The 57,671-nt window shown below is 69.2% G+C and carries 50 protein-coding genes, 3 tRNA genes, 1 other RNA gene and 1 pseudogene (2 of these 55 running past the window's edge); 19 read left to right on the plus strand and 36 right to left on the minus strand.

The window, feature by feature from the left end; all coding sequences use genetic code 11:
* The 5 genes from DT073_RS10135 to DT073_RS10155 all read right to left on the minus strand — a co-directional run.
* Positions 1 to 485: the 5' portion of a hypothetical protein gene (locus DT073_RS10135; RefSeq protein ID WP_240638573.1), read on the minus strand. 190 nt of this gene lie to the left of the window's left edge; the window shows 485 of its 675 coding nt (coding positions 1–485); it begins with the start codon at positions 483 to 485; its stop codon lies off the left edge, out of view.
* A 50-nt stretch (positions 486 to 535) separates the two neighbouring features.
* Positions 536 to 739, minus strand: coding sequence for a three-helix bundle dimerization domain-containing protein (locus tag DT073_RS10140; RefSeq protein ID WP_124293281.1), 204 nt, complete (start codon positions 737 to 739; stop codon positions 536 to 538).
* A gap of 63 nt (positions 740 to 802) precedes the next feature.
* Positions 803 to 3,805 (minus strand): bifunctional [glutamine synthetase] adenylyltransferase/[glutamine synthetase]-adenylyl-L-tyrosine phosphorylase, encoded by a 3,003-nt coding sequence (locus tag DT073_RS10145; RefSeq protein WP_124293282.1) that lies wholly within the window; start codon positions 3,803 to 3,805, stop codon positions 803 to 805.
* 7 nt (positions 3,806 to 3,812) lie between these two features.
* Positions 3,813 to 5,150, minus strand: coding sequence for a type I glutamate--ammonia ligase (gene glnA / locus DT073_RS10150; protein ID WP_124293283.1), 1,338 nt, complete (start codon positions 5,148 to 5,150; stop codon positions 3,813 to 3,815).
* 61 nt (positions 5,151 to 5,211) lie between these two features.
* Positions 5,212 to 5,433 carry an SPOR domain-containing protein gene (locus tag DT073_RS10155; protein WP_124293284.1) on the minus strand — a complete coding sequence of 74 codons (222 nt, stop codon included), beginning with the start codon at positions 5,431 to 5,433 and terminating at the stop codon, positions 5,212 to 5,214.
* 78 nt (positions 5,434 to 5,511) lie between these two features.
* On the opposite strand from DT073_RS10155, the gene ppgK reads away from it, so the two are divergent.
* Together ppgK and DT073_RS10165 are read left to right on the plus strand one after the other, a co-directional pair.
* Entirely contained in the window at positions 5,512 to 6,309 is a 798-nt protein-coding gene (ppgK, locus tag DT073_RS10160; RefSeq protein WP_124293285.1) for a polyphosphate--glucose phosphotransferase, read from the plus strand.
* A 96-nt stretch (positions 6,310 to 6,405) separates the two neighbouring features.
* A complete protein-coding gene (locus tag DT073_RS10165; RefSeq protein ID WP_124293286.1) occupies positions 6,406 to 6,588 on the plus strand; it encodes a hypothetical protein in 183 nt (60 codons plus the stop codon).
* Between the two features lie 60 nt (positions 6,589 to 6,648).
* Here DT073_RS10165 and DT073_RS10170 read toward each other — a convergent pair whose 3' ends face one another.
* The 4 genes from DT073_RS10170 to DT073_RS10185 form a co-directional block, all read right to left on the minus strand.
* Complete coding sequence (locus DT073_RS10170) at positions 6,649 to 6,897, minus strand: hypothetical protein (protein WP_124293287.1); 249 nt, start codon at positions 6,895 to 6,897, stop codon at positions 6,649 to 6,651.
* Positions 6,898 to 6,959: 62 nt separating this feature from the next.
* Positions 6,960 to 7,320, minus strand: an RNA gene (gene rnpB, locus DT073_RS10175) — RNase P RNA component class A.
* 43 nt (positions 7,321 to 7,363) lie between these two features.
* A complete protein-coding gene (locus tag DT073_RS10180) occupies positions 7,364 to 9,097 on the minus strand; it encodes a bifunctional 3'-5' exonuclease/DNA polymerase (RefSeq protein WP_124293288.1) in 1,734 nt (577 codons plus the stop codon).
* Between the two features lie 34 nt (positions 9,098 to 9,131).
* Positions 9,132 to 9,863, minus strand: a complete 732-nt coding sequence (locus DT073_RS10185) for a zinc ribbon domain-containing protein (RefSeq protein ID WP_124293289.1) — start codon at positions 9,861 to 9,863, stop codon at positions 9,132 to 9,134.
* 130 nt (positions 9,864 to 9,993) lie between these two features.
* Here DT073_RS10185 and DT073_RS10190 point away from each other — a divergent pair, with 130 nt between their 5' ends.
* From DT073_RS10190 to DT073_RS10225, 8 genes are all read left to right on the plus strand, one after another.
* Positions 9,994 to 10,959, plus strand: coding sequence for an LLM class F420-dependent oxidoreductase (locus DT073_RS10190; RefSeq protein WP_124293290.1), 966 nt, complete (start codon positions 9,994 to 9,996; stop codon positions 10,957 to 10,959).
* Between the two features lie 33 nt (positions 10,960 to 10,992).
* Positions 10,993 to 11,065 (plus strand) — tRNA-Val (locus DT073_RS10195).
* 109 nt (positions 11,066 to 11,174) lie between these two features.
* Complete coding sequence (gene aceE / locus DT073_RS10200) at positions 11,175 to 13,901, plus strand: pyruvate dehydrogenase (acetyl-transferring), homodimeric type (protein WP_124293291.1); 2,727 nt, start codon at positions 11,175 to 11,177, stop codon at positions 13,899 to 13,901.
* A gap of 18 nt (positions 13,902 to 13,919) precedes the next feature.
* Positions 13,920 to 15,113, plus strand: a complete 1,194-nt coding sequence (locus DT073_RS10205) for a PucR family transcriptional regulator (protein ID WP_124293292.1) — start codon at positions 13,920 to 13,922, stop codon at positions 15,111 to 15,113.
* 94 nt (positions 15,114 to 15,207) lie between these two features.
* Positions 15,208 to 16,122, plus strand: a complete 915-nt coding sequence (locus DT073_RS10210; protein WP_124293293.1) for an ACP S-malonyltransferase — start codon at positions 15,208 to 15,210, stop codon at positions 16,120 to 16,122.
* Positions 16,119 to 17,120: a beta-ketoacyl-ACP synthase III gene (locus DT073_RS10215; protein ID WP_124293294.1), complete on the plus strand. Its 1,002-nt coding sequence runs from the start codon at positions 16,119 to 16,121 to the stop codon at positions 17,118 to 17,120. Before DT073_RS10210 ends, DT073_RS10215 begins: the two co-directional genes overlap by 4 nt.
* A 68-nt stretch (positions 17,121 to 17,188) precedes the next feature.
* Positions 17,189 to 17,437, plus strand: coding sequence for an acyl carrier protein (locus DT073_RS10220; RefSeq protein WP_124293295.1), 249 nt, complete (start codon positions 17,189 to 17,191; stop codon positions 17,435 to 17,437).
* Between the two features lie 60 nt (positions 17,438 to 17,497).
* Positions 17,498 to 18,736, plus strand: coding sequence for a beta-ketoacyl-[acyl-carrier-protein] synthase family protein (locus DT073_RS10225; RefSeq protein WP_124293296.1), 1,239 nt, complete (start codon positions 17,498 to 17,500; stop codon positions 18,734 to 18,736).
* A 157-nt stretch (positions 18,737 to 18,893) separates the two neighbouring features.
* Here DT073_RS10225 and DT073_RS10230 read toward each other — a convergent pair whose 3' ends face one another.
* Both DT073_RS10230 and DT073_RS10235 read right to left on the minus strand, forming a co-directional pair.
* A complete protein-coding gene (locus tag DT073_RS10230; protein ID WP_124293297.1) occupies positions 18,894 to 19,397 on the minus strand; it encodes a DUF3145 domain-containing protein in 504 nt (167 codons plus the stop codon).
* A gap of 178 nt (positions 19,398 to 19,575) precedes the next feature.
* Positions 19,576 to 20,349: a hypothetical protein gene (locus tag DT073_RS10235; protein WP_124293298.1), complete on the minus strand. Its 774-nt coding sequence runs from the start codon at positions 20,347 to 20,349 to the stop codon at positions 19,576 to 19,578.
* A 152-nt stretch (positions 20,350 to 20,501) separates the two neighbouring features.
* Between DT073_RS10235 and DT073_RS10240 the strand changes: the two genes are divergently transcribed.
* Positions 20,502 to 22,520 (plus strand): DUF262 domain-containing protein, encoded by a 2,019-nt coding sequence (locus tag DT073_RS10240; protein ID WP_124293299.1) that lies wholly within the window; start codon positions 20,502 to 20,504, stop codon positions 22,518 to 22,520.
* Positions 22,521 to 22,555: 35 nt separating this feature from the next.
* Positions 22,556 to 22,632, plus strand: a tRNA-Ile gene (locus DT073_RS10245).
* Between the two features lie 16 nt (positions 22,633 to 22,648).
* Here DT073_RS10245 and DT073_RS10250 read toward each other — a convergent pair.
* Positions 22,649 to 23,728, minus strand: coding sequence for a DMT family transporter (locus DT073_RS10250; RefSeq protein WP_124293300.1), 1,080 nt, complete (start codon positions 23,726 to 23,728; stop codon positions 22,649 to 22,651).
* Between the two features lie 42 nt (positions 23,729 to 23,770).
* On the opposite strand from DT073_RS10250, the gene def reads away from it, so the two are divergent.
* Positions 23,771 to 24,337, plus strand: a complete 567-nt coding sequence (gene def / locus DT073_RS10255) for a peptide deformylase (RefSeq protein WP_124293301.1) — start codon at positions 23,771 to 23,773, stop codon at positions 24,335 to 24,337.
* A 133-nt stretch (positions 24,338 to 24,470) separates the two neighbouring features.
* Positions 24,471 to 24,848: a VOC family protein gene (locus DT073_RS10260; protein WP_124293302.1), complete on the plus strand. Its 378-nt coding sequence runs from the start codon at positions 24,471 to 24,473 to the stop codon at positions 24,846 to 24,848.
* Positions 24,849 to 24,901: 53 nt separating this feature from the next.
* Here the strand turns inward: DT073_RS10260 and DT073_RS10265 are convergent.
* From DT073_RS10265 to dusB, 5 genes are all read right to left on the minus strand, one after another.
* A tRNA-Asn gene (locus DT073_RS10265) sits at positions 24,902 to 24,974 on the minus strand.
* A gap of 83 nt (positions 24,975 to 25,057) precedes the next feature.
* Positions 25,058 to 25,843, minus strand: a complete 786-nt coding sequence (locus DT073_RS10270; RefSeq protein WP_124293303.1) for an ATP-binding cassette domain-containing protein — start codon at positions 25,841 to 25,843, stop codon at positions 25,058 to 25,060.
* Between the two features lie 43 nt (positions 25,844 to 25,886).
* Positions 25,887 to 27,800 (minus strand): DNA primase, encoded by a 1,914-nt coding sequence (dnaG, locus tag DT073_RS10275; RefSeq protein WP_124293304.1) that lies wholly within the window; start codon positions 27,798 to 27,800, stop codon positions 25,887 to 25,889.
* Complete coding sequence (locus DT073_RS10280) at positions 27,800 to 29,122, minus strand: deoxyguanosinetriphosphate triphosphohydrolase (protein ID WP_205783119.1); 1,323 nt, start codon at positions 29,120 to 29,122, stop codon at positions 27,800 to 27,802. Before DT073_RS10280 ends, dnaG begins: the two co-directional genes overlap by 1 nt.
* 82 nt (positions 29,123 to 29,204) lie before the next feature.
* Entirely contained in the window at positions 29,205 to 30,371 is a 1,167-nt protein-coding gene (dusB, locus tag DT073_RS10285; RefSeq protein WP_124293305.1) for a tRNA dihydrouridine synthase DusB, read from the minus strand.
* 57 nt (positions 30,372 to 30,428) lie between these two features.
* Here dusB and DT073_RS10290 point away from each other — a divergent pair, with 57 nt between their 5' ends.
* Complete coding sequence (locus DT073_RS10290; RefSeq protein ID WP_124293306.1) at positions 30,429 to 30,935, plus strand: glutathione peroxidase; 507 nt, start codon at positions 30,429 to 30,431, stop codon at positions 30,933 to 30,935.
* A gap of 21 nt (positions 30,936 to 30,956) precedes the next feature.
* On the opposite strand, the pseudogene DT073_RS10295 reads toward DT073_RS10290, so the two are convergent.
* From DT073_RS10295 to recO, 3 genes and pseudogenes are all read right to left on the minus strand, one after another.
* A pseudogene (locus DT073_RS10295) lies at positions 30,957 to 31,651 on the minus strand (DsbA family oxidoreductase).
* A 29-nt stretch (positions 31,652 to 31,680) separates the two neighbouring features.
* On the minus strand, positions 31,681 to 32,508 hold the full coding sequence (locus DT073_RS10300) for an isoprenyl transferase (protein WP_124293307.1): 828 nt from the start codon (positions 32,506 to 32,508) through the stop codon (positions 31,681 to 31,683).
* Positions 32,505 to 33,233, minus strand: coding sequence for a DNA repair protein RecO (gene recO, locus DT073_RS10305; protein WP_124293308.1), 729 nt, complete (start codon positions 33,231 to 33,233; stop codon positions 32,505 to 32,507). The genes DT073_RS10300 and recO overlap by 4 nt, the downstream gene beginning before the upstream one ends.
* A gap of 36 nt (positions 33,234 to 33,269) precedes the next feature.
* Here recO and DT073_RS10310 point away from each other — a divergent pair, with 36 nt between their 5' ends.
* Positions 33,270 to 33,956: a trimeric intracellular cation channel family protein gene (locus DT073_RS10310; protein ID WP_124293309.1), complete on the plus strand. Its 687-nt coding sequence runs from the start codon at positions 33,270 to 33,272 to the stop codon at positions 33,954 to 33,956.
* Positions 33,957 to 33,963: 7 nt separating this feature from the next.
* Here DT073_RS10310 and leuA read toward each other — a convergent pair whose 3' ends face one another.
* From leuA to lepA, 12 genes are all read right to left on the minus strand, one after another.
* The gene (leuA, locus tag DT073_RS10315) at positions 33,964 to 35,724 is read right to left on the minus strand and encodes a 2-isopropylmalate synthase (protein ID WP_124293310.1); all 1,761 of its coding nucleotides are present in this window, start codon (positions 35,722 to 35,724) and stop codon (positions 33,964 to 33,966) included.
* 135 nt (positions 35,725 to 35,859) lie between these two features.
* A complete protein-coding gene (era, locus tag DT073_RS10320) occupies positions 35,860 to 36,777 on the minus strand; it encodes a GTPase Era (protein WP_124293311.1) in 918 nt (305 codons plus the stop codon).
* Positions 36,774 to 38,084, minus strand: a complete 1,311-nt coding sequence (locus DT073_RS10325; RefSeq protein WP_124293312.1) for a hemolysin family protein — start codon at positions 38,082 to 38,084, stop codon at positions 36,774 to 36,776. The genes era and DT073_RS10325 overlap by 4 nt, the downstream gene beginning before the upstream one ends.
* Positions 38,081 to 38,551 (minus strand): rRNA maturation RNase YbeY, encoded by a 471-nt coding sequence (gene ybeY / locus DT073_RS10330; protein ID WP_124293313.1) that lies wholly within the window; start codon positions 38,549 to 38,551, stop codon positions 38,081 to 38,083. The genes DT073_RS10325 and ybeY overlap by 4 nt, the downstream gene beginning before the upstream one ends.
* Complete coding sequence (locus DT073_RS10335) at positions 38,548 to 39,576, minus strand: PhoH family protein (RefSeq protein ID WP_124294466.1); 1,029 nt, start codon at positions 39,574 to 39,576, stop codon at positions 38,548 to 38,550. The genes ybeY and DT073_RS10335 overlap by 4 nt, the downstream gene beginning before the upstream one ends.
* Positions 39,577 to 39,619: 43 nt before the next feature.
* The gene (locus DT073_RS10340; RefSeq protein WP_124293314.1) at positions 39,620 to 39,967 is read right to left on the minus strand and encodes an HIT domain-containing protein; all 348 of its coding nucleotides are present in this window, start codon (positions 39,965 to 39,967) and stop codon (positions 39,620 to 39,622) included.
* Between the two features lie 23 nt (positions 39,968 to 39,990).
* Positions 39,991 to 40,719 carry a 16S rRNA (uracil(1498)-N(3))-methyltransferase gene (locus DT073_RS10345; protein WP_124293315.1) on the minus strand — a complete coding sequence of 243 codons (729 nt, stop codon included), beginning with the start codon at positions 40,717 to 40,719 and terminating at the stop codon, positions 39,991 to 39,993.
* Between the two features lie 3 nt (positions 40,720 to 40,722).
* Positions 40,723 to 41,841 carry a molecular chaperone DnaJ gene (gene dnaJ / locus DT073_RS10350; RefSeq protein WP_124293316.1) on the minus strand — a complete coding sequence of 373 codons (1,119 nt, stop codon included), beginning with the start codon at positions 41,839 to 41,841 and terminating at the stop codon, positions 40,723 to 40,725.
* 49 nt (positions 41,842 to 41,890) lie between these two features.
* On the minus strand, positions 41,891 to 42,931 hold the full coding sequence (hrcA, locus tag DT073_RS10355; protein ID WP_124293317.1) for a heat-inducible transcriptional repressor HrcA: 1,041 nt from the start codon (positions 42,929 to 42,931) through the stop codon (positions 41,891 to 41,893).
* 102 nt (positions 42,932 to 43,033) lie between these two features.
* A complete protein-coding gene (gene hemW, locus DT073_RS10360; RefSeq protein ID WP_124293318.1) occupies positions 43,034 to 44,245 on the minus strand; it encodes a radical SAM family heme chaperone HemW in 1,212 nt (403 codons plus the stop codon).
* A gap of 2 nt (positions 44,246 to 44,247) precedes the next feature.
* Entirely contained in the window at positions 44,248 to 44,898 is a 651-nt protein-coding gene (locus tag DT073_RS10365) for a DUF1990 domain-containing protein (RefSeq protein ID WP_124293319.1), read from the minus strand.
* Between the two features lie 10 nt (positions 44,899 to 44,908).
* Positions 44,909 to 46,756, minus strand: a complete 1,848-nt coding sequence (gene lepA / locus DT073_RS10370; protein WP_124293320.1) for a translation elongation factor 4 — start codon at positions 46,754 to 46,756, stop codon at positions 44,909 to 44,911.
* Between the two features lie 223 nt (positions 46,757 to 46,979).
* Between lepA and DT073_RS10375 the strand changes: the two genes are divergently transcribed.
* The 3 genes from DT073_RS10375 to rpsT all read left to right on the plus strand — a co-directional run bounded on the left by DT073_RS10375 (position 46,980) and on the right by rpsT (position 52,553).
* Positions 46,980 to 51,347: an ExeM/NucH family extracellular endonuclease gene (locus DT073_RS10375; RefSeq protein WP_240638574.1), complete on the plus strand. Its 4,368-nt coding sequence runs from the start codon at positions 46,980 to 46,982 to the stop codon at positions 51,345 to 51,347.
* A gap of 89 nt (positions 51,348 to 51,436) precedes the next feature.
* On the plus strand, positions 51,437 to 52,177 hold the full coding sequence (locus tag DT073_RS10380) for an alpha/beta fold hydrolase (protein WP_124293321.1): 741 nt from the start codon (positions 51,437 to 51,439) through the stop codon (positions 52,175 to 52,177).
* Between the two features lie 115 nt (positions 52,178 to 52,292).
* Complete coding sequence (rpsT, locus tag DT073_RS10385) at positions 52,293 to 52,553, plus strand: 30S ribosomal protein S20 (protein WP_124293322.1); 261 nt, start codon at positions 52,293 to 52,295, stop codon at positions 52,551 to 52,553.
* A gap of 87 nt (positions 52,554 to 52,640) precedes the next feature.
* On the opposite strand, the gene holA is transcribed toward rpsT, so the two are convergent.
* The 4 genes from holA to leuS form a co-directional block, all read right to left on the minus strand.
* Complete coding sequence (gene holA / locus DT073_RS10390) at positions 52,641 to 53,696, minus strand: DNA polymerase III subunit delta (RefSeq protein WP_124293323.1); 1,056 nt, start codon at positions 53,694 to 53,696, stop codon at positions 52,641 to 52,643.
* A 10-nt stretch (positions 53,697 to 53,706) separates the two neighbouring features.
* Positions 53,707 to 56,121: a ComEC/Rec2 family competence protein gene (locus tag DT073_RS10395; RefSeq protein ID WP_240638575.1), complete on the minus strand. Its 2,415-nt coding sequence runs from the start codon at positions 56,119 to 56,121 to the stop codon at positions 53,707 to 53,709.
* Positions 56,118 to 56,768 (minus strand): ComEA family DNA-binding protein, encoded by a 651-nt coding sequence (locus DT073_RS10400; RefSeq protein WP_164478178.1) that lies wholly within the window; start codon positions 56,766 to 56,768, stop codon positions 56,118 to 56,120. Before DT073_RS10400 ends, DT073_RS10395 begins: the two co-directional genes overlap by 4 nt.
* Before the next feature lie 102 nt (positions 56,769 to 56,870).
* A protein-coding gene (gene leuS / locus DT073_RS10405) for a leucine--tRNA ligase (RefSeq protein WP_124293326.1) crosses the window boundary here: on the minus strand, positions 56,871 to 57,671 show its 3' end. The gene runs 1,791 nt beyond the window's last position; the window shows 801 of its 2,592 coding nt (coding positions 1,792–2,592); its start codon lies off the right edge, out of view — the gene reads right to left on this strand; it ends in the stop codon at positions 56,871 to 56,873.

Genomic DNA, 57,671 nt, shown 5'->3' on the forward strand with positions numbered 1-57,671 from the left:
GTGAGGACCAACTCTGCCGGAACGCGCGGCTGCAGATACGGAGAGAACGTGGTGTCGTCGAAGCGCGCGATGGCCGCTGCGGGTTCATCCCTCAGCTCGGCGATGCGCACCCCGGCACTCAGCCCGCTGAGTCCCTCGGACGGCAGTGCCCGATCCCAGACGTTCTCGGCGGTGAGGACCACCGCCAGCACACGCTGACCGGGCTCGACGGTGATCCCCGCCTCGGGGAGCTCGTCGATGAGGACGGCACGCTCGACGGTGAGCGCGAACTGGGCGTTGACGTGGGTCTCTCCCGCCTCGAGCTCGGGATGCGGAGGGACGGCGGCCTGTGCGAGGCCGCCGAACGCAGCGGTGGCCGCGAGGAACGTCGCCGTCAGGATGCCGGCGAACCAGCCGGTGGGGATGCGATCCCAGGTGCGTGCCAGCCAGGATGTACGAGACGGCCGCGCCGGATCGGGGGCCGGGGTCTCGGGTGGGGCCGTCACGCCGAAACCCTATCCCGGAAGCGGTTCGGTCCGATGACGCCGCCCGGTGACTATCGCGAGCGATCGAGGAAAGCCCGCGCCTCGCGTTCGACCAGCACCGGTACGAAATCGCGCACTTTCGCGCCGCCGAAGTGCTGGCGTGCGCTGTCCACAGCTGTCCGGATGTCGTCGGGAGAGGCCTGCGGGTAGCGCTCGCGCAGGCGATCGGCGATCTCGGCGAACACGACGTCCTCGTCGGGGATCTCACGAGTCATGACTGAAGGATGCGCCTGAATCGTTCTCAGGCGCAAGATCGGGTTTCCGTGCGTGCTGCTCGCTCAGCCGTAGAAGAGTCGCTCGAAGCTTCGTCGGGCCCGACGTGCCGTGCGCAGCCAGTCCTCCTCGACCTGTGTCGCCGATCGCGGTGGGTACTCCAGCAGTCGGCCGATGCCGTCCAGCTTCTTCCGGTCCGTCGGCAGCACGTCGCTCGTCTGTCCGGACAGGAGGGTGTTGGCCGAGCGTAGACGGCTGGCGAGCCGCCACGCCTCGAACAGGCGCGCGGCATCCGCCTCGGGAACGATGCCGGCATCCTTCGCCGCCGTCAGCGCGATGGTGGTCGAGGTGGTGCGCAACGCCGGCACGGTGTGGGCGTACTGCAGCTGCAGCAGCTGGACGAGCCACTCCACGTCGCTGAGGCCGCCGGGTCCGAGCTTGAGATGCCGTGCCGGATCGGCCCCCTGCGGCAGGCGCTCGTTCTCGACCCGGGCCTTGATCCGCTTGATCTCGCGGAGCCCGGCCGGGTCGGGCGATGCGGGGTAGCGCACCTCGTTGGCGAGCCCGGTGAACGCGGTGATGAGTTTGACGCTGCCTGCCACGCCTCGGGCGCGCAGGAGCGCCTGGGCCTCCCACGACAGCGACCAGCGGCGGTAGTACTCCTCGAACGCGTCCAGCGATCTCGCAAGCGGCCCGTTGCGCCCCTCGGGGCGCAGCCCCGCATCGAGGTCGAGCGGTGCACGATGATCCTCGGAGTACTGCCGCAGCGCTCCCACGAGCTGCAGAGCCTTGCGCGCCGCCCGCTCGGGATCCAACCCGTTCGGGCGGTAGACGTACATGACATCGGCGTCCGAGCCGAACCCGAGCTCGGCTCCGCCGAACCGTCCCATGGCGATCACCGAGAAATCCAGCGGCTCATCCTCGGGATCGAGAACGTCGCGTCGGACGGCCCGCAGCGTCGCCTGGATGGTGACTTCGGTGATCGTGGTCAGGGCATCGGCAAGTTCCTCGATCGTGAGGGTGCCGACGATCGCCGCCATGGCCGTGCGCAGAAGCTCGCGGCGTCGAAGCGCCCGCACGGCTCGCATCGCGTCGTCGACGGTCTCGTGGCGGGTCTGGATGGCCCGCGCCTCCTCCTGAAGCGCGAGGCCGCTGCGGGGTCGGAGCAGATCAGGGTCATCCAGCCACGCCGCCGACTCGGGGATCCACTCCATCAGCTCTCCGACGTACCGCGAGCCCGACAGTACGCGGGTGAGGCTCTCGGCCGCTCCTGACGAGTCGCGGAGCATGCGGAGGAACCACGGAGTGTCGCCCAGCCGCTCGCTGATGCGGCGGAAGGCAAGCAGCCCGTAGTCGGGGTCGACGCCGTCGGCGAACCAGCGGATCATCACCGGCATGAGGTGCCGTTGGATCGTCGCCTTCCGGCTGAGTCCGCTCGTGAGCGCACCGATGTGGCGCAGCGCCCCGGCAGGATCGGTGAAGCCGATCGCCGCCAGTCGGTCGTGAGCCTGCGCCGGTGAGAGCGACCGTTCGGCCTCGGGAAGGCTTGCGACCGCGGAGAGCAGGGGACGATAGAACAGGCGGACGTGGATATCGCGGACCTCGCGCTTGGTCGCCTCCCATGTCTGCCACACCCGCTCCCCCGTCTCGGCGAGCCCCGTGGCGCGTGCCAGCACGCGCAGCTCGTCAGCATCCCGCGGCATGAGATGCGTGCGGCGGAGGTTCCTCAGCTGCATCCGATGTTCCAACAGACGGAGCCTGCGGTAGTCGCGAGAGAACGCGGATGCTTCGGCGCGTCCGATGTAGCCCTCCGATGCGAGGGCTTCGAGGGCCGGCAGCGTTCCGCGCTGCCGGATCCGGTCGTCGCTCAGGCCATGGACCAGCTGGAGCAGCTGGACGGTGAACTCCACGTCCCGGATGCCACCGGGTCCCAGCTTGATCTGGACCGCGACCTCGTCGGCGGGGATGTGCTCGGTGACCCGCTCACGCATGCGCTGGACGCTGTCGACGAAGTTCTCGCGCGCCGCGCTCGTCCACACCTTCGGCGCGAGGGCGGCGACGTACTCCTCGCCGAGCGCGACGTCTCCCGCCAGCGGTCGGGCTTTCAGCAGCGCCTGGAACTCCCAGCTCTTCGCCCAGCGCTCGTAGTACGACAGGTGCGAGCCGAGTGTGCGCACCAGCGCACCCTGCTTGCCCTCCGGGCGCAGGTTGGCGTCCACCTCCCACAGCGGGGGCTCGATCTCGGCGCCCGAGATGCCGCGCATGGTCTGGACGGCGAGCCGAGTGGCGATGTCGACGACGCGGCTCTCGCCGATCTCCTCGATGATGTCGTCGTCGGCGCCGGCGACGAAGATGACGTCGACGTCGCTGACATAGTTGAGCTCGCGTGCCCCGGCCTTCCCCATGCCGATGACGGCGAGGTTCGTGCGCGCCACCTGCTCGACCGGGAACAGGCCCGCCCCGGCGGCCCCGCGCGACACACGGGTCCGCGCGACGGCGAGCGAGGCTTCCAGCGCCGCACCGGCGGCATCCGCGAGGCGTGCGGCCACGTCGGGGATCACCTCGAGCGGTTCGGGATGCAGCAGATCGAACGCCGCGATCTGGGCGAGGAGGCGCCGGTAGCGTACCCGCAGTCTCACCCAGGACTCTTCTGTGCCCTCTGCGGCGAAGCCGTCCTCGGCGCCGATGGCCTCGAGCATCTCCTCGCGCAGGGATGCCGGGCTCGGGAGGGCGAGCCCGGCGTCGACGAGGTGGATCAGTTCGTCGGGGCGTCGCAGGAAGAACTCTGCGAACCCCGTCGAGGCCCCGAGGAGCGCCCACAGGGCGCGCCATCCCTGTGGGTCGGCATGGATCCGGCGCACCGGCTGCGGATCGCGCCGGGCGATGCGTGTGAGTGCCAGGAGCGCGCCGTCCGGATCCGCGGCGGACGCGGCAGCACGGAGCAGATCGGAGCGGGGTACCGTGATGGCCGCGGCCAGCTCTTCCAACAGCTCGGCGCTCTCCGAGAGCGCGCTGAACCCGAGCCGAGCGAGCTCGGTGAGAGACGACGTGCGCTCGCCCGTGCTCATGGGCCGGTCAGAGCATCTCGAGGTTGCTCTTCAGCTCGAAGGGGGTCACCTGCGAGCGGTACTCCTGCCACTCGCGCCGCTTGTTGAGGAGGACATACGTGAAGACCTGCTCCCCGAGCGTCTCGGCGACAAGCTCCGACTCCTCCATGTACTCCAGCGCGTGGTCCAGGCTCGCCGGGAGCGGGGCGTATCCGAGCGCGCGGCGCTCGGCGTCGGTGAGCGACCAGACGTTGTCCTCGGCTTCGGGAGGCAGCTCGTAGCCCTCCTCGATGCCCTTGAGGCCCGCGGCCAGCATGAGCGCGTACGCGAGATAGGGGTTGGCCGCCGAATCGAGCGCACGGTACTCGACGCGTGAGGACTGACCCTTGTTCGGCTTGTACAGCGGCACCCGCACGAGGGCCGAGCGATTGTTGTGGCCCCAGGTGATGAAACTCGGTGCCTCGTCGCCACCCCACAGTCGCTTGTAGGAGTTGACGAACTGGTTCGTCACCGCGGAGATCTCGTTGGCGTGACGGAGGAGTCCGGCGATGAACTGCCTCCCGATCTTGGAGAGCTGGTACTGCGCTCCTTCTTCGTAGAAAGCATTGACGTCGCCCTCGAATAACGACATGTGCGTGTGCATCCCGCTTCCGGGCTTACCGCCGAGGGGCTTGGGCATGAACGTCGCGTACACGCCCTGCTCGATCGCCACTTCCTTGATCACCGTGCGGAACGTCATGATGTTGTCGGCGGTGGCGAGGGCATCGGCGTATCGGAGGTCGATCTCGTTCTGGCCGGGACCGCCCTCGTGGTGGCTGAACTCGACCGAGATCCCCAGGTCTTCCAGCATCCGCACCGAGCGGCGACGGAAGTCATGCGCCGTCCCGCCGGGCACGTTGTCGAAGTAACCGGCCGAGTCGACCGGTTCGGGACCCTCGGTGCCGAACGACGAGGACTTCAGCAGGTAGAACTCGATCTCGGGGTGGGTGTAGAAGGTGAACCCCGCATCAGCGGCTTTCGCCAGCGCACGCTTGAGCACGTGACGCGGATCGGCGACGGCGGGCTGGCCGTCGGGCGTGGTGATGTCGCAGAACATGCGCGCGGTGGGGTCGATCTCACCGCGCCAGGGCAGGATCTGGAAGGTGCTGGGGTCGGGATGGGCCAGCAGGTCGGACTCGTACGACCGCGTGAGACCCTCGATCGCCGACCCGTCGAAGCCCAGCCCCTCTGAGAACGCCCCCTCGACTTCGGCCGGGGCGATCGCCACCGACTTCAGCGTCCCGATGACGTCGGTGAACCACAGGCGGACGAACTTCACGCCGCGTTCCTCGATCGTGCGCAGTACGAAGTCCCGCTGCTTGTCCATGGGTTCCTTTCCGCCGGGGTGTTGCGGACGCGGGGCCTGAGCCGACCGCGCCGAGGTCAGACTAGTTCGCGCCGTCCGTGCCGGCCGGACGGCTCTCCCAGCCGTCCTCGCGTGCTTCGTCCTCGGCCCAGGCGCGGGAGCGCTCGCGCAGCACCTCGGGAGCCTTCGCGGCCTCCTCAGCCGTGTCGAACGGCCCAGCACGGTCGATGGCGGGCGATTCGAAGCCCTTTTCGACCTCGCCGGTGGTCAGGTTGTACCAGTACTTCTCGCTGTCGTTCGCCACATCGACTCCTCGGCTCGCCCACGGATCATCCGCTGGGTCGATCCTATCGATCGACGGTGGCGTCGATAGGCTTGCGCCATGGCTTCTGACGCGACGCGTGCCGTCGGCATCGACATCGGCGGCACCGGCATCAAGGGTGCGGTGGTCGATCTGAAGGACGGGACCCTCCTCACCGATCGGGTGAAGGTGTCCACTCCGAAGGGCGCGGAGCCGCCCGACGTCCTCGAGGCCGTCAAAGAGGTCCTGTCGCGCCTCGAGATCAGCGAGGACGCCATCCCGCTCGGCGTCGCCTTCCCCGCCATCGTGAAGAACGGCACGACGCTCTCGGCCGCGAACGTGTCCGACAAGTGGATCGGGTTCGAGGCGGAGAAGTTCTTCGAGGAGGGACTCGGGCGCGACATCTACTTCGCCAACGATGCCGACGTCGCAGGGGTCGCCGAGATGCGCTACGGCGCCGCACGCGACCAGAACGGGCTGGTGATCCTCACCACTCTCGGCACGGGCATCGGCTCTGCGGTGATGTACCGCGGTGTTCTCATCCCCAACACCGAACTGGGTCATCTCCAGCGTGCCAAGCACGGAAAGGACGCCGAGGCGTTCGCCGCGTACTCCGCCATGGAGCGCGAAGAACTCTCGTGGGAGCAGTGGGCCGAGCGACTCCAGTGGTACTACGACTACGTGCAGTTCCTCTTCAGCCCCGATCTCTTCATCGTCGGGGGCGGCGTGAGCAAGCATGCCGACAAGTTCCTCCACCTGCTGTCGCTCAAGACGCCGATCGTGCCGGCGACCCACCGCAACAATGCGGGGATCATCGGCGCGGCCGCCCTGTCGCTCGGTGCGGCACCGCAGCTGGCCGACGTCACCGTGGCCGATTGAGAGGATGCCGACGGGGATGATGCCGACGGAGAGGACCCTGAGCGCCCGTCAACGGTAGCCCCATCCCGGGGCCGCCCATGACGAAGGGACGCCCCTGTGCGTGCTGTGCTCTGCAACACCCTCTTCCGCTTGTTCGGTCACCGTTTGTGCTGCGGTCGGATCCCTGACTGGACCGCCCGCATCGGTCAGCGCTGGGACACCTACGACGTCGCGCCGCTGAATCTGTACAACGTCATGTGGTCCATTCAGCACTGGATCCGCTGCGGCATGACCGACTGATCCGTGTGACTGGGGGCCGGGCCTGCGGAACCGACCGCGGCCGGGCCCCCGCCGTCGCTGTCATGCGAACATCTGGCGAAGGACGTCCAGGTCTCCGGTGTCGACCTGGCCGGCCATCTCCTCGCCCGTCGTATCGACCTGGTTCGATGCCGGTCCGGCGCGATAGGATGTCGGCTCCTCCGCGCCCGCGACGATCGCCCACGACGACATCTCGGCATGGACCGCGGTGACGGCGGGGGCCGCAAGGGCCACGAGACCGCCGACGACGAGCACGGCGACGCCGGTCGTGATCTTCGCACCGAGGTTCATGGCCCTGAAGATGGCGGGAAAGGGGGTTCCGAACCACGGTGGCTGCGGGGATCCGGCGGAGGCGAATGGGCCGGCCTGTACGCCGGGTTCTGTCCGGGGGCGTGAGCCCCGTGGACGGTCATCTCTCTCGGCGACACGTTGCCGTGCCGCTCCAGCGGCCTACCCGAGGACTCGGCGAGCCGCGTCAGCATCCTCTGTCTGGCCTTGCTCCGGGCGAGGTTTACCGTGCGGGTCGTGTCACCACGACCCCGGTGGTCTCTTACACCGCCGTTTCACCCTTACCGGGGTCTCCCCCGGCGGTCTGTTCTCTGTGGCACTGTCTCGCGGATCACTCCGGGTGGGTGTTACCCACCGCCCTGCCCTGTGGAGCCCGGACGTTCCTCGGCGCGGGCGAGCCCGCGACGCGACCGTCCAGCCGACCCATTCGCTTTTCGAGTGTAGCGCGGGGCCGGCGGCCGCCCGGGGTTCACGTCTTCGCCGCAGACTGGGTGATCCGCAGATCGAGGGGGAAATCGAGAGGGAAGTCCCCGAAGAGCAGACGGGTGGCCGAGACGGATGCTGCGCGCACGGCGTCGGCCACCTCCTCGGCCTGTGAGAGCGGGGCGTGGACGATGATCTCGTCGTGTAGGAAGAACGCAAGGTGCGGATGTCGGTCGAACACCGGACCCGACGCGACCGCCGGCGGGTCGATGATGTCGCCGCCGAGGGTGTGGAGCCGCCCCCGCAGGTCGGCGATCCAGGCCAGGGCCCACTCGGCGGCAGTCCCCTGCACGACGAAGTTGCGGGTGAACCGTCCGCGGTCGCGGGCGCTGCGTCTGGCCCGTTCCTGCTCGGCGATCGTCGCGTCGGATTCACTGGCGCGATCCTGCGCCGTGCGCCATCCCGGGCTCGGTGGCGGGGAGGTTCTTCCCCACCACGTCCGGACGACCCCGCCGTCCTCCCCCAGCCGGGCCGCTTCGTCAACCAGGGCCATCGCACGGGGGAACGACCGCCGAAGTCTCGGCACGAGGCGCCCGCTCTCCCCCGTCGTCGCGCCGTACATCGCGCCGAGCAGCGCCATCTTGGCGTCCGACCTCGTCGCCACGGCGCCCGTCGCCACCACACCCTCGTAGAGGTCTCGTCCCCGGGCCGCGACCGCCAGGGAGAGGTCACCGGCCATGGCAGCGAGCACCCGCGGCTCGAGCTGGGCGACATCGGCGACGACGAGGCACCAGCCGGGGTCTGCGCGCACGGCATCGCGCAGCACCCGGGGGATCTGCAGGGCACCGCCTCCCGAGGACGCCCACCTGCCCGTGACGACGCCACCGGGAACGTACATCGGCCGGAATCGCCCGTCGTGCACCCATTCGTCCAGCCAGGACCAGCCATTCGCGGTGAGCAGTCGCGACATCCGCTTGTAGTGCACCAGCGGGCCGATCGCGGGGTGAGTGTGACGCTCGAGCTCCCAGCGGCTCGTCGTTTCGACGTGTATTCCCACCCGATGCAGCGCGCGGAGGAGCTTGGGCGGCGAGTCGAGCGATACGGCGGGGTCGCCCAGAGCCGCGCGGACCTCCTCAGCGAGCAGGCGCATCCGCTCCGGCAGCTCATCGCCGCGGGGGCGCGGACCGAGAATGTCCGAGAGGACGCGATCGTGCGTCGCGGTGTCCCAGGGAAGACCTGCCGCTGTCATCTCCGCGGCAGCGAGGGCCCCGGCCGATTCGGCGGCGAGCAGAAGCCGGAGGGAGGCCGGCGACGCGCTCGCGGCGATCGACTCCCGCTGCCGCATGAACTCGCGCAGGACGGCATCGATCGCCTGCGGCAGCCGCGTCGCACCGGCGCCGGGCTCCAGGGAGAAGAGCGTGTCGCCGTCTTCGCTCTCGGCTGCCGTCCGCGGGGCGTCCCATCCCGGATCGGCGCGGGCGGCGAGCTCGGGGGGCGCGTCGGAGGGCGATCGGAGGATCGCGTGGGCGAGGCGCAGATCATGACAGCGAGCCACGCGGACGCCGGCGGCGAGCAGGCGTCGATAGATGCCGTCGGTGTCCGACCAGATCCACCGTGGTGCGTGGGAGGCCTCCACCCGTCGCACCCACGTCGCCACGTCGCCCGTCGCAAGCACGCGACGCTCACCCTCGGAGCCGGCCGCAGTCAGGATGACCGCCTCCCACCCGTCGGCGCTCGTGCCCAGGGCGACCCACGCGACGTCGGCCGATGGCGCGCTCATCCGTGGGGCTCCACCCGTCGGGTGGCTCCGGGTCTCAGACGCCCGACTCTTCGGTGCGGACGAGGATGCCACCGCATTCCGGACAGGTCACCACCGCGTCATCCGGGGTCTGTCTGATCCGCTGCACGTCCGTACCCGACAGCACCATGTGGCAGCCCTCGCAGGTCTGCCGGCGCAGCAGACCGGCACCGACGCCGCGGGCGGCGAGGCGTTCGTAGAGCGCCAGCAGGTCGGCGGCGATCGATCCTGCGACGGCCTCACGGTCGCGCCGGGCGGCGGTCAGGGAGGCTTCGGCCTCGGCAACCGCGCGCTTGGCCTCGGCGCTCAGCTGCGCCCCTTCCTCGTTCGTCGCGCGGATGAGCTCCTCCTGCTCGACGACGGCGGCCTCTGCGGCGTCGAGCTTCTCCATCACCTCGAGCTCGGCGTCCTCCAGGTCGCGCTTGCGGCGGGCGAGGGAGGCGAGTTCGCTTTCGAACCCCTGTGCCTCGCGGGAGTTCGAACTCGCCGCCAGGCGCTCTTCGTCGCGTGCGCGGCGTGCATCCACGACGGCGACGTCGGACTCGATCCGTGCCAGCTCCGCGCGCAGATCGTCGCGCGCACCGGCGCGGCGGGTGAGCTCCTGCGTCAGTTCGGTGCGGCGGGCGAGCAGCTCCTTGACCCGCGAGGCCTGCGGCGGGTTCCGCCGCGCGTGATCTGCCTGGCGGATGCGGGTATCAAGGTCGGAGACCTCGAGGAGACGGCGCTGATCGGCAGGAGTGGCGTTCACGTGTCCAACCTACCCGCCGCATCAGCCGCACCGTCGGCCGGGCCCTGCCCCATCCGGGTCGCCAGCGCAAGGCCTCGGCCGGAGGTGCCGGGGTCCGTAGCCTGGGCGCCACCAGACCTGAGGAGCACCGATGACGAACTTCGGCTACACCCTGATGACCGAGCAGAGCGGCCCGAAAGAGCTCGTGCGCTACGCCCGCCTGGCCGAGGAAATCGGCTTCGACTTCGAAGTCTCCAGCGATCACTACTCCCCCTGGCTGACCACGCAGGGACACGCGCCCTACGCGTGGACCGTGCTGGGGGCGGTGGCCGCCGTGACGGAGCGGGTGGAGCTGATGACATACGTCACGTGCCCGACCGTGCGCTATCACCCGGCCGTCGTCGCGCAGAAGGCGGCCACGCTGCAGCTACTCGCCGACGGCCGCTTCACGCTGGGACTCGGGTCGGGCGAGAGCCTCAACGAGCACGTCGTCGGCGAGGGATGGCCCGGCGTGGACGTGCGCCAGGACATGCTGGTCGAGGCGATCGAGATCATCCGGGCCCTGCACAGCGGCGATCTCGTCACCTACGACGGACAGTACTTCCGGGTCGACTCCGCTCGCGTGTGGGATGCTCCCGACGGCGGTGTGCCGCTCGCCACGGCGGTGTCGGGGCCGAAGTCCATCGCGCGGTTCGCGCCCCTCGTGGATCACATGATCGCCGTCGAACCCGAGGCGGAACTCGTGTCCGGGTGGGATGAGGCCCACGAGAGCGGGTCGCGGAAGATCGGCCAGATCCCGATCTCCTGGGATCCTGACGAGGATGCCGCGATCGCCCGCGCCCACGAGCAGTTCCGGTGGTTCGGGTTGGGCTGGCCGGTCAACTCCGAACTGCCCACCCCGGCGAGCTTCGCCGCGGCCACCCAATTCGTCCGACCCGAGGACGTCGCCGAGGGCATCGCCTGCGGCCCCGACCTCGACAGGATCGCCGAGAGCGTGCGGCCCTACATCGACGCGGGATTCACCGATGTCGCCCTCGTGCAGATCGGCGGCGACCACCAGGAGCGCTTCCTCGCCGAGGCGGCCGGTCCTCTTCTCGAGCGGCTCCGTGCGCTGTGATCGACTCCGCCGCCCTTCTAGACTGAGCGGGAGGGGCCTTTAGCTCAGCTGGTAGAGCGCCACGTTTACACCGTGGATGTCGTCGGTTCGAACCCGGCAGGGCCCACCGAGGACTCGATAGGCTTGTCGATGGTGTGTTGTGCGGAGCGAACAAAGCGAGCCGCACGTCCGTGGTGAATACCTGGCATGATCTGCCAGCTGAAGAAAGGTCTCGTGTGACTGTTCACGACCAGGATCCGTACTCTCAGGGCCCGCAGGACAGCGATCCGGAAGAGACGTCGGAGTGGCAGGAGTCGCTTCAGCAGCTGGTGCAGGCCAAGGGCCCGCAGCGCGGGCGCGAGATCATGCTCAGCCTGCTGAAGGCGTCGAAGGAACTCCACCTTGGGGTTCCGATGGTTCCCACCACCGACTACATCAACACCATCGCGGCCGAGAACGAGCCCGACTTCCCCGGCGACGAGGAGATCGAGCGACGCTACCGCGCGTGGATCCGCTGGAACGCCGCCATCACGGTGCACCGCGCTCAGCGACCCGGAATCGCCGTCGGCGGCCACATCTCGACCTACGCCTCGTCGGCAGCGCTCTACGAGGTCGGCTTCAACCACTTCTTCCGGGGGCAGGACCACCCCTCCGGCGGCGACCAGATCTTCATCCAGGGCCACGCCTCACCGGGCACCTATGCGCGCGCCTTCCTCGAAGGTCGCCTCACCGAAGCACAGCTCGACGGATTCCGCCAGGAGAAGTCGGCGGCACCCAACGGCATCCCGTCCTACCCGCACCCCCGCCTCATGCCGGAGTTCTGGCAGTTCCCGACGGTGTCGATGGGTCTCGGTCCGATCAACGCCATCTATCAGGCGATGACGAACAAGTACCTGACCAACCGCGGCATCAAGGACGTCTCCGACAGCCACGTGTGGGCGTTCCTCGGCGACGGCGAGATGGACGAAGTGGAGAGCCGTGGGCAGCTTCAGGTCGCCGCGAACGAGGGACTGGACAACCTCACATTCATCGTCAACTGCAACCTGCAGCGCCTCGACGGGCCGGTGCGCGGCAACGGGAAGATCATCCAGGAGCTGGAGAGCTTCTTCCGCGGCGCCGGCTGGAACGTCATCAAGGTGATCTGGGGCCGGGAGTGGGACGACCTGCTCGCCCGCGACAGCGAGGGCGCCCTGCTGAACCTGATGAACGTCACCCCCGACGGTGATTATCAGACCTATAAGGCCGAGAACGGCGCTTACGTCCGCGAGCACTTCTTCGGCCGCGACGAGCGCGCGGCCGCCCTGGTCAAGGACTACAGCGACGAGCAGATCTGGAACCTCAAGCGGGGCGGGCACGACTACCGCAAGGTCTACGCCGCGTTCAAGGCCGCCGCCGAGCACAAGGGTCAGCCCACCGTCATCCTCGCGAAGACCATCAAGGGGTACGGCCTCGGACCCCACTTCGAGGGTCGCAACGCCACGCACCAGATGAAGAAGATGACGCTGGACGACCTCAAGCTCTTCCGTGACGCGATGCACATCCCGGTGAGCGACGCGCAGCTCGAGGAGAACCCCTACCTGCCGCCGTACTACAACCCCGGCCCGCAGGACGAGACCATCCAGTACCTGCAGGAGCGGCGCCGAGCGCTCGCGGGTTATCTGCCGGAGCGGCGCACGCATCACGTCGGGTTGGAACTGCCCGGCGATCAGGCGTACGCCCTGCCCAAGAAGGGATCGGGCACGCAGGAAGTCGCGACGACGATGGCCTTCGTGCGTCTGCTGAAAGACCTGTTGCGGGTCAAGGACTTCGGTCACCGCATCGTCCCGATCATCCCCGACGAGGCCCGCACGTTCGGTATGGACGCGTACTTCCCGACGGCGAAGATCTACAACCCGCACGGCCAGCACTACACCTCGGTCGATCGCGAACTGCTTCTGGCCTACAAGGAGAGCCCTCAGGGGCAGATCATCCACGTCGGCATCAACGAGGCGGGCGCGCTCGCCGCCTTCACCGGCACCGGCACGTCTTACTCCACGCACGGCGAGCCGCTGATCCCCGTCTACGTCTTCTACTCGATGTTCGGATTCCAGCGCACCGGTGACGCCCTGTGGGCGGCCGGCGACCAGATGACGCGGGGTTTCCTGATCGGCGCGACCGCGGGTCGGACGACGCTGACAGGCGAGGGCCTCCAGCACGCCGACGGGCACTCGCCGCTCTTGGCGTCCACCAACCCGGCGGTGGTCAGCTACGACCCGGCCTACGGCTACGAGATCGCTCACATCGTGCGGGCGGGAATCGAGCGGATGTACGGCGGGAACCACCCCGACCCCAACGTCATGTACTACCTCACCGTGTACAACGAGCCGATGATCCAGCCGGCTGAGCCCGAAGGGGTCGACGTCGAGGGCATCGTCCGCGGCATCCACCGCATCGCACCCGCCACCGGCGAGGGCGCACGCGCGCAGATCCTCGCCTCGGGCGTCGGCGTGCCGTGGGCCCTCGAGGCCCAGCAGCTGCTGCGCGACGACTGGGGCGTCGAAGCCGACGTGTGGTCGGTGACCTCGTGGGGCGAGTTGCGCCGCGACGGTCTCGCCGCCGACGAGCACAACTTCCTGCACCCCGACGGCGAGCAGCGCACCGCCTATGTCACCGACAAGCTGGCGGGGACGCCCGGCCCGGTCATCGCGGTCAGCGATTTCGAGCATGCCGTGCAGGATCAGATCCGTCCGTGGGTGCAGCACAACTTCCACACCCTCGGCGCCGACGGGTTCGGCTTCTCCGACACGCGCCCGGCCGCACGCCGGTGGTTCAAGATCGACGGGCCGTCGATCGTCGTGAAGACCCTGCAGGCGCTGGCCGCCGAGGGGACGGTGGATCGTTCGCTTTCGGCGCAGGCGATCGAGAAGTACCGTCTGCACGACGTCAGCGCGGGAACGAGCGGGAACGCGGGCGGCGAGAGCTGATCCGGGACGCCTCCGACGATGGACAAGGCCGAAACACTCGCCTGGCTCCGACGCATCTCAGGCGACCTCGCGACGGCCACGATCCAGCGTCTCGAGGATTCGCTGCCCTGGTATGCCGAGATGCCGCCGGCACGTCGGTCGGCGGTGGGTCTGGTCGCGCAGGCGGGTATCAGTTCCTTCATCCAGTGGTACGACGACCCCGGGTCGACCCCCTGGATCGCCGCGGACATCTTCGCCGCCGCGCCTCGTGAGCTCTTGCGGAGCGTGTCGCTGACGCAGACGTTGCAGCTCATCCGTGTCACCGTCGAGGTGACCGAGGAGCGGGTGGCGGGCAAAGACGAGAACCTCCGCGAAGCGATCCTGCTCTACTCGCGCGAGGTCGCCTTCGCCGCCGCCGACGTGTATGCCCGCGCAGCGGAGGCGCGCGGGCTGTGGGACGCGCGCCTGGAGGCGCTGGTGGTGGACTCGATCCTCACCGGCGAGGCCGACGAGGAGCTGCCGAGCCGTATCGCGGCCCTCGGCTGGCACGGGCACGGCGAGGTGGCCGTGCTCGTGGGCACCACTCCCCCGCAGTTCGATGTCGACCAGTTGCGGCGGACGGCGCGCAAGCTCGGCGTCGATGTGCTGATCGGCGTCCAGGGCTCGCGCCTGGTCCTGGTCGTCGGTCGTGCCGACGCACCGCGCGGGGAGGAGACCCCGACCGACCTGCCGTTCGACGAGATCGCCCGTCGCCTCGAACCCGGCTTCGGGACGGGCTACCTCGTGCTCGGACCCGCCGTGCCTGCTCTCGTCGACGCCAGCCAGAGTGCGCGTGCCGCCCTCGCCGGCTTCGCGGTCGCCCGGGCCTGGCGTCACGCGCCTCGCCCCGTCGAGGCCGATGACCTGCTTCCCGAGCGAGCTCTCGCCGGCGATCCGCTGGCCAAGCAGACGCTGGTGGAGCGGATCTACCGCCCGTTGCAGAGCCACAGCTCCGATCTCGTGACGACGCTGTGGAGCTACCTCGACAACGGCCGCTCGCTCGAGGCGACCGCTCGAGAGCTCTTCGTGCATCCGAACACCGTGCGCTACCGACTCAAACGGGTGTCGGAGGTCATCGGCTGGGACGCCACCGGTCCGCGCGAAGCTCTCATTCTGCAGACGGCGCTGATCCTCGGATCGATCGGGACGGATGCCACGCGCCGACGTTCCCCTGGACCGCGGCGCGTCGGGTGAGGATGCCTTCTGTGTGCGAAACGCACAAAGCCTCGGGCGATTTCTTTGTCACGACCTCCAGAAGGTGCCGCAGGATCATTGAAAGGATGGAACCGTGATCATCGCCGTCTTCCCCGGACAGGGTTCGCAGACGCCGGGATTCCTCGCCCCGTGGCTGGAGATCCCGGGAGCTCGAGAAACCCTCGAGGTCTACTCCGACGCAGCCGGCGTCGATCTCGTCGCGGCGGGGACGGAGTGGGACGCCGATCGCATCCGCGACACCAAGGTGGCCCAGCCGCTCATCGTCGCAGCCGGCCTCCTCGCTTGGGGCGAGCTGGGCAGGCCCCGCCAGGTGGCGGGAGTGGCAGGGCATTCAGTCGGAGAGTTCACCGCTGCGGCCGCCGCGGCGATCCTCCCCGACGCCGAGGTGCTGCGTCTGGTCGGCGTGCGCGGTCGGGCGATGGCGGATGCCGCAGCGCAGGCCGACACCGGAATGAGCGCCGTGATCGGCGGTGACGAGGCGGCCGTCCTCGAGCGACTGGCGTCGCTCGGACTGACACCGGCCAATCACAACGGTGCCGGCCAGATCGTCGCCGCCGGAGCCCGCGCGGATCTCGACCGCCTCTCGGCCGAACCCGTCGCCGGCACCCGCGTCATCCCGCTCCAGGTGGCGGGCGCGTTCCACACCGACTACATGGCACCCGCCGTGGCGACTCTCCGCGACGCGGCAGCCCAGACCGTGGGCGGTGATCCACTCCGCACCATCTGGACGAACCGCGACGGCTCCGCGGTGGCGACCGGACGCGCGTTCATCGATCTGCTCGTCGAGCAGGTCGCCTCGCCCGTGCGCTGGGACCTGTGCATGTCGAGCTTCGCCGCCGCCGGTGTCACCGGCCTCATCGAGCTCACTCCGGCGGGCACGCTCACCGGGCTGGCGAAGCGGGCGCTCCGCGGTATTCCGACCGTCGCCGTGAAGACTCCCGACGACCTCGCGACCGCCGTCGAGCTCTGGGAAGGATCTGCGGCATGACCGTCTCCCTGCGTCAACCCACGGGCGTCGCCCATACGCGCATCTACGCCTACGGCGCCGCGCGCGGTGAGCTCGCGGTTCCGAACGACGATCTGGTCGGGCCGATCGACTCCAGCGACGAGTGGATCCGCCAGCGCACCGGCATCGTCACCCGGATGCGTGCCGGAGCCGACACCGACGCCATCGACCTGGCCACGGAGGCCACCCGAGAGGCGATCGCGCGTTCCGGTGTCGAGCCGAGTGCGGTGGATCTGGTGATCTGCGCGACGATCAGCAACCCCAAGCAGACGCCGTCGGTATCGGCGATCGTCGCCGATCGCGTCGGCGCCAATCCCGCCGCCGCCTACGACGTCAATGCCGCATGCGCCGGCTTCGCCTACGGGGTTGCTCAGGCCGACGCGCTGATCCGGGCCGGCGCTGCCCACTACGCCGTCGTGGTGGGCACCGAGAAGCTCAGCGACGTCGTCGATCCGACCGATCGCAGCATCTCTTTCCTGCTCGGCGACGGTGCCGGCGCCGTCGTCGTCGGGCCGAGCGACACGCCCGGCATCGGCCCGACCGTCTGGGGGTCCGACGGCTCCAAGTCCGATGCGGTCGGGATGAATCACACGCTCACGGATTTCCGGGACGGGAAGGCCCCGTGGCCGACCCTCCGTCAGGAGGGGCCCACCGTCTTCCGCTGGGCGGTGTGGGAGATGGTCAAGGTCGCGCGCGAGGCCCTGGAGGCGGCCGGTGTCGAGGCATCCGATCTCGCCGCCTTCGTCCCGCACCAGGCGAACATGCGCATCATCGACGAATTCGCCAAGCAGTTGAAGCTTCCCGACACGGTCGTGATCGGCCGCGACATCGAGACGACCGGCAACACGTCAGCCGCGTCGATCCCGCTCGCCACGCATCGTCTGCTGCAAGAGCATCCCGAGCTCAGCGGAGGACTGGCTCTGCAGATCGGGTTCGGCGCCGGACTCGTCTTCGGCGCGCAGGTGATCGTGCTCCCGTGAGCGCGGGACGCACGACCCTAAACTGAACGGGGCCCGACCGGGCTTCCCCCGAGAAAACAGGAGAAACCATGGCATTCACCAACGACGAGGTCCTCGCCGGGCTCGCTGAGCTCATCACCGACGAGACCGGTATCTCGGCCGACGAGGTAGCCCTGGAGAAGTCGTTCACCGACGACCTCGACATCGACTCGATCTCGATGATGACGATCGTCGTCAACGCCGAGGAGAAGTTCGGCGTGACGATCCCCGACGACGAGGTGAAGAACCTCAAGACCGTCGGCGACGCCGTCACCTACATCACGTCGAACCAGGCGTAGCGCCCTCCGGTGGGGGCCCTCGGCCCCCACCGGCACGACACACCGAGGAATCACCTTCGCATGAGCACGTCACGCATCGTCGTCACCGGAATCGGCGCCTCCTCCCCCATCGGCGCGACCGCGCCCGAGAGCTGGGAGGCACTGCTCGACGGGGCCTCCGGAACCCGGACCCTCGAGCACGAGTGGGTCGAGCAGTACCAGCTGCCCGTCACCTTCGCCGCGCAGGCCAAGGTGCGTCCCGACACCGTTCTCGAGCGTCCCATCGCCAAGCGGCTCGACCCGGCGTCGCAGTTCGCCATGGTCGCGGCGATGGAGGCGTGGGATGACGCCGGACGACCCGACGTCGCCCCCGAGCGACTGGGCATTGATTTCGCCACGGGCATCGGCGGCGTCTGGACGCTGCTGGATGCCTGGGACACCCTTCGTGAGAAGGGTCCGCGGCGCGTCATGCCGATGACCGTCCCGATGCTCATGCCCAACGCCGCGGCGGGGAACCTCTCACTGCACTTCGGCGCGCGGGCCTTCGCCCGCACGGTGGCCAGTGCGTGCGCGTCGAGTACCGAGTCGATCGTCAACGCCGTGGAACATCTGCGCGCGGGCCTGGCCGACGTCGTGATCGCCGGGGGTACCGAGTCGGCGATCCACCCGATCACGATCGCCTCCTTCGCCTCGATGCAGGCGCTGTCGCGCCGCAACGACGACCCCGCGACCGCGTCTCGTCCCTGCAGCGTGGACCGTGACGGATTCGTCATGGGCGAGGGTGCCGGCGTCCTCATCCTCGAGACCGAGGAACACGCCCGTGCCCGCGGCGCGAAGATCTACGCCGCCGTCGTCGGTGGCGGCGTCACGGCGGATTCGTACCACATCACGGCGAACGACCCCGAGGGAGTGGGGGCGTCTCGGGCCGTGCGGATGGCGCTGGAGATGGCGGACGCCTCGCCCGACGACGTCACGCATGTCAACGCGCACGCCACCTCGACGCCCGTCGGCGATCCGAACGAGTACACCGCGCTCAAAACGGTCTTCGGCGACCGGATCGACGAGATCCCGGTGTCAGCCACGAAGGCGTCGACGGGCCATCTCCTCGGCGGCACCGGTGCCCTCGAGGCGATCTTCACGGTTCTGGCTCTTCGTGACCGCGTCGCCCCTCCCACCATCAACATCACCACGCAGGATCCGCAGGTGCCCTTCCGCATCTCGGGCGAGCCCGTGGCGCTCGGACAGGGCGATCAGCTCGCCATCAGCAACTCGTTCGGTTTCGGCGGACACAACGCCGTGGCCGCTTTCGCGAGCGTCTGAGCTTCGCCGTCTCTGCACGGCAGAGGCCCCCGACCGAGGTCGGGGGCCTCACCTGTCTCCGTGCGTCGATTCGCGGTCCCGATCCCCGGGAGTGATCACCGATCCACCGGTAGTGGCGCCTCGCGCACGGGATACGTCCGTCAGATCATGAGGCGGGTCATCCCACCTTGTGCAGCCACACGACGGATGCTTCGTCGCCGGCGTGACGGAAGGGTTCGAGTTCGGCGTCCCACGCGGCGCCCAGTGCCACGTTCAATTCACGCTGCAGCTCCTGCGCATCACCGGCGGCGATCTCCATCGCGTAGCGGAGGCGATCCTCCCCGATGACGATGTTGCCCGCCGCATCCGTCTGGGCGTAGTGGATGCCGAGTCCGGGGGTGTGGATCCATCGCCCCCCGTCGCTGCGCGGAGTGGGATCCTCGGACACCTCGAATCGGAGGTGCTCCCAGCCGCGGATCGCCGTGGCCAACGCGGCGCCCGTGCCCGCGGGACCCTCCCAATAGAATTCCGCGCGCCGACTTCCCGACAGCACCGGCTGGTCGGCCCATTCGAAGGTGACGGGTCGACCGAGAGCGCGGCCGACCGCCCACTCGAGGTGGGGGCACAACGCGCGTGGCGCGGAGTGGATGTAGATCACTCCACGCGCAGTGGTTGTCGCCATGATGACTCCGTTTCTTCAGGTACGTCTTCCCCTACGACCTGCGAAACGTCTGCTCCGGCGTGTTCGGTTGTGCGGCCATTATCACCCGACGATCGTCGGAATCACAACTATGTGATTCCGACACGCCGAAGGCCCCGGCGCAGGTGTGTCCGGGGCCTTCGGAGAGGAGTCTGGCGACTCAGGCTTCGCTCATCGCCAGCTTCTCCTGCTGGCCCTTGGCGGCGTAGTAGGCCGCGCGGGCGGCGTCGCGGCGCGCCTGCTCGACCTGGCCGGCCTCGAGGACGTCCTGCGGCACGTCGACGATGTCGGCGTGGGGAACGCCGTTGTACTTCTCGATGTAGGCGTCGAGCTCGGGGCCCGACTCCCAGGACGTGATCAGGCAGTAGCGCGGCTCGCTGCCGAGGTGGGTGGCGGCGTGCCACAGACGCTGGGTGTCGATGATCAGCTGAGCGCCGGCCGGCAACGCGATCCGCACCTCACCCTGGGGGTCGGTGCGGTTCTCCCGCAGGACGAAGAAGCTGTCCTTGTCGTCGGTGAGATTGAAGAACCCGCGGACGACCCATCCGGTGCCGTCGGGATTGAGACGGTTGTTGTCGTCCTGGTGCAGGTTGTACAGGCAGTCGGCGTAGGAGTTCGGCTGCAGCTCGATGATGCGGCAGCGACCCACATTCGCGCCCGGTTCGAGGGCGCGCTCGGTGAGGGTCGGCGCGATCGCCGTCTGGGAATCGATCCAGACCCCGTCCTTGTCGGTGCGCGGCGGCTTGTGGTTCCAGAAGCCGTTGCACTCGATCTCGCCCTTCGCCGACGCCAGCGGTGCGAACCGGGTGTCGCCGGAGGACTTCCAGTCGACGTACTCGAGGTCGAGCCACTCCTTGGGATCGATCTCCTTGCCGTAGCTGTCCAGCACCACGTAGCCGGTCTCTTCGAGAGCAGCTGACTTGATGTAACCCATAGCGTTATGCCCTTTCGTAGGTGGCCAGCACGTTTTAACAGGCCAACTAAGGCAAGCCTACCTCCGGCAGGCGCGGGAGCCCGGGGAGCCGGGACCGGTTCATTAGACTCGACGCGGTCCGCCCCTGTCATCCCGAGGAGAGAACCGCCCCGATGGTCACCGCCACGAACGTCGATGCCACCGCCGTCAACACGCTGCGGTGGCTCGCCTCCGGCGACCGCACGATCGTCGTCCCGGTCTACCAGCGGCAGTACCGGTGGGACATCGGCAACTGCGAGCAACTGCTCGCCGACATCCGAGCCGTCGCCGACCTCGACGATCGTCACATGCACTTCATCGGCTCCGTCCTCTCCGCGGTCTCGGACGATGAGCTCGTGCTCATCGACGGTCAGCAGCGCATCACGACTCTCATGCTTCTGGTGGCGGCGCTGCATCACGCCGTCGGCGACAACGACCCCGCACTCTCGACGGAGCTTCAGGCCGTCCTTCTTCGTGAGGGTGAGCCGGGCGACGGGCCTCGGACGACGCTGCGCCCTCACCGGGCGTGGGCTGATGTCTTCCGCTCGGTGATCCTCGGCAACGACGCCGATCCGGCCGTGCGGGAGTCGCGCTTCGCCGACAATTACGCCTTCTTCCGCAGCCAGGTGTCACCCGATGAAGCACCGCACATCTGGCGAGGACTGCAGAAGCTCGAACACGTCGCGATCAGCCTCGGAGCGGGCGCTAACGCACAGCAGATCTTCGAGAGCTTGAACTCGACGGGAGAGCCACTGCGCGACCACGAGCTCATCCACAACTACGTGCTGATGGGCCTCTCTCACGCCGAGCAGGTGCGGATCGAGGACGAGTACTGGCTGCCCATCGAGCAGGCGACCGGCGAGAGCATCGCCGCATTCTGGGAGCAGTACCTCGTCATGCGGACGGGTCGTGAGACCGAGGATGCCGCGGGCCGGGGCGTCTACGACGTCTTCCGTCAAGAGTTCCCCCGTCTCGAACCCGGTGCGCTGGACTCCCACGCGTCGGAGTGGCGGGAGTACGCCGAGATCCACCGCATCCTGAGGGAACCCGAGCGCGAAGCCGACGAGGACGTCTCGCGGAGGCTGGCCGGGGTGGGTGTCTTCGGCCCCATCGCGTTCCCGCTCGTCATGCGGGCGTATCGACGCTTTCGTGGCGGTGATCTCTCGCGAGAGGGGCTCCTCAGCCTGCTGCGGCAGGTGGAATCGCTTCTGCTTCGGCGCACGATCGTGGGGATCGGCACCGACCGGATCGTCGCGCGTCTGTGCCGCGCCGAGCACGAGGGTGCCCAGGCACTCAGCAGAGCCATGGCCCGCATCACACCGAGCGATGAGCGTGTGTCTGTCGCGCTGAAGTACTCCGATCTCCCCCACCCGCACTACGTCCTGACCCGGCTGTTCGACGTCGATGCGCGCGCCGCCTGGGACATCGACCACATCGTGCCGCTCGCACCGGGTGAAGCATGGAGCGGCGACGGAGTGCGCAGCTGGGCCGAGTATTCCGAGGACGAGCAGAACAGCCACCGCGCCCTCGCGCGCACCCTGGGGAATCTGGCGCTTCTCGAAGAGCGACTGGGGATGCAGGTCTTCGACGCGTCGTTCGCGGCGAAGCGCAGCGGGTACGCCCGCTCTGCGGTGGGCGCGACGGCGGCACTGGCCGCTCATGGACGGTGGGGGACGAAGGAGATCTCAGCCCGCTCTGCCGCATTGACCGCGCAGTTCGTGCGCGTATGGCCCCGGGACGCGCTCAGTGGTATCGACGATGACGGCCTGACCCCCGTGCTCGACGCCGTCCGCCGACGCGGGTGGCCGCGAGGCTGGGAACGCGAGTGGGACTACGTCGAGTACCGCGGTGAGCACTGGGAGGTCAAGGACGTCCGCTACCTCTTCCACCGCGTCTTCGCGCGGCTGTGGGCCGACGCGCGTGACGCGGTTGTCGCATACAGTGCCCGCCGGGGCGGTCCGGTCTACCCCGAGCGGGCGTGGACCGGCCAGTGGGACGCACTGGATGCCGATCATCACCTCTATCTCGGGTGGGATTCCAGCTACATGCTCAGCGCCGTCCAGGGCGTGCTCGCGGAGGCGGGGATCGCGGAAGAGGTCTTCGTGAAGTACTCCTACATCGGAGCGGTGATGTCCACCGGCGTGCGACGCTGAGGAGCAGGTTTCCGGGCCGCTAGGCTCGGATGCGAGGGGCGGTGGCCAAGCTGGTCAAGGCAGCGGGCTCATAACCCGACGATCGTGGGTTCAAGTCCCACCCGCCCTACCAATGACGCCGACGAGGATCAGCGGCGTGGATCGTCGCGGTCGCGCACCGGCGGTTCCGGCCAGACCTTCGCGACGGCCTCGGTGACCCGGATCGATCCGGTGCTGGGGCCCGCGACGGTGCCGTCGCCGTCCGAGCCTCGCTGGATGGGGATCTCCTTGCTGTCACTGACGATCTGCGGGTGGTAGCGGGCCAGTTGGAACACCCCCCACACCGCGAGGACGCCGGCGATCAGAAAGCCGATGTTCGCCCAGAGCGGCGCGGTCGCGGCTTCACCGAGCACGATGAGGCCGATGAGGATCGCCACGATGGGATCGATCACCGTGAGACCCGCGATGACGAGGTCGGGCGGACCGGACGAGTAGGCGGTCTGCACGAAGTACGCGCCGATCCCCGTTCCGATCAGCAGCGCGATGAGGCAGAGCAGCGTCAGCCACTCGAAATTCTGATTCTGGATCCGCACGATGATGACCTTCGCCAGCGTCGCGACGAAACCGTAGATCACCCCCGCGGCCATGATGTAGAAAAGTGCGCCCATCCGTTTGCGCAGCCACACCCACAGACCCGCGAAGGCGACGGTGACTCCGGCGAGGATGAGGAGGATCGTGATGAGCTGCCCGTCGGAGATGGGCGATTCGGTGGCGAAGAGCGCGGCGATCGTGACGAAGATGAAGATGCCGCCGACACAGGCGGCGATGGCGATGAGCGAACGCCTCGTCGGCTTGTGTCCGCTGATCCGGGCGTTCAACAGGGTGGTGATCACCAGAGCAATCGCGCCGAGCGGCTGGACGACGATGAGCGGTGCGAACGAGAGGGCGGCGAGTTGGCAGGCGATCGCCAGCCCCAGCATCATCGTGCCGATCACCCACGACGGCCGCGACAGCAGGCGCAGCAGCTGACCGCCGCTGAGACCGCCCGCCCCTCCGGCGCCGCTCATCTGTTCGACTTTGGCGACGCCGCGGTGCTGGTACTGCGCGCCGAACGACATGAACACCGCGCCGAGCAACGCCAGAGGAATGCCGATCAGCAGTCCTGGATTCTGGAACACACCGACGAGGACCTCGCCGACATCCTCCAGTTGTACGTCTGCGCTCAGCACCCCTCGACCATACCCGCCACGCCGCGTCGATAGGCTCGAGACATGGCCGTTCGACCGATTCGCATCATGGGAGACCCGGTGCTCCACGCCCCCGCCGCGCCTGTGGAGCAGATCACCGACGAGATCCGGTCACTGGTCACCGACATGTTCGAGACGATGGACGCGGCCCCCGGCGTGGGTCTCGCGGCCCCCCAGGTCGGCGTGCCGCTGCGTATCTTCACGTATTCCTACGAGGACGACGAGGGTCTCCCCTGGCGCGGGGTGGTCATCAACCCCGAACTGTGGATGCTGCCGACGGTGCCCGGCGAGCCCGACCCCGACGAGGAGTCGGAGGGCTGCCTGTCGTTCCCCGGCGAGCGATTCCCGCTTCGCCGGTCGGATCGGGTTCGTGTGACGGGGCACGATCTCGAGGGGCGGCCCGTCTCGCTGGATGTGGAAGGCTGGCGCGCTCGCATCCTGCAGCACGAGTTCGACCACCTCGACGGCGTCCTCTACATCGACAGGCTCGACGATGGGGATTGGAAGACCGTGCAGAAGATCGCGCGCAAGCGCGGCTGGGGTCGTCCCGGCTCGGCATGGATGCCGGGCGTCGACGATCTCGACGCCTGAGACGCGCCGCTCCCCCTCCCGACAGGCCTTCGCAGAAGCGAGGGCCTGTCGTTGCGCATGGGGGCGTTTCGCGTCGGGGGAAGCAGGAGTACCGTCGCGCACGAGGGCAAGAGAGAAGGAAGGTGAGGGCACCATGTTCGAAGACGCGCATGGCGTGGCAGTCATCGCCGCGTCGGACCTGGCTCGCGCGCGTGGGTTCTACGAGGGCGTGCTCGGTCTGACCCCGGTGACCGATCCGTCGGAGGAGGAGGTGTTCTATCGACTCGGGCAGACGCAGGTGCTCCTGTATCGCACGGGCTTCGCGGGCACCGCGAAGAACACCGTCTTCGCCATCGAGACACCACACCTGGACAGGGATATGGCCTCGCTCCGCGAACGCGGGGTGACGTTCGAGGAATATGACTTCCCCGGCCTGACCACGGTCGACGGTGTGGCCGATCTGGCGACGGAGCGGGCGGCCTGGTTCACGGACACCGAGGGGAATGTCCTCGCGCTGAGCGAGAGGAAGTGAGCCGCCGCGTACACGAAGAAACGGCCCGGGGGTGGAGCCCCGGGCCGTTTGCGCTCCCCCACTTGGACTCGAACCAAGAACCTATCGGTTAACAGCCGATTGCTCTGCCAATTGAGCTATGGAGGAATGTCCCCTCGCCGCAGCGCGGGCAACCCGACCATGCTAGCAAACGTGGAGGGGTCCCCGTGACATCGGTCGGCAGAGGGACATCAGGATGCAGCGCGCCGCCGGTCCTCTGCGCCTCCAGGCGTCCAGAGGAGATCATCGAGGTGCCGGCCGGCGGCGACCGGATGGCCCCCGCGCAGGACGAGCACCTGTGCGTCGAGGTCGCGTGCCACGTCTTCCTCGTTCGTCACGATGACGCTGGCCATGCCGACGTCATCGCGACGACGCCGGATGGCGTCATGCGCCGCACGTCGCACTTCGACATCCATGTTGGCGAAGGGTTCGTCGGCGAGGAATACCTTCGGCTGGAGCATGAGGGCTCGCGCGAACGCCACGCGCTGGCGCATGCCTGCGCTGAGTTCGTAGGGGTACTTCGCCGCCGCCCCCAGCGGCAGCATCATCTCGTCGAGCAGTGCGGCGACCCGGATCGACAGCGCCCGCTGATTGACACGACGATCGCGGCTGGTCACCGGCTCGGCGATCGTCTCGGACACCGTCAGCCGTGCGGGGAGCTTCGCTCCGGCTCCCTGCGGCAGGAAGCCGGCCACGTAGGTCAGAACCCGATGCTTGCGCCCCGGGCGGCGAACCGAGATGCCCTCGACCAGAGCGTCTCCGCCGACCACACCGAGATCGGCCGGGGCGAACCCCGCGAGCGTCATCAGCAGGCTGGACTTTCCCGCGCCCGTCGGCCCCATCACCGCCAGCGTGCGGGCTCGCGGCAGTTGGAACGACACGCCCTCGACCACCCGGAGGGCGCCGGGACGAGGGTTCCACGCCAGGGACAGATCACGGCTGTGGATCGCGACGTCATCGTCTCGTGGCGGGGCCATAGCCCCATCATGCCTGGTCAGCGAGGCGCCGGCGACCGAACGTTCAGCTTTCGGCCGTGACCACCTGCCGATCGTGGTCGAGTTCACGCAGACGCAGTCGAACCGCGCGGCCCTCCTCGGAATCGGGTGCCACCCGCTGAATGGCACGGAGCAGTTCGCGCTTCTCCTCTTCGATACCGCGCAGGACGACGCGACGGGCGAGATCGGCCGTGGAGGCGACGGCGGCGTCGTCGGTCAGCGCGGGGAAGGCGCGCGTCAGAAGCTCGGCGGCGAGCGACCGGTAGGGCTCCCGCACCTCCGACACCGCATCCGCAGCCCACCCCATCCGATCCATGTCCGGGACGATCGCGAGGGTCTGCCGGACGGCTTCGAGTGCGGGTACCCGGAAGGGCTGCGCCAACGCGCGGCTGCGAAGTGCCGCGTCGATCCGATGTCCGAACTGCAGGAAGCCCGTGAGGGCGTCGCGCTCGAGGGCGGCGTCGGCTGTGCGAGGCAAGGTCGCCACGCTCGGACGGACGTGCTGGTCCTCCCCTGCCGGAGGAAGATCCTCGACGGGACGACCGCCGCGCCCACCCGCGCGGTCCGCATCGCCGTCGCGCGCGTTCTTGTTCCGCGGCTCACCGGCGTGATCGCGCGCGGCGCCGCGCGCCGCACGTTCGACGGCGGCCGAGACCTCCCCCAGGTCGAGCCCGAGCCGGCGGGCGAGGACGCGGGTGTAGCCCGGACGGAGGGCCGGGTCGCGAATCTCCGCCACGATCGGCGCCGCGGCTCCGAGCGCACCTGCGCGCCCCTCCACGGACGCGAGGTCGAACCCCGCCAACCGCTGGTCGATCACGAACTCGAACATGGGCGCCTTGTGGTCCATGAGGGCGCGCACCGCGGCATCCCCCTTCGACATGCGGAGATCGCACGGGTCCAGGCCCTCGGGTGCGACCGCGACGTACGTCTGCGCGGCGAACCGCTTCTCGTCGCCGAAGGCGCGCAGCGCCGCCTTCTGGCCCGCGGCGTCGGGATCGAAGGTGAAGACCACCTCGCCGGCCGCGCTGTCATCACCCATCACGCGACGCAGCACCGTGATGTGATCGGTTCCGAACGCGGTGCCGCAGGTGGCGACGGCGGTGGTGACCCCCGCGAGGTGGCAGGCCATCACATCGGTGTAGCCCTCGACCACCACCACGCGGTGATCGCGCGAGATGTCGCGCTTGGCGAGGTCGAGCCCGTAGAGCACCTGCGCCTTGCGGTAGATCGGGGTCTCCGGGGTGTTGAGGTACTTCGGTCCGCCATCGTCCTCGTAGAGCTTCCGCGCCCCGAAGCCGATCACCTGGCCGGTGACGTCGCGAATGGGCCAGACCAGGCGGCCGCGGAACCGGTCGTACACACCGCGCTGACCCTGCGAGACCAACCCCGCGGTCGTGAGTTCCTCGCGGCTGAATCCCTGGGCGGTCAGGTGGTCCATCAGGTGCGACCACCCCCGGGGCGCGTACCCCACGCCGAAGTGCGCGGCCGCGCCGGCGTCGAATCCGCGCTCTCCGAGGAAAGTGCGTGCCGCGGCGGCGTCCGGAGTGACGAGCTGGGAGCGGAAGTACTCCCCCGCCGCCGCGTTGGCCGCATAGAGCCGGCTGCGTCCGGTCGTCTCGGGCGCAGCACCGCCGTCCTCGTAGTGGAGCGCGTACCCGATCCGTCCGGCGAGACGTTCGACCGCCTCGGTGAATGACACGTGGTCCATCTTCCGGAGGAAGGTGTAGACGTCCCCCGACTCGCCGCACCCGAAGCAGTGGTAAAAGCCGACCTGGGGGCGGACGTGGAAGCTCGGGCTGCGCTCGTCATGGAAGGGGCAGAGGCCCTTCAACGACCCGACGCCCGCGGATTTCAGAGCCACGCGCTCGCCGATGATGTCACCGATGTTGGTGCGGGCCTTCACTTCCTCCACATCGGCCTGACGGATGCGCCCGGCCATCAGCGCGGCACCGATTCCGCCGTCGGACGTCGCGAGCCAGGAGCCCAGATTCCGAGCGCGGCGGCGTCGATCTCACCCACCAGGCGCGTGTGCCAGGCGATGGCGAGCTGATCGGTGAGGCTCGCGACCTGATCGACGATGACCCGTCGACGTGCGCTCTCGGTCTCGGCGGAGACGAAGTCCTCTGCGTGCATGGCGTCGAGGTGCGCCGGCTCGTCCCACAGCGCCGTCGCGAGTCGCTTGAGCGCGCGACGCTGCTCTTTGTAGAGGGTCTTCCGCCCGTCGATCGAGACCACCGTCGCACCGATGATGCCCTTGAGAACCGCCATCTCCGCCTCGATGACACGCGGCACCACGACATGGGCACGGTACCGGGTGAGGACAGAGGCGTCGTAGGCATCGCGGGTGGCGGTCGTCGCCGCACGGGCGAAACGACCGATGAGATCCGAGGTCAGGTTCTTCAGCCGGGCAAGATCCTGGCGTGTGCCGCGGAACTCGATGATCCATTCCGGAAGGCGCATCAGCCGATAGAGCGCATCGGCCAGCTCGTCGCGGGCGAAGTCGAACCCCACCCAGGTCTGGACGGCTGTGAGGAGATGCTCGTGCTCGGCGGGGTCGGCAAGGCGGGCGGGGTCGAGGTAACCGTTGACGACGGCGTCTTCGAAGTCGTGGACCGAGTAGGCGATGTCGTCGGAGAGGTCCATGACCTCGGCCTCGATGCACCGCACCCGCCCCGGGGCGCCCTCGCGCATCCAACGGAAAACCGGCTCGTCATCCGGGTAGACGCCGAACTTCAGCCGACCGCCGGGATCGGGCACCGGATGGTCGGCGGTCCACGGATACTTGCACGTCGCGTCGAGGCTCGCGCGGGTGAGATTCAGTCCGACGCTCCGGCCGGCGGGGTCGAACACTTTCGGTTCGAGTCGCGAGAGGATACGGAGGGTCTGCGCATTGCCTTCGAAGCCGCCGATGTCGTCGGCCCAGTCGTTGAGCGCGCGCTCTCCGTTGTGACCGAAGGGCGGATGCCCGAGGTCATGGCTGAGGCACGCGGTGTCGACCACATCGGGCGAGAGCCGGAGAGCGGTTGCGAGCTCGCGCCCGACCTGGGCGACCTCGAGCGAGTGCGTCAGTCGGTTGCGTGCGAAATCCGCGGGGCTGGCCGGACTCAGCACCTGCGTCTTCGCTGCCAGCCGACGCAATGCCGCGGAGTGGAGCACGCGGGCGCGATCCCGTGCGAAGTCATCGCGCTGGGACCGATGGGTCTCGGTGTGGAAGCGCTCGGCGTCACCGTCGTCATAGCCGGTCGGTCGACCGGGTGCCACGCCGAGTCCTGCTCCGCCGTTCCACGCTGCGGAGGAGCCGTGACCGGCCGCGCCCTCGCTCGCCGGGAATGCCGCCACCGGGTCAGCCACCGCTGTGATCGAGTTCGGCCTCGGCGAGGGCGGTGGAGGCGTCGGCCCCGATGTCGCGGGAGTCGAGCCATCCGTCCGGCAACGCCGGCCGCTTGGGCGTGCCGGCGCGGCCGCGCTGGCCCTCGGCGGGTGCGCCCGGGTACGGGGCGTCGAGGTCGAGGGTGGCGAGGAGTTCGTCGATCTCCGCGAGCGTGGACACCGTCGCCAGCCGAGCCCGGGTGTCGCCCCCCACCGGGTAACCCTTGAAATACCACGCGACGTGCTTGCGGATGTCGCGGCACCCTCGACCCTCGTCGTCGAAGAATTCCACGAGTAGTTCGGCGTGCCGTCGGAAGGCGCGTGCGACGAACGCGAGGGTGGCGTCGACAGGCTCTCCGGCGGCGCTCCCGTCCCTGCCCAGGGCGCGGGCGAGATCGCCGAACAGCCAGGGGCGGCCGAGGCACCCGCGGCCGACGACGACCCCGTCGCATCCGGTCTCCGCCATCATGCGCACCGCGTCCTCGGCAGACCAGATGTCGCCGTTCCCGAGAACCGGGATGCTGGTGACGGCCTCCTTCAGCGCCGAGATCGCCGCCCAGTCGGCTGTGCCGGAATAGAACTGCGAGGCCGTCCGCGCGTGGAGGGCGACGGCCGAGATGCCGGCGTCCTCGGCGATCCGGCCTGCGTCGAGGTACGTCAGGTGATCGTCGTCGATGCCCTTGCGCATTTTGACCGTGACCGGGATGTCTCCCCCGGCGCGTGCCGCACGGGTGACGATGTCGCGGAACAGGTCGCGCTTCCAGGGGAGCGCCGCGCCCCCGCCTTTGCGCGTGACCTTCGGCACCGGGCAGCCGAAGTTCAGGTCGATGTGGTCGGCACGGTCCTCTTCGACGAGGAGCCTCACGGCGGCTTCGACCGTGGTGGGGTCGACGCCGTACAACTGGATCGAACGCGGGACCTCGGACTCGTGGTGGGTGATCAGACGCATCGTGGTCGCGTTGCGCTCCACCAGCGCGCGCGAGGTGATCATCTCGCTGACGTAGAGGCCGGCACCGTACTCACGGCAGAGACGGCGGAAGGCGGTGTTGGTGATACCGGCCATGGGCGCGAGCACGACCGGTGCGTCCAGGGTCAGCGGACCGATCCGAAGGGTCGGGGCTGGGGCGACGGCGAGTGACACCTCTGTATTCTCCCATCCTCGCGGCCGGGGTCGCGAAAGCGGATTTAGCCTGGGGATATGACCTCCGAAGCCACCCTCACCGATCTGCGTTCCATCCCGTTCACGACCGCTGACGGCGGCATGGCGACGCTCGGCGATTACGCCGACCAGGTCGTGCTGGTCGTCAACGTCGCCTCCCGCTGCGGCCTGGCACCGCAGTACGAGCAGCTCGAGGAGCTCCAGCGCACGTACGGCGACCGGGGCTTCATCGTGCTCGGCTTCCCCTGCAACCAGTTCATGGGGCAGGAGCCGGGATCGATGGAGGAGATCCTCGAGTACTGCGCCACGACCTGGGGCGTGACCTTTCCGATCCAGGAGAAGGTGAAGGTCAACGGCAACGGTGCGGCGCCGGTGTACAAGGCACTTAAGCGCGCCAAGGACCTCGAGGGCAAGAAGGGGCCGATCATCTGGAACTTCGAGAAGTTCCTCATCACCCCCTCGGGCCAGGTTCACCGCTTCCGGCCGAACGTCAAGCCCGACGACCCCGCCATCATCTCGGTGATCGAGCAGAACCTCCCCCGCTGAGGCCGCCCCGGCGGTCCGCCCTCAGCCGGCGCTCGCGGCGGGTTCGGCCTCGGCTGTCGAGCGGCGCTCCGACCACACCTGACGCAGGATCTGCGCGAAGGCCTCAGGGGGCTGGGCCCGGAGACGCCGTAGGTGCCGTCGATCACGTAGAACGGCACCCCGGAGATGCCGTACGCCTGCGCCTGCGCCTGATCGCGGCGCACGTCCAGCTCGAATCGATCCGTGGCGACGACCTCGCGGGCCGCGTCGCCGTCGAGACCGGCGTCCGCGGCGAGCCGCACGAGCTCGTCGTCCGCACCGATGTGCCGGCCCTCGGTGAAGTACGCCGACATCAGCCGTTCGACCAGCTCCAGCTGCCGGCCGTTCTCCTTGGCGAAGTGCAGCAGCCGGTGGGCCTTGCCGGTGTTGGCATGGTGGAGGAGATCGTAGCGGTACGCCAGTCCCGATCCCTTGGCGACCTCGGTCACGCGGTCGATCATCTGCTGGGCCTCGTCGCGGCTCACGCCCTTGCGCTCGGCGAGGTAGTCCACCTCGCTACCGTCGTAGTCCGGCGGAGTGTCGGGGGCGAGCTCGTAGGAGTGGTAGACGATCTCGACCTCGGGAGCATCAGCGTCGGTCCGGGTCTGGGCGAGGCCCGCTTCGAGGTTGCGCTTGCCGATGTAGCACCACGGGCAGGCGATGTCGCTCCATACGTCGAGCCGGAGGGGTTCAGTCATATCGATCACAACCATCCCCGGCAGCCTCGCTATTCCTGCCGATCGTGATCGGCGATGTCGGATGTCGGCTGATCGACCGCCCCGCCGAAGCGGCGGTCGCGGTCGAGATACAGATCGATCGCGCGCCAGAGATCGGCGCGGGAGAAATCCGGCCACAGGGTGTCGAGGAAGACGAACTCGGCGTAGGCCGACTCCCACAGCAGGAAGTTCGAGGTCCGCTGTTCGCCGCTGGAGCGGATGAACAGGTCGACGTCGGGCATGTCGGGCTGGTAGAGGTGGCGGCGGATGACCTTCTCGTTGATCGCCGACGGGCGCATCCGCCCGGCAGCGACCTCGCCGGCGATGGCGCGCATGGCGTCGACCAACTCGATGCGGCCGCCGTAATTGATGCACATGGTGAGGGTCAGGACGTCATTGCCGGCCGTCAGTCTCTCGGCGAACTGCAGCTCCTTGATCACCGAGGTCCACAGCCGGGGCTTCCGGCCCGCCCAGCGGATCCGCACACCCCACTCGTTGAGCTGGTCGCGCCGCCGGTGCAGCACATCCCGGTTGTACCCCATGAGGAAGCGGACCTCATCAGGCGAGCGGGCCCAGTTCTCGGTCGAGAACGCGTAGACGCTCAAATGCCGCACGCCGGCCTGGATGGCGCCGGCGACGACGTCCAGCAGCACTTCCTCGCCCGCTTTGTGCCCTTCCACCCGGGTGAGGCCCTGACGGTTGGCCCAGCGGCCGTTCCCGTCCATGACGATCGCGACGTGGCGCGGCACGGCGCCCGGGAACGCCGGCGGGTGGACGCCGGTCCAATCGAGCGGACGGTAGGGCACGGCGTCGCGATGCGTGTAGGGCTTCGGGGTCATCGGACCGCCTCCACATGCTGGAGCGAGCGGATCCCGCGTTCGAGGTGCCACTGTGCGTAGGCGGCGATGAGCCCGGACGCCGCACCCGCGGAGTGCGGGGTGGATGCGTCGACGATCTCCCACTCCCCCGCCATGAGTGCGGTGAGCAGTCCGATCGTGGCGGGATCGATGTGCGCGGCACCGGTGGGGGCGCAGGCGGCGCACACGACACCCCCGAGCTGCGCGACGAACTGGTCGTGGGGCGCAGGCGCGCCGCAGCGTGCGCATTCACCCAGGCCCGGTGCCCAGCCGGCGAGGGCCATCGCCCGCAGGAGGTAGGAATCCAGGATGCTGCGCGCGGCGTGATCCCCGCGCGCGAGCGCGCGCAGACCCCCGACCAGCAGCAGGTAATGCGGCGTGGCGGCTTCGGCGTCGTTCAGGCGATCGGCGGCTTCCACCATCGCGTGGGCGGCGGTGTAACGGTCGTAGTGCTGGGAGATCTCGGCGCCGTAGGAGCCGAGAGACTCGGCCTGCTGCACGATGTCGAGGGAGCGGCCGCGGGAGAACTGCACATCGGCGACCATGAAGGGCTCGAGGCGGGCGCCGAGACGGGAAGAGGTGCGACGCACCCCCTTCGCGACCGCGCGGATCTTGCCGCTGCGGCGGCCGAGGGCGGTGACGATGCGGTCCGCCTCCCCCAGCTTGTGGGTGCGCAGGACCACGACCTCGTCGCGATAGGTGGGCACACTCGATTATCGCGTCCGTCGGGCCAGAATGGACGCGTGGACGAGCCGCTCTTCGTGATTCCGCTGTGGGCAGACCTGACCGCGGTCGGGCTCGGTGGCATCCAGGGGGCGCTGTTCGCCTCGGGCTTCCGTGGTCAGCGACGCCTGGACTTCCTCGGTGTGGCCATCATCGGCGTCGTGCTGGGGATGGGGGGCGGGCTCATCCGCGACCTGCTGCTGAACACCACCCCGGTGACCCTCCAGAGCAACTGGTATCTCATCACCGCGACCGTCGCGGCCCTTGTCGGCATGCTGCTGTCGGGCGTCTTCGCACGCCTGAACGCCGTGATCGTCGGTCTGGACGCACTCTCGATGGGACTCTTCGGCGCGTTCGGCACGAGCAAGGCCCTGGCCCTCGGGCTCCCCGTCGTCCCCGCGGTGTTCGTCGGCGTCTGCGCCGCGGTGGGCGGTGGCATCCTCCGCGACATGCTGATGGGCGTGCCGATCGCGATCATGCACGTCGGATCGCTCTACGCGGTCGCCGCAGCGGTCGGGTGTTCCGTGCTCGCCGTGGTACACGCCTTCGGCGCGTCGCTCGCCGTGGCAGCGATCATCGGGATCGCGGTGACCGCCGTCATCCGGCTCCTCGCCGTGATCTTCGACATCTCCCTGCCTGAACAGCGGGCGCTCTACCGCCGCAAGGTCGCCGTGGAGACCACCGGGATCCCGATCATCAAGCCGTGAGCTCCGCTCACACTCCGGCGAGCACTCCCGCTTGCTCGCGCGTGCGGATCGACCGGTTCACACCCGACACGATCGCCTTCAGCGAAGCGGTCGAGATGTCGCCGTCGATCCCGACGCCCCACAGGCGCTGACCGTCGACCTGCAACTCGATGTAGGCCGCGGCCTGTGCATCGCCACCCGAGCTCAAGGCGTGCTCGACGTAGTCGTAGAGGGTCACGTCGAAGCCCTGTGCGCGGATGACCTCGAGGAAGGCCGCGACCGGCCCGTTCCCGTGACCCGAAGCCGCGACGCGCTCCTCGCCGTCGCGCAGCGACACATCGAGGACCACGTCACCGGACATGTCGCTCTGGGTGCGGGTGCTCAGCAGCTCGAAACGGCCCCAGCGCTCGTCGGGATCGGAGGCGGGCAGGTACTCGTCGGTGAAGATGCGCCAGATCTCATCGCTGGTGATCTCGCCGCCTTCGGCGTCGGTCTTCGCCTGCACGACACCGGAGAACTCGATCTGCAGGCGGCGCGGCAGGTCGATGGCGTGGTCGCTCTTGAGCAGGTACGCCACCCCGCCCTTGCCGGACTGGGAGTTGACACGGATGACCGCCTCGTACGACCGGCCGAGATCCTTCGGGTCGATCGGCAGGTACGGCACCGCCCACTCGAGTTCGTCGACCGAGACGCCCACGGCGGCCGCCCGGGCGTCCATCGCCTCGAAGCCCTTCTTGATCGCGTCCTGGTGGGAGCCGCTGAACGCGGTGAACACCAGGTCTCCGGCCCAGGGGCTGCGCTCGTGCACCGGCAGCTGGTTGCAGTACTCGGCGGTGCGCTTGATCTGATCGACGTCGCTGAAGTCGATCATCGGGTCGATGCCCTGGGTCAGCAGGTTGATGCCGAGCGCCACCAGATCGACGTTGCCGGTCCGCTCGCCGTTGCCGAACAGGCATCCCTCGATCCGGTCGGCCCCGGCCATGTACCCGAGTTCGGCAGCGGCGATCGCCGTCCCCCGGTCATTGTGCGGGTGCAGCGACAGGATGATGTTCTCGCGGTGCACCAGGTGCCGACTCATCCACTCGATCGAGTCTGCATAGACGTTCGGCGTGGCCATCTCGACGGTGGCCGGCAGATTGATGATGACCTTGCGCTCGGGCGTCGGCTCGAAGACCTCGATGACCTGATTGCAGACATCCACCGCGAACTCCAGCTCGGTGCCGGTGTAGCTTTCGGGCGAGTACTGGTAGTAGACCTTCGTCTCGGGGATGCGCTTCTCGAACTGGCGACACAGCCGCGCGCCCTCGAGGGCGATGTCGACGATGCCCTGCTTGTCGGTGCGGAACACCACCTCGCGCTGCAGGACGCTCGTGGAGTTGTACAGGTGAACGATCGCCTGCTTCGCGCCGGCGATGGACTCGTAGGTGCGCTCGATCAGGTGCTCACGCGCCTGGGTCAGCACCTGGATCGTGACGTCGTCCGGGATGACGTCCTCTTCGATCAGGTGTCGGACGAAGTCGAAATCGGTCTGGCTGGCCGACGGGAAGCCGACCTCGATCTCTTTGTAGCCCATGCTGACCAGGAGGTCGAACATGATGCGCTTGCGTTCGGGGCTCATCGGGTCGATGAGGGCCTGGTTGCCGTCGCGGAGGTCGACCGCGCACCAGCGCGGTGCCTGCGTGATGCGGGCATCCGGCCACGTACGGTCGGGCAGATCGACGCGGATCTGCTCGTGATACGGCCGATACTTGTGGATCGGCATGCCCGAGGGGCGCTGGGTGTTCTTCATGTCGCTTCTTCTCTTCCACGTCTGAGGGACGGGCCGACGCCGAGCTCCGCGACGAGGGTGGCCCTAGATCGAGGCCTCGCCGCGGCGGCTAAGGAGAAGAAGCAGGCCGGCGCGCATGCGGCCATGGTAGCAGGCTCAGAAACCCAGGCGACGCAGCTGCTTCGGGTCGCGCTGCCACTCCTTGGCGATGCGCACGTGCAGCGAGAGGTACACGCGCGTGCCCAGCAGCGGCTCGATCTGCGACCGAGCGCGGGATCCGACATCCCGCAGGCGCGAACCGCGGTGGCCGATGATGATCGCCTTCTGGCTGTCGCGCTCGACGACGATGTCGGCGAAGACATCGGTCAGGTCGCTGTCCTCGCGGGGTGCGATGTCCTGGACGACCACTGCGATCGAGTGCGGAAGCTCGTCCCGCACTCCTTCCAGGGCGGCTTCCCGGATGATCTCCGCGACGCGGTCGTCCACCGATTCGTCGGTGACGACATCGTCGGGGTAGAGCGCCGGTCCCTCCGGCATGAGGGCGAGCACCTCGTCGCTGAGGACGTCGAGCTGCGTCCGGGTCAGGGCGGACAGCGGGATGACGGCGGCCCAGTCCTCACGGAGGGCGTCGACCTCCATCAGCCTCTCGGTCACCTGTTCGCGCGCGGCCGCATCGATCTTGGTGACGATGGCGATCTTCTTCGCCCGCGGATAACCGCTCAGCGACGCGGCGATCCGTCGGTCGCCGGGGCCCACGGCGTCGGTGGCAGGGACGCAGAACCCGATCACGTCGACATCACCCAGAACGTCGTCGACGAGGTCGTTGAGCCGCTGGCCGAGAAGGGTGCGGGGCTTGTGGATGCCGGGGGTGTCGACGATCACCAGTTGACCGCCCGGGCGGTTGACGATGCCGCGGATCGCCCGGCGGGTGGTCTGGGGCTTCTCGCTCGTGATGGCGATCTTCTCGCCGACGAGGGCGTTCATGAGGGTGGACTTGCCCACGTTCGGTCGGCCGACGAAGGTCACGAATCCGGAGCGCGATCCGGTCGGCGTGTCGGCGGGATCGTCTGTCATCGTGCTCCTGCTTCCCGTTCACTGTGCTCGCGCTCCCGCGCGGCTGCGGCTTCTTCCGTCCGCTCGACGAAGACGGTCGCGAGACCGCGCCCGCGTCCGCGCGACGTGCCTCCTGTGATCAGGAGGCCGAGGTATTCGGCGGTTGCGCCGGGTTGCGGCACCTGGCCGAGGGCTTTGCCGAGAAGGCCTCCGATCGAGTCGACGTCCTCGTCTTCCAGCTCGATCCCGAACAGATCGCCCACCGCGTCCAAGCCAAGACGGGCGCTGACCCGGTAGCGGCCGGAGTCGACCTCGACGACCTCGTCGGCGCGCGGGTCGTACTCGTCGGAGATCTCTCCCACGAGCTCCTCGATGATGTCCTCCAGGGTGATCAGGCCCGAGACGCCCCCGTACTCATCGACGACGAGGCAGACGTGCACCGCGTCCCGCTTCATCTGCTGCAGCAGAGTCTCGGCGCGCATGGATTCGGGGACGAACACGGCCTTGCGGGCGATGCGCGTGACCGGTGCGTCGCGCCAGCCGGACTCGTCGCGGAACCCGAACTGCACGAGGTCTTTGAGGTACAGCACCCCGACCACGTCGTCGGCGTCCTCATCGATGAGCGGAACGCGGGAGACGCCCTTGTCGAGGAAGACCTGCATCGCCTCGCGGGTGGAGGTGGTTGCCCCGACGGTGACCATGTCGGTGCGGGGCACCATCACCGCTCGCACGAAGGTGTCGGTGAAGTCGAAAACCGAGTGGATGAGGTCGCGGTCGTCCTGCTCGATCAGGTCGTGGGAGGCGGCTTCGTCGACGATGCTGAGCAGCTGCTCCTCGGAGGCGAACGAGGCACCCCGAGGTGCACCGGGGGTCACCCGGTTGCCCAGGACGACGAGTCCGTGTGCGAGGGGTCCGAGAACCAGGCGGGCGCCGCGGATGACCGGGGCGGCGCCGCGGAGAAGACCGCGGGCGTGACGCCGGCCGACGCCGCGGGGGCTGGCGCCCACAAGGACGAAGGAGATCCCCGTCATCAGCACGATGGCGGCGACGATCGCCCACGGGATGCTGTCGAAGAGGATGACGAAGGACACCGTCACCAGCACCGCGGCCCCCGTCTCGGCGAGAACGCGGATGAAGACCACGGCCGTGGCGTGAGCGTCGGGATCGGCGGCGATCCGCCGCAGAGACGTGGCATTCCGCGGCGACTGCTCGGCGAGCTCGCTGAGGTCTCCTCGCGAGGTGACGCCGAGGGCGGCGTCGATCGATGCCATGAGGGCGCCGAAGGCGATGAGGACCAGCGCGAGGAGAAGGAGGAGAACGGGGGTCATGACCGCGCGCGACGGCGCTCGCTCATCTGGAAGGAGACGATGAGATCGCGCTGGATCCCGAACATCTCCTTCTCCTCCTCGGGCTCGGCATGATCGAAGCCGAGCAGATGCAGCAGGCCATGGGTGGTGAGCATGACCAGTTCGTCCATGGTCGAGTGCCGAGCGGCCGTCGCCTGGGTCTCGGCCACCTGGGGGCAGAGGACGATGTCGCCGAGGAGCCCCGCCGACGTGGGCGACTCCTCGGTGCCGGGCCGCAGCTCGTCCATCGGGAAGCTCAGCACGTCGGTCGGCCCCGGCTCATCCATCCACTGCAGGTGAAGCGACTCCATCGCGCCCTCATCGACCAGGAGGATCGCCACGTCGGCTTCCGAGCTGACGTGCAGTTCGCCGAAGTTGTGCTCCATGAGCCGGAGGAGCACGGTCTCATCGACCGGCATCCCGGATTCGTTGGTGATCTCGATCGTCACTGGCGTCCCCGTTTCGGAAGGCGGTCGCGAGGGCCCGGGGCCCGGGTCGCGGCGCGACGCTCCGCGCGACCAGCCAGCTCGGTCGCCTCGTCGCGTTCGCGACGCGCAGCCAGGCGCCGCTCGTCGAATTCGCTGTACGCGTCCACGATCCGGCCCACCAGGGTGTGGCGTACGACGTCATCGCTCGTGAGGAAGGAGAAGTGGATGTCGTCGATGCGATCGAGCACGCGGGTGACCAGGCGCAGCCCCGAGGCGCCCTGCGGGAGGTCGATCTGAGTGATGTCACCGGTCACGACCATCTTGGTCCCGAACCCGAGCCTGGTCAGGAACATCTTCATCTGCTCGGGCGTGGTGTTCTGGGCCTCGTCGAGGACGACGAACGAGTCGTTGAGGGTGCGCCCGCGCATGTACGCCAGCGGAGCGACCTCGATCGTGCCGCTGGCGATGAGCTTGGGCACGATCTCGGGATCCATCATCTCGTTGAGGGCGTCGTAGAGCGGACGCAGGTACGGGTCGATCTTGTCGGTGAGCGTTCCCGGGAGGAAGCCCAGACGCTCCCCCGCCTCCACCGCCGGACGGGTGAGGATGATCCGGTTGACCTCTTTGCGCTGCAGCGCCTGGACGGCCTTCGCCATCGCCAGATAGGTCTTGCCGGTACCGGCCGGTCCGATGCCGAAGACGATCGTGTGATCGTCGATCGCGTCGACGTACGCCTTCTGTCCGAGGGTCTTGGGGCGGATGACGCGGCCCCGCGTCGACAGCAGTGGCTCGCCGAGAACCTCGGACGGGCGGGGTCCGCCGTCGCTGCGGAGGATCCGGTCGGCGGAGGTGACATCGGCGGGGCCGAGGCTCTGTCCCGCCTTGGTCATCGCGAGCAACTCGTGGACCAGCACGCGGGCGGCGGCCACGGCGTCGGCATCGCCGGTGAGGGTGATCTCGTTGCCGCGCACGTGCACGTCGACATCGGGATGCTCCTTCTCGACCACGCGCAGCAGACGGTCCTGCGGACCGAGCAGCTGGACCATGGCGACGCCGTCCGCGAGGACGCGCTCGACGGCGGGTGGGGTGTCAGGCACGAAGCTCCTTCTCTTGCAGGCCCCCGGCGAGGACGTGCGCGTGCACGTGGAAGACCGTCTGTCCGGCGTTGGCGCCGGTGTTGAACACGAGGCGGTAATCGCCGTCGGCGTGCTGCGCCGCGAGCGATCCGGCCAGCGCGACCATTTCGCTCAGGAGTGCCGGGTCGCCTGCGGCGAGCTCCCCCACGTCGCGGTAGCGCTCGGTCTTGGGAATGACGAGCAGGTGCACGGGGGCCTGGGGGGCGATGTCGCGGATGGCGAAGACGTTCTCCGTCTCGGTGAGGATCTCTCCCGGGATGTCGCCGGTGAGGATACGGCTGAAGACCGACGGTTCGCTCATGGAGGAAGTCTACCGAGGGGCCGTCACCAGCGACCGAGGGCACCGCTGACGACGGCGATCGCTGCGGGACCCGCCGTCGAGGTGCGCAGGACGGATTCGCCGAGGCGACGGAGGGTCGCTCCGGCGTCTTCCAGCAGGGCGAGTTCCTGCGGGGTGATGCCACCCTCGGGACCGACCACGAGCAGCAGGTCGCGGCTCGACGAGGCAAGCCCGCTCAGCCGCTCGGACGCCGTCGGCTCGAGGACGACGACGAGGTCGCTGTCCGCACGCGCCGCGATCGCGGCCGTCGTGACCGGCTCGGACACGAGGGGAACCCAGGGCCGGTGGGCCTGCTTCGCCGCCTCCCGGGCGATCGTCTGCCACCGCTCTCGTCCCTTGGCCGCCTTGGCCGCGTCCCAGCGGGAGATGCTCCGCGCGGCTTGCCAGGGGATGATCTCGTCCACGCCGAGCTCGGTCGCGGCCTGAACGGCCAGTTCGTCGCGGTCGCCCTTGGCCAGGGCTTGGACCAGGACCACGCGAGGGGCAGGGGCGGCGATCTGCGATCTCGCCGACACCCGCACTGCCACCGACGACGGGGACACCGACTCGCAGGCGCCCTCGAGCCACACCCCGGCGCCGTCGCCGACGGTCACACTCTCACCGACGCGCACCCGCCGCACCGTGGCGGCGTGCTTCGCCTCGGCACCGGTCAGGGTCACGACGCCGCCGACGGGCGTCGTGGTCGCCTCGGAGGCCAAGAAGTGCAGGGGCACCGCTCAGCCGTTCCGGAAACGATCCCGGAGCTTGGCGAACAGGCCCTGGTGGAATTCGGAGAGGCGCGGCGGGGCGGGCTTGGTGCGCTTGGCGAGCTCTTCGATGAGGGCGCGCTCCCGGTGGTCGAGCCGTGTGGGGGTCACCACCTGCACGCCGACGCGAAGATCGCCGCGCTGCGAGCCGCGCAGCGGTGTGATGCCGCGCCCCTTGATGGTCAGCACGTCGCCGGACTGCACGCCGGCCCTCAGTTCGAGGTCGACCGGTCCGTCGAGCGAGTCGATCGTCGTGTGGGTGCCGAGGATCGCGTCGGGCATCGACACCTCGAGCGTCGCCAGCAGGTCATCGCCGTCGCGCGAGAACACCGGGTCGGGTGCGATGTTCACCTCGAGGTAGAGATCGCCGTTGGGTCCGCCGGCGGGGCCCACCTCGCCCGACCCGGGCAGTTGCAGACGCAGACCGCTCTCGACGCCCGCCGGTACGTCGATCGAGACCGTGCGGCGTGAGCGAACCCGCCCCTGCCCCTGGCAGGTGGCGCAGGGATACGGGATCGTCGTGCCGTACCCCTGGCATACCGAGCACGGCTGGGAGGTGACGACATTGCCGAGGAGGCTTCGGACCTGCCGCTGAACGTGGCCCGTGCCGTGGCAGATGTCGCACGTGACGGGTGAGGTGCCGGGTTGGCAGCACGATCCGGTGCACGTCTCGCACACCACGGCGGTGTCGACCTCGATGTCGCGGTGCACGCCGAACACGACGTCCTTGAGCTCGAGGTTGATCCGAACCAGCGCGTCTTGACCGCGTTCGCGCCGTGAGCGCGGCCGGGCACCGCGCGCCCCGCCGCCTCCTCCCCCGCCGAAGAAGGTCTCGAAGATGTCGCTGAACCCGCCGAACCCGCCGGCGGCTCCGCCGAAGGCGGTGTCGCCGCCGACGTCGTAGCGGGCGCGCTGGTCGGGGTCGCTCAGCACGTCGTAGGCGTGCGTGACGAGCTTGAACCGCTCCGCCGCGTCCTCACCGGGATTGACGTCGGGGTGCAGCTCTCGCGCCAGCCGTCGGTAGGCGCGCTTGATGTCGTCGGGGCTGGCGTCACGCGCCACACCGAGTACTTCGTAGTGGTCAGCCACTTTCACCTTCCTGCCGCGCCGGGCGCGGGGAGTCTGCGGAATGCTGTCGTCAGCGGGCGTTCTCGTCTTCGTCCAGGAGACGAGTGAGGTACCTCGCCACGGCCCGGACGGCCGCGAGGTTGGTCGGGTAGTCCATGCGGGTCGGTCCGAGCACGCCGACGCGAGCACGAGAGCCCGTCGCGTCGTAGTCGCTCGCGACGACGGACGCTTCGCTCAGGCCGAAGGGCTCGTTCTCGCGGCCGATGCTCGCCGCGAGGCCCTGATCGTCGGCGACCATCTCTCCCATGAGCCTCAGCAGTGTCACCTGCTCTTCGATGGCCTCCAGCAGCGGATAGATGCTGCCGCGGAAATCCGCTTCGCTGCGGGCGAGGTTGGCGCTGCCGGCGAGCACGAGTCGGTCCTGGCGGAAGCCGTCCAGTTCCTCCCCGATGACCCGGAGGATCGCCTGGAGCGCGGGGCCGTCGGGATCCCCGGGGGTCTCGCCCGCCTCGACGGCGGTCGCGACCCCGGCGACGCCCTCCCGCACCGGCACTCCGACGACGAGGTCGGAGACCCGGCCGCGGATCCGCTGCATCCGGTCCTCATCGATCTCCATTCCCGGGAACGCGAGTCGCTGCGAGACCCGGCCGGTGTCGGTGACGACGATGACCAGCACCTTCAGTGCGTCGAGGCGTACGAGCTCCACGTGGGAGACCGTCGCCCGCGCGAAAGACGGATACTGCACGATCGCGACGTGCCCGGTGAGGACCGTCAGAGCGCGCACCGTGCGGGCGAGCACTTCGTCGAGATCCGAGGGACCTTCCAAGAACGACGAGATGGCCGTCCGCTGGGCGGGGCTCAGAGGCCGGACCTGGGCGAGGTGATCGACGAAGACGCGGTAGCCCTTGTCGGTCGGGACCCGCCCCGACGACGTGTGCGGGGCGACGATGAGGTCTTCGTCTTCGAGCAGAGCCATGTCGTTGCGGATGGTGGCGGCGGACACGCCGAAGGCGTGACGCTCGACGATGGCCTTGCTGCCGACGGGTTCGCGCGTGTCGACGTAGTCCTGCACGATGGCGCGCAGCACCTGCAATCCGCGTTCGCTGACCATGACACCCCCTTCGTCGGCCTGCCGACACCCCTGGCACTCGTGGGATCCGAGTGCCAATTCTATCGGAACACCCTCGACGTCGGACGGCCGGATCACGGCATGTCAGGCCGTGAGCGTGCGAACGACGTGGTCGGCCAGGAGTCGGCCGCGCCGGGTCAGCCGCACCCGGTCGATGGTCTGAGGTTCGACCAGGCCGTCCGCCACGAGCCCCGGGAGGGCGGCATCCGCGCCCGGTGGGAGGGACGAGGTGGCCAGACCCTCGCGGGTGCGGACGCCGAGGAGAACCGCCTCGAGGAGCCGGGATGACGGTGACAGGACCTCGCGCCCCGCTGCGGGAGACAGGCCCTCGGCGAGCCGTTGGGCGTAGGCGGCCGGATGACGCACGTTCCAGAAGCGGGTTCCGGCCACATGGCCGTGCGCGCCGGGGCCGAACCCCCACCAGTCGCTGCCCCGCCAGTACGCGGCATTGTGGCGACAGCGATCGGCGGGGGTCCGAGCCCAGTTGGACACCTCGTACCACGACAGCCCCGCCCCGGTGAGCAGATCGTCTGCGAGCTCGTACATCTCCGCCTGCAGATCGTCGTCGGGGAGGGCGAGTTCCCCGCGTCGGATGCGGCGGGCCAGCGCCGTCCCCTCCTCGACGATGAGGGCGTAGGCGGAGAGGTGGTCGGGGTCGAGCGCGATCGCCGTCTCGAGCGAGACGCGCCAGTCGGCCAGTGATTCTCCCGGTGCGCCGTAGATCAGATCGATGCTGACACCGAGCCCGGCTTCGCGGGCGGCAGCCACGGCGGTGGCCACCGCGTCGGTGCGGTGCGAGCGATCCAGCGTCGCCAGCACAGGAGGAACAGCGGACTGCATGCCGATCGACAGCCTGGTCACCCCGGCCTCCGCGAGGCGGCGTGCGACCGCCTCGTCGACGGTGTCGGGGTTGGCCTCCACCGTCACTTCGGGCTCGATGGCCCCCGGAAACGCCGCACGCACGCCCTCGAGCATGCGCACGAGGTCGTCGGCGGGAAGAAGGGTGGGCGTGCCCCCGCCGAAGAACACCGTCTCGACCGGTCGCAGCCGCCCGGTCTCGGACAGCACGCGGCGGGCCAGCTCCACTTCGCGCAACAGAGTGTCGGCGTAGTCGTCCTGCCTGGCGCCGCGTAGCTCGGTGGCGGTGTAGGTGTTGAAATCGCAGTACCCGCAGCGCACCCGGCAGAAGGGGATGTGTAGATAGGCGCCGAAGGGCACCGACGGGTCGATGACCGTGCCGGCCGGCAGCGAGCCGTCGGCCGGGGCGGGTTCACCGAGGGGAAGCGCGGCTCCCACGCTCAGGCGGGGGTGGCGTACAGCGGGGAGATGGCACGCAGGTAGCGGGTGAACAGTTCGCGACGGCGGCGCCGGGTGAGAGCGGGGAAGAGTCGATAGAGCAGCGCCTGCGGCGCGTCGAAGGCGCGAACCGTGAACCAGACCTCGTCGTTGTCGTGCCAGTCGAGCATGAACGATTCCTCGCCGCTGACGACCGACCCCTGCACCGTGCCGAGGGCGAAGCCGATGCGGCGGGGTTCCTCGACCGCGAAGATCACCCGCAGTTCGCCGTCGGCGCGCATTCCCGCGACCCGACCCCCCAGGTGCACGGTCGCGCCGGCGGTGACGAAGGGGGTGCCGTCGGAGTCGTAGCGCTGCTCGACCTCGAGCTTGCTCGGAGCGATGAGAGCGCCGTTCTCATCGAAGCTCACGCCGGCGTACATCGGGCCGGCGGCGGGGCGGACGTCGGTCAGCTCCAACCCGGCTCCGCGCTGCGCACTCCACGAGAGCAGCGACTCGCCGGCGGCGCGGAAGCGCTCCTCGCCGCTGCCGATCCGCCACGATTCCTCCGCCGGGATGCTCCGCTCCGGCGGGAAGTGCATGAGATCGGCGGCCTGGGTGGCCCCGACGGCGGCATAGTCGACCGTGTCATCCCTGAAGGTTCCGCGGCGCATGGCTGACAGCCTACTTCTGCTTCCCCTCGACATCCCCCGAGAGCGCGGCGATGAAGGCCTCCTGCGGCACCTCGACGCGGCCCACCATCTTCATGCGCTTCTTGCCTTCCTTCTGCTTCTCGAGCAGTTTGCGCTTGCGGGTGATGTCACCGCCGTAGCACTTGGCCAGCACGTCCTTGCGGATGGCGCGGATGTTCTCGCGCGCGATGATCCGGGCGCCGATCGCGGCCTGGATCGGCACCTCGAACTGCTGACGCGGGATGAGCTTGCGCAGTCGTTCGGTCATCATGGTGCCGTAGGCGTACGCCTTCTCCCGGTGCACGATCGAGCTGAAGGCATCCACCTTCTCGCCCTGGAGCAGGATGTCGACCTTCACGAGGTCTGCGGTCTGCGACCCGGCGGGCTCGTAGTCCAGGCTCGCGTAGCCCTGCGTGCGGCTCTTGAGGTGGTCGAAGAAGTCGAAGACGATCTCACCGAGGGGCATGTTGTAGCGAAGCTCCACCCGGTCTTCGCTGAGGTAGTCCATACCCAGCAGTGCTCCGCGGCGGGACTGGCAGAGTTCCATCACGGTTCCCACGTAGTCCTTCGGCAGCAGGATGCCGACCTTCACGATGGGCTCGGACACCTCCGCGACCCGGCCGTCGGGGTACTCGCTGGGGTTCGTCACCGAGATGGTCTCGCCGGTGTCGGTGTGCACCTCGTACGTGACGGAGGGGGCGGTGGTGATGAGGTCGAGCCCGAACTCGCGCGAGAGCCGCTCGGTGATGATCTCCAGGTGCAGCAGGCCCAGGAATCCGCAGCGGAAACCGAAGCCGAGCGCTACGGAGGTCTCGGGCTCGTACTGCAGCGAGGCGTCGGAGAGCTTCAGTTTGTCCAGGGCCTCGCGAAGCTCGGCGTAGTCGCTGCCGTCGATCGGGTAGATGCCGGAGAACACCATCGGCTTCGGGTCGGTGTAGCCGGGGAGGGCCTCGGTGGCAGGCTTGCGCTGATCGGTGATCGTGTCGCCGACCTTGGACTGCCGGACGTCCTTGACGCCGGTGATGAGATACCCCACCTCCCCGACACCGAGGCCGCGGGTCGGAATCGGCTCGGGGCTGGACACCCCGATCTCGAGCAGCTCGTGCGTGGCCCGGGTCGACATCATCTGGATGCGCTCGCGGGGCTGGAGCTTGCCGTCGATCATCCGGACGTAGGTGACCACGCCGCGGTAGGCGTCGTAGACGGAGTCGAAGATCATCGCGCGGGCCGGAGCGTCGGCGTTCCCCTGCGGTGCGGGGATCTGCTCGACGATTCGGTCGAGGAGCTCCTCGACGCCCGCGCCGGTCTTGCCGCTGACCCGCAGCACGTCATCGGGGTCGCCGCCGATGAGTCCCGCGAGCTCCGCGGCGTACTTCTCGGGGTCGGCGGCGGGAAGGTCGATCTTGTTGAGCACGGGGATGATGTGGAGGTCGTTCTCCAGTGCCAGGTAGAGGTTGGCGAGGGTCTGGGCCTCGATCCCCTGTGCGGCATCGACGAGCAGGATCGCGCCCTCGCACGCGGCCAGTGACCTGCTCACCTCGTAGGTGAAGTCGACGTGACCGGGGGTGTCGATCATGTTGAGGGCGTAGGTGCCGGCATCGGTGGCCCACGGCATCCGCACCGCCTGGCTCTTGATCGTGATGCCGCGCTCGCGCTCGATGTCCATCCGATCCAGGTACTGCGCGCGCATGTCGCGATCGGAGACGACGCCGGTGATCTGCAGCATGCGGTCGGCCAGGGTGGATTTGCCGTGGTCGATGTGGGCGATGATGCAGAAGTTCCGGATGAGCTCGGGCGGAGTCGCACTGGGCTCGAGGGGCTGGAGGGCGCGCGGGGACATATTCCCTCGATTCTACGGGCGACCAGCCGACGGCCCGCGCCGCCGGAGAAGAGGAGCGGATGCCGGTGGCAGTCGTCCTCCCACGAAGTGTCACGTGGAGTTTCCACAGGTGTCATCCACGCGATCGGGAATTCGGTAAGGATCGAACGGCGTGCCCCCGGACGATGGTCTCGTCGTGCTCGGGACGCTGTTCGTCTGTGCATACGAAACCAGGAGAGTGTCTGTGACCGTGACATCCGGTGCCCTATCCCCCACGCCACGCCGACCGAGACGAAGGGCCCGGACGCTCGGCGTCGGTCTCCTCTCGGGAGCCCTCGCCCTGAGCGGTGCGGGTCTCGCCCTGCCCGCGCAGGCCGCGGTGAGCGTGGACGCCACCGTCCTCATCAACGAGGTCTACGGCGGCGGCGGCAACAGCGGCGCGGCGTTCAACCGCGACTTCGTCGAGCTGGTCAACACCGGCGACACCGCCGTCGACCTCGGGTCGTGGAGCGTGCAGTACGCGTCCGCCGGGGGCGACAGCTGGCAGGTCACTCCGCTGACGGGGACGACGATCCAGCCGGGCGGGAAGGTGCTCGTCGGTCAGGCGACCGGAAGAGACACCGCCCTTCCCGGGTTCGACGCCGATGTCGAGGGCCGCATCCCGATGTCGGGGACCGAGGGCAAGGTCGCGCTCGTCGACTCCGCCGAGCCGCTGACGGGCGGCGCGGGCATCGCGGCCGTGGATCAGGTCGTCGACTATGTCGGCTGGGGCGGCGCGACCGACTCCGCCGGGGGGCCGGCGCCTGCCACGACGAATGCCACGAGCATCTCGCGCGATGCCGAGAGCTCGCACACCGCGGTCAACGCTGCCGACTTCACCGCGGGCACCCCGACGCCCGAGGGCGCCGGGGGCGATGTCGACCCTGAGCCCACTCCCGACCCGGAGCCGACTCCCGACCCAGAGCCGGAACCGACCGGCCCCGAGGCGGTCACGATCGCCGAGATCCAGGGCACCGGCGCCTCGACGCCGCTGAACGGCCAGACCGTGGTCACCGAGGGCATCGTCACGGCGCACTACCCCACCGGAGGCCTCGCAGGCTTCGTCATCCAGACGCCCGGCACCGGCGCCACGGCGGGCACCGCGTCCGACGCGGTCTTCGTCTACGCGCCCAGCACGGTCGGTCAGGTCGCCGAGGGTCAGACGGTGCGCGTGACGGGGCTCGCCACCGAGTTCAACGGCCTCACCCAGGTCGACATCCGCACCGGCAGTGTCGAGGTCATCGCCGACGGCGCACCGGTCACGCCGCTCGTCACCGGATGGCCGGCCGACGACACGGGTCGCGAAGCGCTCGAGTCGATGCTGATCCAGCCCGAGGGTGCGTTCACCGTCACCGACACCTACGGCACGAACCAGTACGGCGAGGTTCCCCTCGCCTTCGGCGACGGCCCCCTCGTGCAGCCCACCGAGGTGGCGCTCCCCGGTTCGCCCGAGGCCGCCGCAGTGACCGCCGAGAACGCCGCACGTCGCGTCGTCCTCGACGACGGAGCAAGCACGAACTTCCTCTCCGCCGCCAACGCCGCCCTGACCCCGCCCTACGTCTCGCTCACCGAGCCGGTCGTGGTGGGGGCCTCGGTCACCTTCACCGAGCCGGTGATCGTCGACTATCGCAACAACGCGTTCAAGCTCAACCCGACCTCACCCCTCACCGGTGACGGATCGGGCGCGGGTGACGGCGTGGAGTTCGAAGACGTCCGCACCGCCGCCCCCGACGAGGTCGGCGGCGACGTCAGCGTCGCGTCCTTCAACGTGCTGAACTATTTCACCACCCTCGGCACCGACAGCTCCTCGTGCACGGCGTTCCAGAGCCCCGATGGCTCGGAGCTGAACAACGTGCGCGACGGATGCGACCAGCGCGGAGCCTGGGATGACGCCGATCTCGCGCGTCAGCAGACCAAGATCGTCTCGGCGATCAACGCGCTCGACGCCTCGGTCGTCGGCCTCATGGAGATCGAGAACTCCGCCGCCCTCGGCGAGGAGACCGATGAGGCGCTGTCGAGCCTCGTCGATGCGTTGAATGCCGACGCCGGCACCGACCGCTGGGACTTCGTCGCGTCTTCGGACGAGCTCCCCGACGCCTCGGGACTGGACGTGATCACCAACGCGATCATCTACCAGCCCGCCGAGGTGGTCACCGTCGGTGACGCCCGTGCGCTCGGCGACGAGTCGGGAGCGGACGGCGCCTTCCAGAACGCGCGCGAGCCCATCGGCCAGGTGTTCGCGCCGGTCGACGGCGGCGAGGAGTTCCTCTTCGTCGTGAACCACTTCAAGTCGAAGGGATCGGTCGGTCCGTGGCCGGGTGACGCGGACGCCGGCGACGGCCAGGGAACGTCGAACGAGTCGCGCGTGCGACAGGCGACCGCGCTGGCCGAGTGGGTCGACGAGATCCAGGGCGACACCGAGTCCGTCATCCTCGCGGGTGACTTCAACTCCTACGGGCGGGAAGACCCGATGCGGGTCCTCTACGAGGCGGGCTATTCGGACGCGGAGCAGGGCGACGAGTACAGCTACGTGTTCCAGGGGCTCTCGGGGTCGCTGGACCACATCCTCGTCAACGACGCCGCCGCCGCCCGCCAGACCGGCGCCGACGTCTGGAACATCAACGCCGGCGAGGCACTCGCCCTGGAGTACTCGCGCTTCGGGTACCACGGCACCGAGTTCCACGCCGACGACCCGTACCGCTCGAGCGACCATGACCCGATCAAGGTCGGGCTGAGCGCCGGGGCCACCGCGCCCGTCGAGGTCGACATCCTCACGATCAACGACTTCCACGGTCGCCTGGAGGCCAACCCCTCCGGTGCCGAGGCGGGCGCTGCCGTGATCGCGGGTGCGGTCGAGGCGAAGAAGGCCGACAACCCGAACACCCTGTTCGTCTCGGCCGGGGACAACATCGGAGCGTCGACCTTCACGTCGTTCATCCAGCAGGACAACCCGACCATCGACACGCTGGTGGCTTCGGGTCTGGACCTCTCGGTCGTCGGCAACCACGAGTTCGACCGCGGTTTCGATGACCTGCTGAACCGTGTGCTCCCGCGCTACGGCGGCAACCTCGACCCCGAGAACGTGACCGAGGCTGAGCGCCTGGCCGGCCAGGACTTCGGTCTGGGTGCCAACGTCTACGCCGCCGGCACCACCGACCCGGTGCTCCCGGAGTACGCGCTGCGCGAGATCGACGGAGTGAGCGTGGCCTTCATCGGCACCGTGACTCCCGACACGGCGACGATGGTCGACCCCTCCGGCATCTCCGACATCGAGTTCGGCGACCAGCTGGAGGCCGCCAACCGCGTGGCTGACGAACTGGCCGACACCGTCGACCCCGACGTCATCGTGCTGCTGACCCACTCAGGCGCGGCGACCGGCGACTGCGCGCAGCTCGCTGCCGACGCCGACGGGTTCGGCGACCTGGCAACCGGCGCCTCGCCCCTCATCGATGCCATCGTCTCGGCCCACACGCACCAGACGTACGCGTGCGAGGTTCCCGTGGACGGGACCGACCGGACTCGTCCGGTCATCCAGGCCTCGGAGTACGGCAAGGCGATGGGTCAGCTCTCGCTGAGCTACGACGTCGAGGCCGATGAGCTGATCTCGATCGAGGGGACGACCTTCCCGCTGAAGGACGCCTTCCCCGCCGACGCGGAGATCGCCGCTCAGGTCGCCGGCTACGTCGAGACCGCCGACGAGCTCGGGTCCGCCCCGATCGGAACGATCACCGGTGACATCCTCCGTGGCGGCACGCCTCCGGGCGCCGATCGCGGCGTGGAGTCGTCGATGGGCAACTGGGTCGCCGACGTCTACCTCTGGGCCACCAGCGAGAACCCTGCCTTCGGCGGCACGCCGGCCCAGATCGCGCTGATGAACCCGGGTGGTCTGCGCGCCGATCTGCTGGTCGGCGAGGACGGAGTCGTCACATACAAGGAGGCGGCCGACGTCCAGCCGTTCGCGAACACACTGGTCACGGTGACCCTCACCGGTGCGCAGCTGGAGGAGATCCTGACGCAGCAGTGGAAGGCGACGGGCGATCGTCCGAAGCTGCACCTGGGTGTGTCGGAGGGCTTCAGCTACGAGTACGTCGAGGGCGAGCCGGCGGCAGGTCAGACGGTCGCCCGATCGGGGACCATCGTCTCGATGAGCTACCAGGGCGAGCCGATCGAGCCGACCGATACCTTCACGGTCGTCACGAACTCCTTCCTCGCCAACGGCGGCGACGGGTTCCCGACGTTCACCGAGGGGACCGACCGGACCGACACCGGCCAGATCGACCTGGATGCCACCCTGGCCTACTTCCAGGCGTTCGAGACGGTCGATCCCGCACCGCTCGGCCGCGCGATCCTGGCGACCGATCTGCCGACCGAGCCGGGCGAGCCCGGTACTCCCAGCGAGCCCGGTCAGCCGGGCACGCCGGGTCAGCCGGGCGCGGGAAACCAGGCGGACGACCCGCTCGCCGTGACCGGTGCGCAGCTGCCGCTCGGCGTCGCACTCGGTGGCGCACTGCTCCTGGTCGCCGGCGGGGTGTTCTTCGCCCTGCGCCGACGGACTCTGCCCGCGGAGCAGTGATCTGACGACGCACCCTCAGAGACGACGGCCCTCGCCTTCCCGGCGGGGGCCGTCGTCGTCGACGGCGCGCCGACCCTATCGTGGATGGCATGGGGGTCCAGGTCGTGCTCGTCCACGGCATCCGAACGTCGGCCACCATGTGGCGGGCGCAGGTCGAATACCTCCGGTCTCGGGATGTCGCCGTGACGGCGGTCGACCTCCCCGGGCACGGCACCCGCCGCGCCGAGATGTTCACGCTCGACGGCGCGTTCGAGACCATCGACCGCGCCGTCCGCGAGGCGGCCGCCCGCGGGCCCGTGCTTCTCGTCGCCCACTCGATGGGCGGCCTCGTCAGCATCGACTACGTGGGGCAGGAAGACCCTCCGCCGGTCGCAGGTTTCGTCGCCGCATCCTGCACCGCGATTCCGCGGGGCGTGGGACTGGCCACGTACCGCTTCCTCGCCCGACGTTTCGACGCCCTTCCTGACCGCGGCATGTGGCTGACCAACTTCGTCTTGGACCGAACCCTCCCCCACGAGACGCGGCCGGATTTCGGCGCGGGCGGATACGCCTTCGACGCCCAGGACGTGGCGCTGCGAAGCCTCTCGGTCCTGGATCTCCTCACGGCCCTCGGCCGCATCGCGGTGCCGCTGTGGTTCGTCAACGGTCAGTACGACCAGCTGCGTGTGAACGAGCGGCTCTTCATGCGCATCGCGCCGAACGCCGAGCTCATCGTCGTACCGCGGACCAGTCACCTCGTCACCGCGATGCGTCCGCGCGTGTTCAACGCCCTGCTGGGGGTTGCCGTCGCCACGCTCGAGCGGGACGGTGGAAAGGGACCCCCCACCTGACCTGGTAGACTCCTTGTTTGGCTTGCGTGTGGGTTCGCCCTCACGACCGCCTCGCGACGGCCCTCTCCTGTCGCCGGGCTTCTCATCCAACCTCCGAACGAAAGAACGTCGACACGTGGCGAACATCAAGTCGCAGATCAAGCGCAACAAGACCAACGAGAAGGCGCGCGAGCGCAACAAGGCCGTGAAGAGCGAGCTGCGGACCGAGATCCGCCGCACGCGTGAGGCCGTCGCCGCCGGCGACAAGGCCACCGCCGAGAAGGCGCTGGCCAAGGCGACCAAGAAGCTCGACAAGGCCGTCAGCAAGGGTGTCATCCACCAGAACCAGGCCGCGAACCGCAAGTCGGCGATCGCGAAGCAGGTCGCATCGCTCTGACTTCGTAGACATCGAACGGCCCGTCTCCTCGGAGGCGGGCCGTTCGTCTGTGCGATGACGAACGGGCCGTGGTCGTCTTCGTGGGTATCAGCGGGGTGCGCCGGCGAACGGCTCGCGGGTGGCGATCACGGTGACCAGGCGCTCCAGGGCGAAGACGGGGTCACGTGAGGCGCCCTTCACCTCCGCGTCCGCTCGGGCGGCCGCCTGGATCGCCATCCCCAGTGTCGACTCCGACCACCCCGACAGGTCGCGTCGTGCGCGGTCGACCTGCCAATCCTTGAGACCGAGTCGCGCCGCGAGCGCCGACGATGGCTCGCGGTGTCCTGCGACCCGCGCCATCGTGCGCAGCTTCGACGCGATCGCCGCGACGAGGGGCACCGGATCGGCCCCCGAGGCGAGGGCATGGCGGAGGGCGATGAGCGCCTCGCCGTAGCGGCCGGCGATGGCGGTGTCGGCGACGGTGAACGCCGACGTTTCGACGCGACCGCCGTAGTAACGCACGACGGTCTGCTCGTTGATGTCGTCGGCGACATCGGAGATGAGCTGCTGACATGCGGCCGCCAACTCCGTGAGGTCGTCGGCGAATGCCGACACCAGGGCGCGGAGCGCACCGGGTGCGATCCGTTTGCGCGCCTGGGTGAATTCGGCCGCGGCGAAGTCGAAACGGTCCGACTCCCGTTTGAGCGCCGGGCAGGCGATCTCGACGCCACCGCCCTGTCCCGCCCGGACGGCATCCAGCAGCTTCTTGCCCCGTACACTGGCGCCGGTGTGGCGCAGGAGCACGGTCGCCCCGTCCTGCGGGTGGGAGAGATAGCCCAGGGCCTCGGTGAGGAAGGCGTCGGAACACTTCTCCACACCGAAGACGCGCACAAGACGAGGCTCACCGAACAGGGACGGGGAGGTCAGAGCCAGGAGCGACCCGGCCGCGTAGTCGTCTGCCCGGATGTCGGACACTTCCAGACTCGCGTCCTCTGCGCGCAGGTAGTCGCGGAGGCCCGCGATGGCCCGTTCGGCGCAGACCTCTTCCGGGCCCGAGACGAGGACGATCGGAGCGGGTTGCGGATCGCGCCAGGACAGCTGCGGGATGGCGCTGCGCGGCGCCGATGAGCGGGCAGCCGAGCGAGACGAGGAGCGGGCCGGCATGCGATCCAGCCTAGCGAGGACCGCCGACAGTGCCCTCCGACGCCGCGCGTCCGGCGTCGCGGAAGATCCGCAGCCGATCGTCGTCGGGCCAGAGGGCGACCAGGCCGTCCTCGTCCGTTCGCGCGACCGCCGTCCCTGTCGCCGCCAGCGCATGGAGGATGTCCTCCCGAGGGTGCCCGTGGCGGTTCTCCCGTCCCACCGTGATCAGCGCCGCCGCAGCATCGACGTCGTCGTATAGGGGAAGGTGCTGATCGGCGCTGCCGTGATGGGCGACCTTCACCAGATCATAGGAATCGGCCAGCACGCCGTCGGCGACCAACGCCCGTTGCGGCGCCGCCGAGAGGTCGCCCAGAAGCAGAAGGCTCGGAATCCCGGCGCCCCGGACGTCGATCACCACGCTGGCGTCGTTGCCGGGAGGAAAGGCGGGCGAGTCCTCGCGCGGCCAGAGAGTTCGCCAGCTCGCCGCGCCGAGCCGACCCGACACGCCCTGATGGACCTCTCGGACCTCGGCGCCGCCGGCGACGAGGGCTGATCGCACCCGAGCAGCCGACACCCCGTCGAGAGGACCGTGGATGACGGTGCCGACACGTCCGACGACGGCCTCCACGCCCCCGGTGTGGTCGATGTCGAAGTGCGTGAGCACGAGCAGCTCGATGCGGTCGACGCCGACCCGATCGAGACACGCCCCCAGCGCCACGGGGTCGGGCCCGGTGTCGACGAGGGCGACCTCCCCGTCTGAGCGGACGAGGACGGCGTCGCCCTGCCCGATGTCGCAGGCGATGACGCTCCAGGCTCCGGGCAGGGTGAGGGGCCCCGCGAGGGTGCGGAGCGCGGTGGTTCCCGAGACGATCCCGAGGACGAGGGCGAGCGCAAGGCCCGAGACGAGGCGCAGGGCCCTGACAGCTCTCCGCCGACGGGGGCGGATCGCCACGAGGATCCACATCGCACCGCCGGCGGCAGCCAACGTCAGCAGACCGCCTACGCCGCCGATCCACGGGGACTGCGACCCGGGGAGCGCAGACGCCGTCTCGGCGACGGCGGCGATCCACGCGGCGGGGACCCAGGCGAGGGCCGTCAAGCCCGACTGCACGAGCGGGATCATCGGGGAAAGGCACGCCAGGAGCCCGACGATCGTCGCCACGGGTGCCGCCGGAGCGGCAAGGACGTTCGCGATGACACCGTAGAGGGGAACGGTGGGCTGGATGAGGACGAGGAGTGGGCCGCAGGCGATCTGCGCGGCGATCGGCACCGACAGGATGAGAGCGAGCGACGCCGGCAGGACGCGTGCGAGCCCGGCCGCCAACGGCGGAGCGAGGACGAGGAGCGAGCCGGTGGCCACAACCGAGAGGGCGAATCCGAGGGAGGTGGAGAGCCAGGGGTCCAGCGCGAGGAGTGCCACGACCGCCAGGCTCAGCACGGCCAGGCCGATCCCGGAGCGACCGAGGAGCACGGCCAGCATGGCCACCGCCGCCATGACCCCGGCCCGAACCACGCTCGGTTCCGGAGTGACGAGGACGACGAAGCCACTGAGGGCGATGAGCGACACGATCGTCCGCGCGCCGCGTCGCAGACCCAGGGCGGCGGCCAGGACGTACGCCACGCCGACGACGAGAGCGCAGTTGGCTCCCGACACAGCCGTGAGGTGCGACAACGATGATGCGGTCATCGCCGTCTCGAGATCTGCCGTGACCAGACTCGTATCGCCGACGGCGAGGCCGGGGATCAGCGTTCGTCCGGGATCGGGAAGTCCGTCGACGGCGGTGACGAGTCCGCTCCGCAGCTCCGACGCCACGGCGAGGAGACCCGTCGGGGGCCGCAGGACCGCCGGCTCACCACGCGCCCGGAGGACGAGCGTGGCCCGGTCGCCGGGATAGGGCCGAACGACGACGGCGGCGAGCCGGACTCGGGCGCCGACGTCGAGCTGTGGCAGGACGTCACGATGGGCATCGGCGATGATGACGCCCACCACGACCGTCCCCGGGCCGGCCAGGGCGGGGGCACCTGTGGTCAGGGAGAGGGCGACGGCGTCGAAGTCCCACTCCGCGGCGCCGCGTCGTTCGACCTTGCCGGTGACGAGGATCTCTGCTTCCACGCCCCGCCCCGCCGGAAACCGCTCCTGCGTTTCCCGCACCGTCGGGGCGGCCAGTGCGACGCTGGTCGAGGCGACTCCTGCTGCCGCCAATCCGAGCACCACGGCGACCAGCCACAGGCCTTTCGGCCCTTGGACGGCACGGCGACCTTTCGAGGCCGTCCTCGCCGCGAGGGCCGCCGCGAGGGCGAGGACTGCCGTCGTCCACATCGCTGCGGCGATCACGGCGGCCGCCTGCGGATGAACAGTCGCCACCGCTGCGGCGATCCACACGATGACGGCGGCCACCGGCATCCGCCACCGTCTCATCGCCTTCCCCGTCGGCGAGGTGCTCACAAGACGACCAGATCGCGAAGCGACTCGACCATCTTCTCCCCGAACCCCGAGACGGCCAGCAGGTCGTCGACGCTGGTGAACGGTCCGTTCGCTTCGCGCCACGCGATGATGCGCTCGGCCAGGGCGGGTCCGATCCGGGGAAGGGTGTCCAGCGCCGCCTCATCGGCGGTGTTGAGATTCACCTTGCCGTCGCCGGTGGCAGAAGCATCGCCGGGGACCGTACCCGGCGGCTGTTCGAGTGTGTGGTCGCCGATCTCGGCGACGACCAACTGCTCGCCGTCAGCGAGAAGCCGTGCGAGATTCACGGATCGGGGCTCGGCGGTCTCGGTGAACCCACCCGCGGCGGCCACAGCATCGAGGACCCGCGCCTGCGGGGGCAGGACGTAGACACCGGGCTTCCCGACGGCTCCGGCGACGTGCACGACGAGCTCCGTGGACGACGACGAGGGCGCCGTCTGCGTCGCCTCCTCCCCCGTCGCCTCTCCGCTCGTCTCAGATGCCAGGGGGATCTCGTCTACGGGGGCGAGGGCGCTGCGGAAGACGCCGATGCCGACGGTGATCGCCACGGCGACCAGGACGACCACGACCGCCGCGCCGAGGCCGAGTCTGCGGGCGGTGTCGCGACCCTCCTCGCCGTCTCCCGTCACGGTCACACGCTAAGCGGGCGTGGTCGGCGAGAACGGCGGCGGCCACGATCCGTGGAGGGATCGTGGCCGCGTGCCGGTGTGCAGGAGAGGTGGCTGGGCGCCTCAGTGCGTGCTGAAGCTGACGACCTTCGGAGGACGCACGACAGCGCGGGTGATCTCCCGGCCGGCCAGCGCGCGCTGGACCTTCTCGTTCGCGCGCGCCTGGGCCTCCAGGGCGGCGGAATCGATTCGCGCCGAGACCTCCAGCGTCGCCCGAACCTTCCCATCGATCTGCACGACAGCCGTCACCGTCTCGTCGACGAGAAGCGTCGGGTCGGGATGCCGCCACGGCACGAGCCCCACGAACGGGGCGTACCCGAGCATCTCCCACATCTCCTCGGCGGTGTGGGGAGCGAACAGATCGAGGATCATGGCCGTCGCCTCCGCCGCCTCGCGGACGGCGGGGTCGGCCGGCCCGGCTCCGGAGTCGATCACCTTGCGCGTGGCGTTGACGAGTTCCATCAGACGCGCCACGGCCACGTTGAACTTGGTGTGCTCGATCAGGCCCGGAGCGTCGGCGAGGAGGCGGTGCGTGACGCGACGCAGCGCAACGTCGCCCTCCGCCCAGACCACGTCGGGCTCACTGGTGACGTCCTTCGCCACCCGCCAGGCGCGGGCGAGGAACTTCTGGGCACCCGTCGTGGAGACGTCCTCCCAATTGATGTCATCCTCGGCCGGGCCGCTGAAGGCGATGGCGACCCGCACGGCGTCGGCGCCGGGATCGCGCATGCTCGCGGCGAACTCCACGAGGTTGCCCTTGCTCTTGGACATCTTCGACCCGCCGAGCAGCACCATGCCCTGGTTCACGAGGCTCGTGAAGGGCTCGGTGAACTCGACCAGACCCATGTCGAACAGCACCTTGGT

It is taken from the genome of Microbacterium sp. ABRD28 (assembly GCF_003850245.1).
Taxonomy (GTDB): Bacteria; Actinomycetota; Actinomycetes; order Actinomycetales; family Microbacteriaceae; genus Microbacterium.

Coding starts and splice junctions, on each gene's coding strand:
- DT073_RS10145 (WP_124293282.1), bottom strand. CDS start 3,805: ATGAGCACGGGCGAGCGCACGTCGTCTCTCACCGAGCTCGCTCGGCTC.
- DT073_RS10190 (WP_124293290.1), top strand. CDS start 9,994: ATGACGAACTTCGGCTACACCCTGATGACCGAGCAGAGCGGCCCGAAA.
- era (WP_124293311.1), bottom strand. CDS start 36,777: ATGACAGACGATCCCGCCGACACGCCGACCGGATCGCGCTCCGGATTC.
- DT073_RS10215 (WP_124293294.1), top strand. CDS start 16,119: ATGACCGTCTCCCTGCGTCAACCCACGGGCGTCGCCCATACGCGCATC.
- DT073_RS10290 (WP_124293306.1), top strand. CDS start 30,429: ATGACCTCCGAAGCCACCCTCACCGATCTGCGTTCCATCCCGTTCACG.
- DT073_RS10300 (WP_124293307.1), bottom strand. CDS start 32,508: ATGACCCCGAAGCCCTACACGCATCGCGACGCCGTGCCCTACCGTCCG.
- glnA (WP_124293283.1), bottom strand. CDS start 5,150: ATGGACAAGCAGCGGGACTTCGTACTGCGCACGATCGAGGAACGCGGC.
- hrcA (WP_124293317.1), bottom strand. CDS start 42,931: ATGGTCAGCGAACGCGGATTGCAGGTGCTGCGCGCCATCGTGCAGGAC.
- DT073_RS10205 (WP_124293292.1), top strand. CDS start 13,920: ATGGACAAGGCCGAAACACTCGCCTGGCTCCGACGCATCTCAGGCGAC.
- DT073_RS10235 (WP_124293298.1), bottom strand. CDS start 20,349: ATGGGTTACATCAAGTCAGCTGCTCTCGAAGAGACCGGCTACGTGGTG.
- holA (WP_124293323.1), bottom strand. CDS start 53,696: ATGCCGGCCCGCTCCTCGTCTCGCTCGGCTGCCCGCTCATCGGCGCCG.
- DT073_RS10380 (WP_124293321.1), top strand. CDS start 51,437: ATGGGGGTCCAGGTCGTGCTCGTCCACGGCATCCGAACGTCGGCCACC.
- dnaG (WP_124293304.1), bottom strand. CDS start 27,800: ATGGCCGGGCGCATCCGTCAGGCCGATGTGGAGGAAGTGAAGGCCCGC.
- DT073_RS10225 (WP_124293296.1), top strand. CDS start 17,498: ATGAGCACGTCACGCATCGTCGTCACCGGAATCGGCGCCTCCTCCCCC.
- DT073_RS10180 (WP_124293288.1), bottom strand. CDS start 9,097: ATGAGCGCGCCATCGGCCGACGTCGCGTGGGTCGCCCTGGGCACGAGC.
- DT073_RS10230 (WP_124293297.1), bottom strand. CDS start 19,397: ATGGCGACAACCACTGCGCGTGGAGTGATCTACATCCACTCCGCGCCA.
- DT073_RS10335 (WP_124294466.1), bottom strand. CDS start 39,576: ATGGTCCAGCTGCTCGGTCCGCAGGACCGTCTGCTGCGCGTGGTCGAG.
- ppgK (WP_124293285.1), top strand. CDS start 5,512: ATGGCTTCTGACGCGACGCGTGCCGTCGGCATCGACATCGGCGGCACC.
- leuA (WP_124293310.1), bottom strand. CDS start 35,724: ATGAAGAACACCCAGCGCCCCTCGGGCATGCCGATCCACAAGTATCGG.
- DT073_RS10340 (WP_124293314.1), bottom strand. CDS start 39,967: ATGAGCGAACCGTCGGTCTTCAGCCGTATCCTCACCGGCGACATCCCG.
- DT073_RS10170 (WP_124293287.1), bottom strand. CDS start 6,897: ATGAACCTCGGTGCGAAGATCACGACCGGCGTCGCCGTGCTCGTCGTC.
- DT073_RS10220 (WP_124293295.1), top strand. CDS start 17,189: ATGGCATTCACCAACGACGAGGTCCTCGCCGGGCTCGCTGAGCTCATC.
- lepA (WP_124293320.1), bottom strand. CDS start 46,756: ATGTCCCCGCGCGCCCTCCAGCCCCTCGAGCCCAGTGCGACTCCGCCC.
- DT073_RS10260 (WP_124293302.1), top strand. CDS start 24,471: ATGTTCGAAGACGCGCATGGCGTGGCAGTCATCGCCGCGTCGGACCTG.
- def (WP_124293301.1), top strand. CDS start 23,771: ATGGCCGTTCGACCGATTCGCATCATGGGAGACCCGGTGCTCCACGCC.
- DT073_RS10240 (WP_124293299.1), top strand. CDS start 20,502: ATGGTCACCGCCACGAACGTCGATGCCACCGCCGTCAACACGCTGCGG.
- DT073_RS10325 (WP_124293312.1), bottom strand. CDS start 38,084: ATGACCCCCGTTCTCCTCCTTCTCCTCGCGCTGGTCCTCATCGCCTTC.
- DT073_RS10140 (WP_124293281.1), bottom strand. CDS start 739: ATGACTCGTGAGATCCCCGACGAGGACGTCGTGTTCGCCGAGATCGCC.
- DT073_RS10365 (WP_124293319.1), bottom strand. CDS start 44,898: ATGCGCCGCGGAACCTTCAGGGATGACACGGTCGACTATGCCGCCGTC.
- DT073_RS10270 (WP_124293303.1), bottom strand. CDS start 25,843: ATGGCCCCGCCACGAGACGATGACGTCGCGATCCACAGCCGTGATCTG.